Annotated in this window: 43 protein-coding genes; 19 read left to right on the top strand and 24 right to left on the bottom strand. The window is 70.5% G+C overall.

The features are described 5' to 3' along the window. Positions 1-144: 144 nt before the first annotated feature. Positions 145-549, bottom strand: a complete 405-nt coding sequence (locus QMG73_RS36850) for a hypothetical protein (RefSeq protein ID WP_281903587.1) — start codon at positions 547-549, stop codon at positions 145-147. A 148-nt stretch (positions 550-697) separates the two neighbouring features. Here QMG73_RS36850 and QMG73_RS36855 point away from each other — a divergent pair, with 148 nt between their 5' ends. Both QMG73_RS36855 and QMG73_RS36860 read left to right on the top strand, forming a co-directional pair. After that, on the top strand, positions 698-1,624 hold the full coding sequence (locus QMG73_RS36855; protein ID WP_281903588.1) for a hypothetical protein: 927 nt from the start codon (positions 698-700) through the stop codon (positions 1,622-1,624). Positions 1,625-1,634: 10 nt separating this feature from the next. Further along, complete coding sequence (locus tag QMG73_RS36860; RefSeq protein ID WP_281903589.1) at positions 1,635-2,363, top strand: hypothetical protein; 729 nt, start codon at positions 1,635-1,637, stop codon at positions 2,361-2,363. 56 nt (positions 2,364-2,419) lie between these two features. Here the strand turns inward: QMG73_RS36860 and QMG73_RS36865 are convergent, their stop codons facing one another. Next, positions 2,420-2,809, bottom strand: a complete 390-nt coding sequence (locus QMG73_RS36865; RefSeq protein ID WP_281903590.1) for a MerR family transcriptional regulator — start codon at positions 2,807-2,809, stop codon at positions 2,420-2,422. A 72-nt stretch (positions 2,810-2,881) separates the two neighbouring features. Here QMG73_RS36865 and QMG73_RS36870 point away from each other — a divergent pair, with 72 nt between their 5' ends. Next, positions 2,882-3,508, top strand: coding sequence for a CG0192-related protein (locus QMG73_RS36870; RefSeq protein ID WP_281903591.1), 627 nt, complete (start codon positions 2,882-2,884; stop codon positions 3,506-3,508). On the opposite strand, the gene QMG73_RS36875 is transcribed toward QMG73_RS36870, so the two are convergent. Next, positions 3,482-4,267 carry an MFS transporter gene (locus QMG73_RS36875; RefSeq protein WP_281903592.1) on the bottom strand — a complete coding sequence of 262 codons (786 nt, stop codon included), beginning with the start codon at positions 4,265-4,267 and terminating at the stop codon, positions 3,482-3,484. The two genes, QMG73_RS36870 and QMG73_RS36875, sit on opposite strands and share 27 nt — an antisense overlap. Before the next feature lie 121 nt (positions 4,268-4,388). On the opposite strand from QMG73_RS36875, the gene QMG73_RS36880 reads away from it, so the two are divergent. Continuing rightward, positions 4,389-6,038 (top strand): hypothetical protein, encoded by a 1,650-nt coding sequence (locus tag QMG73_RS36880; protein WP_281903593.1) that lies wholly within the window; start codon positions 4,389-4,391, stop codon positions 6,036-6,038. An 8-nt stretch (positions 6,039-6,046) separates the two neighbouring features. On the opposite strand, the gene QMG73_RS36885 is transcribed toward QMG73_RS36880, so the two are convergent. The 4 genes from QMG73_RS36885 to QMG73_RS36900 all read right to left on the bottom strand — a co-directional run bounded on the left by QMG73_RS36885 (position 6,047) and on the right by QMG73_RS36900 (position 9,558). Continuing rightward, entirely contained in the window at positions 6,047-6,484 is a 438-nt protein-coding gene (locus QMG73_RS36885; protein WP_281903594.1) for a hypothetical protein, read from the bottom strand. A 90-nt stretch (positions 6,485-6,574) separates the two neighbouring features. Beyond that, entirely contained in the window at positions 6,575-7,744 is a 1,170-nt protein-coding gene (locus QMG73_RS36890; protein WP_281903595.1) for an MFS transporter, read from the bottom strand. Between the two features lie 12 nt (positions 7,745-7,756). Further along, positions 7,757-9,049 (bottom strand): WD40 repeat domain-containing protein, encoded by a 1,293-nt coding sequence (locus tag QMG73_RS36895; protein WP_281903597.1) that lies wholly within the window; start codon positions 9,047-9,049, stop codon positions 7,757-7,759. Beyond that, positions 9,046-9,558: a SigE family RNA polymerase sigma factor gene (locus QMG73_RS36900; protein WP_281903598.1), complete on the bottom strand. Its 513-nt coding sequence runs from the start codon at positions 9,556-9,558 to the stop codon at positions 9,046-9,048. Before QMG73_RS36900 ends, QMG73_RS36895 begins: the two co-directional genes overlap by 4 nt. A 181-nt stretch (positions 9,559-9,739) precedes the next feature. Between QMG73_RS36900 and QMG73_RS36905 the strand changes: the two genes are divergently transcribed. Both QMG73_RS36905 and QMG73_RS36910 read left to right on the top strand, forming a co-directional pair. Beyond that, complete coding sequence (locus QMG73_RS36905; RefSeq protein WP_281903637.1) at positions 9,740-10,618, top strand: sulfotransferase domain-containing protein; 879 nt, start codon at positions 9,740-9,742, stop codon at positions 10,616-10,618. Between the two features lie 99 nt (positions 10,619-10,717). Then, on the top strand, positions 10,718-13,123 hold the full coding sequence (locus QMG73_RS36910) for an ATP-binding protein (RefSeq protein WP_281903599.1): 2,406 nt from the start codon (positions 10,718-10,720) through the stop codon (positions 13,121-13,123). Between the two features lie 58 nt (positions 13,124-13,181). Here QMG73_RS36910 and QMG73_RS36915 read toward each other — a convergent pair whose 3' ends face one another. Further along, positions 13,182-14,687 carry a cellulose binding domain-containing protein gene (locus tag QMG73_RS36915; protein ID WP_281903600.1) on the bottom strand — a complete coding sequence of 502 codons (1,506 nt, stop codon included), beginning with the start codon at positions 14,685-14,687 and terminating at the stop codon, positions 13,182-13,184. A 145-nt stretch (positions 14,688-14,832) separates the two neighbouring features. On the opposite strand from QMG73_RS36915, the gene QMG73_RS36920 reads away from it, so the two are divergent. Then, positions 14,833-15,390, top strand: a complete 558-nt coding sequence (locus QMG73_RS36920) for a hypothetical protein (RefSeq protein WP_281903601.1) — start codon at positions 14,833-14,835, stop codon at positions 15,388-15,390. 26 nt (positions 15,391-15,416) lie between these two features. Here QMG73_RS36920 and QMG73_RS36925 read toward each other — a convergent pair whose 3' ends face one another. Both QMG73_RS36925 and QMG73_RS36930 read right to left on the bottom strand, forming a co-directional pair. After that, positions 15,417-15,575: a hypothetical protein gene (locus tag QMG73_RS36925; RefSeq protein WP_281903603.1), complete on the bottom strand. Its 159-nt coding sequence runs from the start codon at positions 15,573-15,575 to the stop codon at positions 15,417-15,419. A gap of 3 nt (positions 15,576-15,578) precedes the next feature. Further along, positions 15,579-15,995, bottom strand: coding sequence for a PH domain-containing protein (locus QMG73_RS36930; protein ID WP_281903604.1), 417 nt, complete (start codon positions 15,993-15,995; stop codon positions 15,579-15,581). A gap of 64 nt (positions 15,996-16,059) precedes the next feature. On the opposite strand from QMG73_RS36930, the gene QMG73_RS36935 reads away from it, so the two are divergent. Continuing rightward, entirely contained in the window at positions 16,060-16,392 is a 333-nt protein-coding gene (locus QMG73_RS36935) for a TfoX/Sxy family protein (protein ID WP_281903605.1), read from the top strand. 452 nt (positions 16,393-16,844) lie between these two features. Here the strand turns inward: QMG73_RS36935 and QMG73_RS36940 are convergent, their stop codons facing one another. The 5 genes from QMG73_RS36940 to QMG73_RS36960 all read right to left on the bottom strand — a co-directional run bounded on the left by QMG73_RS36940 (position 16,845) and on the right by QMG73_RS36960 (position 22,836). Then, positions 16,845-17,726, bottom strand: a complete 882-nt coding sequence (locus QMG73_RS36940) for a carbohydrate ABC transporter permease (protein ID WP_281903606.1) — start codon at positions 17,724-17,726, stop codon at positions 16,845-16,847. Position 17,727: 1 nt separating this feature from the next. Next, the gene (locus QMG73_RS36945) at positions 17,728-18,693 is read right to left on the bottom strand and encodes a carbohydrate ABC transporter permease (RefSeq protein WP_281903607.1); all 966 of its coding nucleotides are present in this window, start codon (positions 18,691-18,693) and stop codon (positions 17,728-17,730) included. A gap of 87 nt (positions 18,694-18,780) precedes the next feature. After that, positions 18,781-20,064, bottom strand: coding sequence for an ABC transporter substrate-binding protein (locus tag QMG73_RS36950; protein WP_281903608.1), 1,284 nt, complete (start codon positions 20,062-20,064; stop codon positions 18,781-18,783). Between the two features lie 150 nt (positions 20,065-20,214). After that, a complete protein-coding gene (locus QMG73_RS36955; RefSeq protein ID WP_281903609.1) occupies positions 20,215-21,936 on the bottom strand; it encodes a hypothetical protein in 1,722 nt (573 codons plus the stop codon). A 348-nt stretch (positions 21,937-22,284) separates the two neighbouring features. Further along, entirely contained in the window at positions 22,285-22,836 is a 552-nt protein-coding gene (locus QMG73_RS36960) for a hypothetical protein (RefSeq protein WP_281903611.1), read from the bottom strand. Positions 22,837-22,854: 18 nt separating this feature from the next. On the opposite strand from QMG73_RS36960, the gene QMG73_RS36965 reads away from it, so the two are divergent. Continuing rightward, entirely contained in the window at positions 22,855-23,319 is a 465-nt protein-coding gene (locus QMG73_RS36965) for an ASCH domain-containing protein (protein WP_281903612.1), read from the top strand. Here the strand turns inward: QMG73_RS36965 and QMG73_RS36970 are convergent. After that, positions 23,312-23,779: a formylglycine-generating enzyme family protein gene (locus QMG73_RS36970; RefSeq protein WP_281903614.1), complete on the bottom strand. Its 468-nt coding sequence runs from the start codon at positions 23,777-23,779 to the stop codon at positions 23,312-23,314. The genes QMG73_RS36965 and QMG73_RS36970 overlap by 8 nt on opposite strands. Then, entirely contained in the window at positions 23,683-24,039 is a 357-nt protein-coding gene (locus QMG73_RS36975; RefSeq protein WP_281903615.1) for a hypothetical protein, read from the bottom strand. Before QMG73_RS36975 ends, QMG73_RS36970 begins: the two co-directional genes overlap by 97 nt. A 57-nt stretch (positions 24,040-24,096) precedes the next feature. Here QMG73_RS36975 and QMG73_RS36980 point away from each other — a divergent pair, with 57 nt between their 5' ends. After that, on the top strand, positions 24,097-26,844 hold the full coding sequence (locus QMG73_RS36980; RefSeq protein ID WP_281903616.1) for an AAA domain-containing protein: 2,748 nt from the start codon (positions 24,097-24,099) through the stop codon (positions 26,842-26,844). Positions 26,845-27,185: 341 nt separating this feature from the next. On the opposite strand, the gene QMG73_RS36985 is transcribed toward QMG73_RS36980, so the two are convergent. Then, positions 27,186-28,244: a hypothetical protein gene (locus QMG73_RS36985; protein WP_281903617.1), complete on the bottom strand. Its 1,059-nt coding sequence runs from the start codon at positions 28,242-28,244 to the stop codon at positions 27,186-27,188. Between the two features lie 875 nt (positions 28,245-29,119). On the opposite strand from QMG73_RS36985, the gene QMG73_RS36990 reads away from it, so the two are divergent. The 6 genes from QMG73_RS36990 to QMG73_RS37015 all read left to right on the top strand — a co-directional run bounded on the left by QMG73_RS36990 (position 29,120) and on the right by QMG73_RS37015 (position 36,312). Then, the gene (locus tag QMG73_RS36990) at positions 29,120-30,340 is read left to right on the top strand and encodes an ROK family transcriptional regulator (protein ID WP_281903618.1); all 1,221 of its coding nucleotides are present in this window, start codon (positions 29,120-29,122) and stop codon (positions 30,338-30,340) included. A gap of 245 nt (positions 30,341-30,585) precedes the next feature. Beyond that, on the top strand, positions 30,586-31,407 hold the full coding sequence (locus QMG73_RS36995) for a LacI family DNA-binding transcriptional regulator (protein ID WP_281903620.1): 822 nt from the start codon (positions 30,586-30,588) through the stop codon (positions 31,405-31,407). Positions 31,408-31,483: 76 nt separating this feature from the next. Next, positions 31,484-33,007 (top strand): cellulase family glycosylhydrolase, encoded by a 1,524-nt coding sequence (locus QMG73_RS37000; protein WP_281903621.1) that lies wholly within the window; start codon positions 31,484-31,486, stop codon positions 33,005-33,007. Further along, entirely contained in the window at positions 33,004-34,092 is a 1,089-nt protein-coding gene (locus QMG73_RS37005; RefSeq protein ID WP_281903622.1) for a cellulose binding domain-containing protein, read from the top strand. Before QMG73_RS37000 ends, QMG73_RS37005 begins: the two co-directional genes overlap by 4 nt. 37 nt (positions 34,093-34,129) lie before the next feature. Then, positions 34,130-34,714, top strand: coding sequence for a TetR/AcrR family transcriptional regulator (locus tag QMG73_RS37010; protein ID WP_281903623.1), 585 nt, complete (start codon positions 34,130-34,132; stop codon positions 34,712-34,714). Then, complete coding sequence (locus QMG73_RS37015; protein ID WP_281903624.1) at positions 34,711-36,312, top strand: CocE/NonD family hydrolase; 1,602 nt, start codon at positions 34,711-34,713, stop codon at positions 36,310-36,312. Before QMG73_RS37010 ends, QMG73_RS37015 begins: the two co-directional genes overlap by 4 nt. A 717-nt stretch (positions 36,313-37,029) precedes the next feature. Here the strand turns inward: QMG73_RS37015 and QMG73_RS37020 are convergent. Together QMG73_RS37020 and QMG73_RS37025 are read right to left on the bottom strand one after the other, a co-directional pair. Continuing rightward, positions 37,030-37,758 carry a class I SAM-dependent methyltransferase gene (locus QMG73_RS37020; RefSeq protein ID WP_281903625.1) on the bottom strand — a complete coding sequence of 243 codons (729 nt, stop codon included), beginning with the start codon at positions 37,756-37,758 and terminating at the stop codon, positions 37,030-37,032. 49 nt (positions 37,759-37,807) lie between these two features. After that, complete coding sequence (locus tag QMG73_RS37025; RefSeq protein WP_281903627.1) at positions 37,808-38,587, bottom strand: YaaA family protein; 780 nt, start codon at positions 38,585-38,587, stop codon at positions 37,808-37,810. A gap of 58 nt (positions 38,588-38,645) precedes the next feature. Here QMG73_RS37025 and QMG73_RS37030 point away from each other — a divergent pair, with 58 nt between their 5' ends. Continuing rightward, positions 38,646-39,182 carry a hypothetical protein gene (locus QMG73_RS37030; RefSeq protein WP_281903628.1) on the top strand — a complete coding sequence of 179 codons (537 nt, stop codon included), beginning with the start codon at positions 38,646-38,648 and terminating at the stop codon, positions 39,180-39,182. Between the two features lie 50 nt (positions 39,183-39,232). On the opposite strand, the gene QMG73_RS37035 is transcribed toward QMG73_RS37030, so the two are convergent. After that, entirely contained in the window at positions 39,233-42,073 is a 2,841-nt protein-coding gene (locus QMG73_RS37035; protein ID WP_281903630.1) for a hypothetical protein, read from the bottom strand. A gap of 79 nt (positions 42,074-42,152) precedes the next feature. On the opposite strand from QMG73_RS37035, the gene QMG73_RS37040 reads away from it, so the two are divergent. Continuing rightward, positions 42,153-42,743 carry a copper resistance CopC family protein gene (locus QMG73_RS37040; RefSeq protein WP_281903631.1) on the top strand — a complete coding sequence of 197 codons (591 nt, stop codon included), beginning with the start codon at positions 42,153-42,155 and terminating at the stop codon, positions 42,741-42,743. Here QMG73_RS37040 and QMG73_RS37045 read toward each other — a convergent pair. The 3 genes from QMG73_RS37045 to QMG73_RS37055 form a co-directional block, all read right to left on the bottom strand. Continuing rightward, positions 42,724-43,671, bottom strand: coding sequence for a hypothetical protein (locus QMG73_RS37045; protein WP_281903633.1), 948 nt, complete (start codon positions 43,669-43,671; stop codon positions 42,724-42,726). The genes QMG73_RS37040 and QMG73_RS37045 overlap by 20 nt on opposite strands. A gap of 36 nt (positions 43,672-43,707) precedes the next feature. Then, on the bottom strand, positions 43,708-44,070 hold the full coding sequence (locus QMG73_RS37050) for a hypothetical protein (protein ID WP_281903634.1): 363 nt from the start codon (positions 44,068-44,070) through the stop codon (positions 43,708-43,710). 546 nt (positions 44,071-44,616) lie between these two features. Further along, positions 44,617-46,083, bottom strand: coding sequence for a glycoside hydrolase (locus QMG73_RS37055; protein WP_281903635.1), 1,467 nt, complete (start codon positions 46,081-46,083; stop codon positions 44,617-44,619). Between the two features lie 390 nt (positions 46,084-46,473). Between QMG73_RS37055 and QMG73_RS37060 the strand changes: the two genes are divergently transcribed. Then, a complete protein-coding gene (locus QMG73_RS37060; protein WP_281903636.1) occupies positions 46,474-47,484 on the top strand; it encodes a coiled-coil domain-containing protein in 1,011 nt (336 codons plus the stop codon). Positions 47,485-47,810 lie beyond the last annotated feature (326 nt).

Below are 47,810 nucleotides of genomic sequence, written 5' to 3' on the forward strand. Positions count from 1 at the left end.
ACCTGACGGCGGACAGCGCCGCGCTGGTGCAGGGCCTGGGCCCGGAGGCTTCCAAATCGCTGTACCTGTATACCGAACTCCGCGACAACACCCACTTCTCCGAGTACGGGGCGGACCAGATGGGCCGGCTCGTGCTGGACCGTCTCAGCTGTTGTCTGCGAGGCTGAGCAGGAAGGAGCCGCAGCAGCACAGCACGATGACGGCCGCGAGTACGCCATACAGGACGTAGGCGGCGGTCAGACCCGGGTGCTTCTGCGGCTCGAATCCGATCGCGCCGTTGCCAAACGCCCAAACCGGTGCGGCGTAGTGGATTGTCGGCGCGTATTGGGTGTTGTCGACGGCGATCGTGGCCGAACCGAACTTCCACAGGTATGGCACGAAGATCTCGATGTGGTGGGTGCCGAACGGCATGGGGATTACGTTCTCTCCCCATTTGAGGGGCACCGTGTGTCCGTTGATGACGGCCTTGGGCGCGAACAACGCCAGCATGAACGCCATCCAGTGGTACTTCGTGAAAATGCGCAGGTATCCGCCTTGGGGATTGGTCACGATCACGGATCATAGCGGTGGAGCGTTTTGTCGCGGCACGGCCTACTGAGGAGCTGGCGTACCACTGAGGTGCTCGCGTCCCACTGAGGAGCTTGCGCCGCTGTGCGACCTTGAGTGCGGATCAATGTGGATCACGTCGGGAAGGACCATGATGGACACTCATGCGGATTCGCGCGCTCTCAGCCGGCGCCGGGTGATCGGCGGGCTGGGCGTCGTCGGCGCCGGCACGCTCGTGTCGGGCACGGCGGTGCTCGCGACCGGCTCGGCGGCGACCGCGGCACCGCCGATACCGACCGACGTCGCCGCGCCGGGGCCGAGGACCGAGGTGGTCGGCTATCTCGACTTCTGGCCGCTCGAATCGGCCGCCGGATACGTCGAGGTGCGGCCGACCACCGGCCGGTTCGGTCGGGGCCCTGCCGCCGGATTTGGCGGCGTGCTCGTCGCGCCGGTGCGGTTGCCGGCGGGCAGCACCATCACCACGGTGCGGGTACGGGTGCGGTCCGGGGCCGGTCCGGCGACGGTTCGGCTCGAGTCGACCGATGTGAGCACCGGTGAGGTGACCGTGCTGAGCCAGGGCACGGTCGCGACCAACGGCATCGAGGAGTTTGTGGTGTTCCCGGTCACCATCCCGTATGGGAATCCACCGCTCCGCATCGCCGCCGATCTGCCGCCCAGCGGCGCCGTCTACGGCGCTGAGGTCGTCTACACCCCGGTCGCCAGCCGGCATTTCGTGCCGATCGCGGCGCAGCGCCGGCTCGACACGCGGCAGACCGGCGGCATCGTCACGCCAGGGCAGATCCGGACCGTCGCCTTCGACGACCTGCCGGACAACGTCACCGCGGTGGCGCTCAACCTGACGCTGACCGGCACGACCGGCGGCGGATGGCTGGCCGGTTACCCGGCTGGCGGCAGCACCGGTGGCACCTCGACGGTCAACTGGACCGCGTCCGGGCAGACCATCGCCAACAGCACGACGGTCGGCCTGGGCAGCAACCGCCAGGTGGCGCTGACCACCGGCGGCACCGGCAACACGCACGTCATCGTCGACCTGCTCGGCTACCACCTGTCGGCCTGAGGGAGGCACCGTGTACGCATCCATCTCCGCCTCCGATTTCCGGCCGATGACCGATATCCCATGGGCCTGGGTCGACGTGCCGGTCGGTGACGGCACCGTCCGGGGCATCACGGTCGTCAACTACCCCGAGTGGTTCTACGTCCGGCTCGACGTGCCGGACGAGGCCACCAACGCCACGGCCACGTTCTTCGTCCGGCCGGTGGACGGTCGCGCGGTCACGCTACAGACGCGCAGCGTGACGGCGAGGGGTGTCACCGTCAACGGGACTCCGGCGGTCGTCACCGGAACCCATTCCCTGCCCGTCGACACCAGCCGCGGCGAGGCCACCTACCTGACCTGCCTACTCGACGCGGGCGACGTCCTGACGGGCGTCCGGATGACCTACGATCCCGCGCCGGGCGAGTTCGTGCCGATCACACCGCGGCGCGTCCTCGACAGCACGATCGAGACCGGGGTGCAGCAATCGCTTACCCTGCCGGTTCCGCTCGGCCAGGGCGTGCACGCCGTGCACATCAACGTCACGGTGACCGACACGCAAGGCGCCGGATACCTGACCGTGTCGCATGGGGGGCACCAAAGGCCCGCCACCTCCAACGTCGCGTGGGGCGGCGCCGGCCAGACCTCGGCGGTCGGCACGACGGTGGGCGTCGTGAACAGCGGGACGATCGGTATCTACCAGGGCGGCCAGAGCGGCACCAGCCGCCTCATCGTCGACCTCACGGGCTACTACCGCGTCTGAACCATCGTGATCAGGGCGTCCCTCAAGCCGTCAGGGCGACTTGAGGGACGCCCTGATCACGGGGCGTGGGTGGCGTCTTCGGCGAGAGCGGCCGTGCGGGCGGCTCGCAGGTAGGCGTCGATGGCGTCGCGGTTGCGGGTCAGGCAGGCGATCCGCCGGTCGAGCTGCTCGCGCTGCTCCGCAACCTGGTGGAGCATGTGCTCGCACGGGACCTGCGGCATCAGGTCCGCCGGGCCGTCCAGGTAGGGCAGGATGTCGCGGATGATCCGGGTCGGCAGGCCGGCGTCGATCAGGCCGCGGATCTGCCGGACCACCTCCACCGCCCCGCGGTCGAAGTCACGGTAGCCGTTGCCGCGGCGGCCGGGCCGGATCAGCCCTTCCTCCTCGTAGTAGCGCAGCGCGCGGACGCTCGCACCGGTCAGCCGCGCGAGCTCGCCGATTTTCATGCATCGAATCTAGCGCCGGGTGGTGTGTGCCCGCGGGTCTCGCCGGGCCGGCGAGGCTCGTACGATGGCCGCATGGCGTTGATCCACAAGGCGACACTGCGACCCACCAAGCTCGAGCTCCTGGCGGAATGGCTGCCGGCCCGGCGCTGGTACGAGGGCAAGGCGGGTGCGGAGCTCACGCGCGTCGCGGGATACCGGTTCGACGACCCGGAGGGCGAGGTCGGCATCGAAACCATGCTCGTCGGCGACGGCAGCGGCATCGTGTACCAGGTGCCGCTCACCTATCGCGGTGCGCCCCTGGATGGCGCGGAGTCGTTCCTGGTCGGCACCACGGAGCACTCGGTGCTGGGCATCCGGTGGGTGTACGACGCGACGGGCGACCCGGTCTACGCCCCGTTGCTGGCCAGGATCGTCTTCACCGGTGTGGGCTTCGCCGAGGAGTATGTGGAGGTCGACGGCGAGATGGTGCGCCGCGAGCCGTCGATGGCGGTGGCGGCGGCTTCCGTCTCGCCGGACGTCCCGGCCGTGGGCGCGATCCGGCGGGTCGTCGACGAGGACCCGACGCTGATCGAGACCGAAGGCGTGCAGCTGGCCCTGATCCGACGTCTCGCACCGGGGCCGGTGCCGGCGGGGCCCGCGCTGACCGGCACCTGGCCCGACCAGCCGACCCCGCTACCGCTGGCCCACGCCCTCCCGTGATCGGGGCGTGATCATGGGGGTCGCGGCCATCGCGGCGGCGGCTAGGAGGGCGGCGGCGACCAAAAACGCGACGCGGGCGCCGGCCGCCGACCCGCTGGCGTGGAGGTAGACGCTGCTGAGCAGCTGAACGCCGAGCGTGGCGCCGAGCTGCTGCACGGTGTTGAGCAGGCCGGCCGCCGACCCGACCTCTCGCGGCTGGACCACGTGCAGCGCGGCGGTGAAGAACGCCGTCGTGAACAGGCCCACGCCGACCCCGACGACGGCCAGCGCCGCGAGTAGCGGTGCCAGCGCCGCCGTGCGGTAGGCGGCGGCCGCTGACAGTACGCCGCACAGCACCACGGCCAGGCCGGCGAACATCAGCCGGTCCCCGTACCGGGCGGCGAGGCGAGCGCCGGCCACCAGGGACGCGACGCCCATCCCGACCATCCATGGCAGCAGGACGAGTGCCGAGGCCAGCACGCTCGCACCGGTACCCAGTTGGGCGTGCAGGATGACGACCAGGCTCAGCCCCGTGGTGACCCCGAAGAACAGCGTCGACGTGGCCAGCGCGGCGGGAAAGACCCGATGCCTGAACAGGCTGAACTCGATCAGGTGGCGGTTCGTGCGCGGCGCCCGGTCTTCGGCCAGCGCCGGCGCGATGGCCAGTACCGCCAGCGACAGCGGGACGTTGACCAGGAACGCCGCGCGCCACGACGAGCCGAACAGGTCGGCGTGGGTCAGTACGCCACCGAGGACCGGGCCGCTGATCGTGGCGTCCATAGGATGCTCCCTTCGGTGACGGTAAGCGTCCCCGTGGGCGTTCATCGAAAGTGCATCGATTGGTTCATCGAGCCGTTCGGCGGAGGCATGGAGATCGACAATTCGCTATATCGTGAGCGGCATGCGCTGGTCAGTGTGTGCTCTCACGCTCGTCCTGGCGGTGCCGGCACAGCCGGCCGTGGCCGCCGCCGGCAGTGGCCGGGTCCGCCCCGCCGACTTCACCGTGTACGCCTTCAGCCAGTCCGATGTGGAGCAGGAGGACCCGCAGGTCTACCAGCTCGACCCCGACATCAACATCCGGGCCATCGGCAAGTGGTCGACCAGCGGCGACGAGGCGGCCGACTACAACTTCGCTCAGATCGGGCGATACCGCGCGCAGGGCATCGCGTTCATGGGCAGCGGCACGGCCAGCGTCATCTTCCCGCACGACTTCGCCAGCATCGAGATCTTCGACGACATGTCGACCCGCGACGCCGACGGCAACCCGGTGCCGCACGACGAGTTCGGATTCCCCACGCCGGCGCGCCGCGGCAACATCTTCAATCCCGCGTACCGGCGGTACCTGCTCGGTTGGGCGAAGATCCAGATCGACGGGGGCGTCGACGGGCTCAACCTCGACGAGATCAACGCTGGCTTCAGCGGCGGCCAGAAGTACGGCTTCAACGGCAACGAAGGCTTCGACGACTACGCCATCGCCGACTTCAACCGGTACCTCCTGGCCAAATACCCGACCTACACGGCCGCCGACTGGAAGTCGCGCTTCGGGATGACGGACGACAATCTGGTACTGGCCGACGTGCCGCCCGGCGACCTCGACGACAACTTCAACTACCGCGACTACCTGCGCGCCGGCGGCTGGAACCTGAACCCGCTCGCGGCCGCCAACCCCCTCGCCGCCGAGTGGGGACGCGTGACCGCCAACCGCATGTACGCCGACGACAGCTCGTTCACGGCGACATACCTCCGGCGGTACTGGAAAGCGATGGTCGACGAGTTGCGGGCGTACGCGCGGCGGACCGCCCACCGCGAGATCCTCATCAGCTCAAACGGGCTCTGGCCCTATGTGGACTTCAACAGCATCGGCATGTACCCGTGGAATCCGGACGAGCAGACGCCGGATTTCCGGGGCGCCGACTACGTACCGGTCATCGACGGTCACCTGAACGGCGCCAAGTCGCTGCAGGCGAACTACCGATACCTGAAGGAGAAGAACGCGCGGATCGCGGGCGACGTGCCGGCCGTCGTGTTCATCGACTGGCCGAACGACATGATGACCAACTATCTCAACCTGCCGCTCGCCGAGAAGAAGGACTACTGGCGGATCTTCGGTGCCGAGGCGTACGCCAACGGGCTCTTCCCGGCGTTCCATCTCAAGGACACGGTCGGCAGCCCGACGGCCGAACAGTCAGGGATGCTGGAGTTCTTCCAGTCGTACACCGCGTTCTACAAGGGACACCGTTCGCTGTTCCGCGAGAACCGGGTCGGGACCGAGGCGGTGCGGGTCGGCGCGGCCAACGTGGCGGGGAGCCTGCTCGTGCGGCGCGGCACCGGCACGCGCACACTGCACCTGGTCAACCACAACTACGACCGCGGCATCATCGCGCAGGCCGGCTTCCTCGTCGAAGCCGACCTGCGATCCTGCCCGCGGCGGGTCACCATGGTCTCGCCCGACTTCCCAGGGTCGAAGTCGCCGGCGTTCTCCTGCCGGCAGGGCAAGCTGAGGGTGACCGTCGACCGTCTCGACTACTACGACGTCCTCGTCCTGCGCTAGGCCCCTTGCTACGCCTCGATGCTCGGACTGTAGACGTGCCACTTGTACACGCCGCTGTTCGACGCCCAGACGTGGAGCCGGACCTTGACGCCCTCGTTGATGGAGTAGTTGCAGGACATGCCGCCGTTGGCGGTGTTGCCGGTGCTGGTGTCGTCGAAGCAGGCGCTGCTGTGGTTGACCCAGTGGAGGACGCCGCTGGAGTCAGGCAGCAGCTTCTGGATCTGGGCGCGGGTGCCCCAGCCGTCGGCCCGGTTGTCGCGGGCGAGGACGATCTCGCCGTTCTGGTAGAACGTGCCGCATCCGCCGTTGATGATCTCGCCCGGCTCGATCCAGCACGCCCAGACGTACCCGTTGCCGGAAGCGGAAGCGGAGTTCGGCGTCACGGCGACTACGAGGGGGATCGCGACCAACAGGGTGAGAGCAGCCTTGAGGAGTCTTCTGAACATTCGTGGCCTCCCTATATTGGGTGACATGAATGTAAGTGTGGCCGTGAGGTTGTAGGTCCGGGCCCGGTGAAGTCTTGAGGGAAAATTGAACTACCGGCGCTTGCGCAAGGCGAGTCCAGTCAGGACGGTCGCGACAAGGCCCCCTGTTCCGGCCACCACGAAGGTCACGCGCGCGTCGGTGCGGTCGAGCAGCACGCCGCCGAACACGTACGAGAATCCGGCGGCCAGACCCACCGCGCCGTACAGGTTGCCGAACACCCGGCTCAGCAAGCCGGGTGGCACCGTGCGCTGCAACTCGGTGTTGACGCCAACGTCGAGCGCGCTGATGCCGAGCCCGCGGATGACCTGTAGCGCCAGTGCCGCCCACACCGCCCAGGCGAGCCCGGTCACCAGGTTTCCGGCGCTGTTGACGGCGAAACCGGCCAGTATCAACGCGATCGCGGGTGCGCGGCCGGCGTACCGGGTCAGCAGCGGGTAACCGGCCGCGAGGCCGATGCCGACGCCCGCGTACACCAGCGCGGCCGCCGAGTCCGAGCCGCCCAGCGTGTCCTTGGCCAGGAACACCACAGCGACGTCGTCGACGCCGTTGAACGCGACGACCGCCACGAAACCCACCGCCACGGCCCGTACCACGGGCGTGTGGGCCATGTACCGCACGCCTTCCCACGACGCGGCGAGGAAACCCCGCGCGACCTCGTGGGTCTCGGTGGCGCGCAGCCGGGGCAGGAGCGTGAGCAGCAACGCGGAGACCGCGAACGTGACCGCGTCGACGGCGAGTACGCCGCGCACGCCGACGAGCGGGATGAGCGCGGCCGCCACGAGCGGTCCGAGCGCTTCGAGACCGTAGGTGCCCGCACCCAGGGCGGCGTTGGCCCGCGCCAGGTGCGCGTCGTCCACAAGCGACGGTACCGCGCTGCGAGAGGCGGCCTGGAAGACCTGCGCCGCGAGCCCGCGCAGCGCGACGAGCAGCAGCAGGACCGGCAGCCCTGGCGTCGTCAACGCGATGGACAGCACGATCGCACCCTGCGCCAGCTCGCACGCCACCATCACCCGCCTCAGGTCGAAGCGGTCGCCGACCACGCCGGTGAACGGGCCGAACAGCCCCGGCACGCAGTCGCCCGCGAGCAGCAGCAGCGCCACCGCGAGGGCCTCACCCTCCGAGCCCTGCGTGTAGAGCAGCAGCGCCACGAGGCCCATGGAGTCGCCGAGATACGACACGGCTCGCGCGGACCACAGCGCGCGGAAACTGCGGCTCCACACCCGGAGAGGATCTCAAGCCCGGCGGCGCCGCCGATACCAGATTATCGCCGCCACGACGATGATGACGCCGCACAGTTGCAGAAGCCGCGGGACGAGCCCGGCAAGCCAGTCCAGGACCCGGTCACCCAGTGACGGTGGCGGCGCTCCGAAGCGGCCATCGGACAGCAGGTTGGCCGCGATGTCGACGTGGTGTGCCTGGGACGGCATGTCGATCAGCAGGCGCTGGCCGCCGCCCGGTCGCAGCGCGACGACCTGCGGGCCCAGGTTCTTGCGGAACGTCTCGACGATCGTGCTGCCATCCGGTTGCCAGCCGAGCAGGCGGGGCGCGCGGCTGGTCACCTCGTCGACGGCGGGCCCGTTCTGGGCGTCGCCCGAAGACAGGTCGACGAAGGCCAGCCGGAATGTCGCCTCGACCAGATTCCGGTCGCAGCTCTCGGCGCAGCTGCCGCCCGGGTCCCAGATCGCGATCCGGCCGTCCGGGGTCCACGCGCCCGGTCCGGCGAGTTGGAGGAAGGGCCCGAGGTTCACGGAGGCGGCTTGGGTGCCGGTGGCGAGGTCGATCACGTCCAGTTTGGCGGCGTGCTGGATCGCGAGCCGGGTGCCGTCAGGGGAGACCGCCACCTGTGCGTCGGCGGGTGTCTGGGCCGAGAGCTTGCGGAGGAGGCGGTTCGCTCCGGAGCGGATGTCCACAAGGGTCAGGGCGTGGTCGCCGTGGAGCAGCAGGTGTTGGCCGTCTGGCGACCACGCTGTGGGCGAGCCACCGTCGAACACCCGGACCTGGCCGGTTGTCAGGTCCACCAGCGACGTCGCGTCGAACGACGTGTCCTCCACGCCGTCGACCGCGCCGGCGACGGCCAGGTACCGGCCGTCGGGGGAGAGGTGCGCGTCCTGGCCCGCCTCGACCTCGCCGACGCCGTCGACGAGCCGGTAGCGGCCGTCGCGGCTCACCACGACGGTGCGCCCTTCGTACCCGCCGAACGCGTCGCTGCCGCGGAACGCCCCCTCGCCGGTGACTATCAGAGCCGCCGGGCCGGCCGGATCCTGTCGCACGGTGCGCTGAAACGGCAGCGGGGCGTACACAGTGGACGGCACCCGGGGCGGCGAGTCGGCAGGGGCGACCCGGTGAGGCTGTCCGCGTACCAAGGAAAATGAGACGACGGCGAGCGCGGCCGCGACGGCGGCCGTGGTGGCAAGACGCCGCCGGTGCCTGCGGCGTCCGCGCCGCCAGAGGTCGGCGGGCAGTGACGGCACCGCGACCTCGTCGGCGATGGTACGCATGGCCTGCGCGACCTTGGTTTCGGTCATCGTGCCCTCCCCGCGCCGATCCGGTCGGACAGTTCCGGTGCCAACTGCCGCAGCCGAGCCAGGCCATCGCGCGCCTGGCTCTTGACGGTGCCGACCCGCATGCCGAGGACCTCGGCCGTGCGCGCCTCGCTGAGATCCTCGAAGTAGCGCAGCACCAGCACGGCGCGCTGGCGCGCCCCGAGCCGCGCCAGCGCACGCCGCACCGCGACCGCTACGACGATGTCGTCGCTGCGGTCGGTGCCGGGGACGTCGCCGACCTCGGGCACCTCCGCGACCCGGCGCAGGCGCCGCCGCCACCAGGAGATGTGCTCGTGGTAGAGGACGCGGCGCACGTAGACGTCCGGGTCGCCGGCCGCCGCCACCCGAGGCCAGCGACCGACCACCCGGAGCAGTGCCTGCTGCACGAGGTCCTCTGCCAGGTGATGGTCACCGGTGAGCAAAAACGCGACGCGGAACAGTCCGGGACCTCGGGCCCGCACATACGCGTTGAACGACTCCTCGGCGTCCATCACCACCTCCACTTATCTACACGCCCGCGGCGGGCGGGTTGGAGGGGAGCGGTCTCCGCACGCCTGGTGAGAGCCCGGCTACGGATCGTCGGGGAGGTTGACCGGCGCGATCCCGTGCACCATTATCGCAACCCTGAGGTGACTGCTCCCCTGCATCGGATCACGGATAGGGGCTAAGACGCTGATCAATCGTGGGTTGACCTTCGCCAAGCACCACACGCCCAGCTCCGTGCGCGTGGCCGCAAGATGGGCGATGCTCGAAGGCCGAAACGTCAGGAGCCGCCTGACGGTGCCCGTGGCCACCCGATGCGAATACGACGCCGTCTATCACTGCACGCTGCGCAAGACGGCCAGCCAATGGGTGAAGGCCCTGCTCCACGACCCGGTCGTGTATCGCTACTCCGGATTGCTGCCCTTCGACCAGCGCGTGCACCGGCGGCGCTATCCCGATGCGATCCCGCCCGGCCGCGTGGCCTCGTCGCTGTTCATCTCCTACAAGCGCTTCAGCGCCATCCGCAAGCCCGAAAATCACCGCGCGTTCTTCATCATGCGGGATCCGCGCGACATCGTCGTCTCAAGTTACTTTTCGCTTCGCGGTTCACACACCCCGATGGGCGACATCCTGGAGCACCGGAAGGTTCTCCAGGAACTGCCGTTCAAGGAGGGGATGATTCACGTCATCGGCCACCTCAAAGAGACGTGGCTTTTCACCCAGCTTCGCGGGTGGGTGACGGCGCCGAGCGACGAAACCTTCCGCCTGTTCCGATACGAGGATCTGATTGGCGAGCATCAGACGGACGAGATGGCCGAACTGATGCGGCACTGCGGGATCTCCATCCCACCACCGGAGTTGGAGGCCCTGCTCGACCGGCACAGCTTCTCCCGGAAGCGCGGCGGGGACGCCGGGACCCTTTCGCACTACCGCAAGGGGCAGGCCGGAGACTGGCGTAACCATTTCGACGACGACATCTACGAAGCGTTCATCGCGGCGACCGGCGACCTCGTCGAGCTGTGCGGATACCCCTCGCGGGAGCAGTTGCGCAGCGTCGAAGACGTGTAGCGATGCTCACACTCTGTACACAGTGGTCTGTTCCTCGTCACCCACATGGGAGCATCGACGCACGTTACGTAAGTGCGGGCGTTGGGTGGTTGGGGGAGCATGCCCATAGGTCAGGTGCAGCGTGACCAGTTCGGAGGTCTACTCAGGACTCTCCGCTTGGAGCAAGGGCTGACCCAGGAGGAGCTTGCCGAGGCGGCCGGTTCAAGCGTCCGCGGCATCAGGGAGATGGAACGCGGCCGGGTGCGCAGCCCACAACGACGGACGGTGGCGCTGCTCGCCGACGCCCTGCGGCTGGCCGGGGCGGACCGCGACCGCTTCGTCGCCCTGGCCCGGGCCGAGCGGCAGTTGCACGACCGCGTGACGGTGCCGCACGACCGCCCGGCGCTGGTCGTACCCGGTGAACTGCCCGCCGCCGTTCCGGACCTGGCCGGCCGGGCGGAGATCCTGGAACGGCTCTCGACGCTGGCCGCCGACGTCACCGCCGGGCGGTCGGACACCGCCTCGGTGGTGGTGCTGCACGGGCCGCCGGGGATCGGCAAGACCAGCCTCGCCGTCGCGGCCGGACATCGACTCAGCCCGGCCTTCACCGGCGGACAGCTCTTCGTCGACCTGCAGGGCGCCTCGCCGGACGGACCCGTCGACCCGGCCGAGGCGCTGGCCGGGCTGCTGCGGTCGCTCGGGGTGCCGGACAGCCGGGTGCCGGTGTCGCCGGCTGAGCGGGGCGGTCTGTTCCGCACTCTCACCCGGGACCGGCCACTGCTGGTGGTCCTGGACAACGCCGCGAACGAAGCACAGGTACGCCCACTGCTGCCGGCCGGGCGGGGATGCCTCGCGCTGGTCACCTGCCGGCGTCCGCTGACCGGTCTTGCCGGTGCGGTCCGCCAGCCGCTCGACCTGCTCACCCCGGCGGCTGGTCGACTGCTGCTCGCGGCGATCGTCGGTGCCGACCGGATCGCGGCCGAGCCGGCCGCCGCCGACCAACTCGTCAAGCTCTGCGGCCGGCTGCCGCTGGCCGTCCGGATCGCCGGCAACCGCCTCGCCAGCCGACCACAATGGTCGGTCGGTTGGCTGGTGGACCAGCTCCGCGACCAGCGTCGGCGGCTGACCGTGCTGACCGCTGGAGACCTGGGCGTCCGGTCCGCGTTCGAGGTCTCGTACCGGCAACTGGACCCGATGACCGCGCGAGTGTTCCGGCGGGCCTCGCTGATTCCCGGCACCGACTTCGAACCCGCGTTGGTCGCCGCCGTGGCCGGCACCGACGAGGAGACGGCGGCCGCGGCCCTGGAGGAGCTGGTCGAGGCCGGTGTCCTACTGACCATGGGAGACCGGTACCAGTTCCACGACCTGGTCCGGCTCTACGCCCAGGAGCGCCTCGACGCCGAGGAACAACAGACCTGCCGGACGGGCGCGCACGATCAGATGGTCGGCTGGCTGCTGCGGCGTACCCGGCAGGCCGGTGCGATGTTCGAACCGGTCGCCTGTCGGGCCGACTCCCCGTTCGACGACGATCGGGCGGCGGCGTCCTGGCTGGATCGGGAGTCCGGCAACTGGCTGGCGGCGCTGCGCGACGCGGCCCGGCGCGGTTGGCACGCCGACGTGGTCGCGGTCGCCAGGGCACTGCACTGGTACTCCGACGCCAACAGTCACCGGCACTCCTGGGACGAGATCTTCTCGCTGGGAGTGGCCGCGGCCCAGGCCGCGGGCAGTCCTCGCGATGAGGCTGTGCTGCTGAACTTCCTGGGTTGGGCCCGGTACTTCTGCCGGGACCGCAACACCGACGGGCTGGCCGCCCTGGGTCGGGCGCTGGAACTGGCCCGGCGGATCGGGGACCGCCGGGAGGAGGCGTGGGCGCTGACCTATACGGCCGCGATCCTCATTCGGATTGGCAGCGGCGGGTCGGCCATCGACCACGGTCGCCGGGCCGTCGGCCTGTTCCGCGAGATCGGGTACGCCCTCGGCGAGCACAGCGCGATGAGCGCGCAGGGCGGAGCGCTGGCCGCGCTTGGCCGGTTCGCCGAGGCGGCCGAGTTGCACCGGGACGTGCTGGCGTTCTACGGCCGGGGCAACGGTCTCAGCAGTACCGGCACGGCGGTTGCCCAAGCCGGCGCGATGATGAGTCTCGGGGCGGATCTGGCCGGGATGGGCCGTTGGCGGGACGCCGCTGACGAGTACGCCCGCGCCCGGCGGGTGTTCAACCGGTGCGGCGCGACGTTCAGCGAGGCCAGCGCCATCCACCGGTACGGGCTCGCGCTTCAGGCGTTGGGCGAGGTCGACGCGGCGGCCGAGGCGCTGCGGGCGGCCCTGGCCCTGTATGCCGCGCTGTCCTGCCCGTGGTGGGAGGCGCAGACCCTGTACGCGCTCGCGGCGCTGGCCGGTGCGGCTCCGGACCGGGCCGCTGACGCCCGTCCGCTGCTCCAGCGGGCGCTCGACCGGTGCGGCGAACTGGACGCCCCGGAGGTGCGTACCCTGCGCGCCACCCTGCGACGCGAACTGGCCGAGTCCTGATTGGACACACACCTGGCCCCGCCGGCGATGCGGCGGGGCCAGGTGCCGGTGGACGGTGTCAGTTGCAGGTGGTGCCGTTGAGGGTGAACGGTGCCGGGGTGGCGGGGGAGCCGCTCGCGGTGAAGCCGAAGTTGACGGCGCCGCCGGTCGGAATGGTGGCGTTGTAGTTCTCGTTGGTGACGGTCACCGCCGGGCCGGCCTGCTGGAAGACGCCGTTCCAGTGGCCCTGGACGAGTTGCCCGCCGGGGAAGGACCAGCCCAGCGACCAGCCGTTGATGGCCGGCCCGTCGTTGTAGACGGTGACGCTGGCGGTGTAGCCGGTGCCCCACGAGTCGGTGACGACGAAGGAGACCCGGCAGGTGCTGGCGATCGCCGTCGCTGGCACGAGGTTGCCGTAGTCGTCGCGGGCGGTGGCGAAGTCCTGGAACCCGAAGCCCGGGCCGGCCGACCGGGTGGTGGTACCGGCGGCGAGCACGGTGCCGTCGGCGTTGACGGCGTAGACGGGGCCGCCACTGTCGCCGCCCCGGGCGGACTCGTCGCCGTCGAGTTGGGTGGCCTCGACGAGGTCCTCGATGTCGTCGTAGTGGTAATCGACCCGCAGGTTGCAGACGGGACCGCCGATCTCACCCGCTGAGGTGTACCCGGACTGGCACAGCAGCTGGCCGGGGAAGACCTCGGTCCAGCCGACCACCTGGGCGCGGACCTCGTCATGCTGACCGCCGACGTAGATGTGGTCGCCGGGTGCCGACGTCGAAATGATCATCGTGTCGTGGTCGTCATTGCTGTCGACCGCGTAGCCGACCAGCGTGCCGGTGCCGGTGGTCGTGTTCCAGCCGACGTGCCAGGGCGAGCCGATAGCTCCGCAGTGTTCGGCGGTGAGGATGTAACCGGCGTCGGTGTCGGCGTTGCGTACGCCGAAGCCGGCGGTACACCCGGGTGTGGTGAACCCGATGCCTGCCCCGCCGTCGAACGGCGCGGAGTCGTTGGCGCGCGACCGTTCGACCATCCGGTCACGTTCGACGAAGCTGGTACGGACACCGGTCACCGGCAGCTTCGGCAGCTTGGTGCCCGCGGTGTCGTCGACGGCGATTTCGATGCCGGCGCCGTCTGTGCGCAGCCTGACCGAGTGGCTGGCGTCGGCCGGGTCGGCTTCCACCACCGGGGCGAGCCTGGCGGCCGCCTTGCGCAGTTCGGTACGGGAGTAGGTGGCGTTGGCCACCTCGACCGGCGCGGTGCGGCGGGCGGCCGCGACCGCTGCGGCGATGTCGGTCGGTGGTGCGCCCTTCCACCACAGGGTGACGTGGTCGTCGACCAGCCCGATGCCGGCGTAGCCGCGTGCCGGCGCGCGTTCCACCGCGGTGCGGATGACATTGGCCGCGTCGACCAGCGGGGCCTGGGCGACCATTCGGTCCAGGGTCTGTGCCGGGATGATGTCGAGGATGGACTCGGCCGCCCCCGGCTGGCCGGGCTCCACGTGCGCGGAGGCGGGACCGGCGAGCGCCGTCGCACCGACCAGTGCCCCGACGACCACCGTCCGGCTGATCGCTTTCCGAATTGGTGTCATGGCGCTGAGTCAAGCAACGCGCGATGCCGGGAGACAGGCACGATGCCCGGCAGGAGTCATCGTGCCGGCGGTTCTGCCGGCGGTCGTCGTTCGTTCGATCGGATGGGGCGGCGCGGGTGGCCCAGCGCCCGGCATGATGTCGGCCATGACGAAGGCTTCGCCCAGCCGCGGCTGGTATGCCATGGCGGGTGTGGTGACAGTGCTCGGCCTGGCGGGCGCGATGGCGGTGCTGGTGACCGGGATGCGATCGTGGAACGACGCGCTGCCCGACCTCGGCCAGACCTTCCGCGACGGCGAGACCGTGCCGGTCGAGCTGCGCGCGGGGGAGAAGGTGATCCTGTACGTCAGCCCGGAGTCCGCCCCGGCCAGCTTCATCTGCAGCGGCAAAGTGGCTGACTCGCCGATCAGTACGACCGAGGCGAAGACGTTCACGTTCTTCCGGGGCTTCGAGACCTGGGCGGCGCGGTACGAGCTGGTGGCCGACGCGACGGGAACCGCGCAGCTGAGGTGTACCGCCCCCACCGGCCTCGGCGCGAAGATGCTCGCGGTGGGCGAGGTGCCCGACAACGGGCGGCTTTTGCGCATCATGGGCACGACGTTCGCGATAACGGCGGGCGCGACGGTACTCAGCATCGTCGCCGGTGGCCTGACCGTCCTCTTTGTCTGGAGGCGACGCCGCGCGTCCCGCACACCGGTCAGATGACGGCGATGCGGGGCATGACGCGTTCATCACGGTCTTCTCGACGGTGTCGTAGTCGCGGCCTTCACGGTCGCGTAGCACGTCCAGCCGGCCTCCTCGGCGATGCGCGCGGTCTCCGCGAGCGTCGGCGCGATCGACGCCGGGTCGTCCGGCGTCGAGAAGTTCCAGTAGTGCCGGCCGAGGCGCATTGCTCAGGCCCCCTTGCGGCGCGGCGACTTGCGCGCCGCGGCGCGGATGGCCGCCGCGACCCGGTCCGCGCGGACCTCGCGCTTCATCCACGTGGCGGCGTTCGACTTCTGTACCGCCCAGGCGACGACGCGCTGCCGGTCGCGGGTCACGATGGCGAGGCCGCCGTATCCCGTGCTCACCTCCGAGACCTCGCGCAGCGGCACCTCGCGGGTGCCCAGCGGGTTGCGGACCACGACGCGGTCGCCGGCCAGCTCGACGGCCGGCCACATCGCCCACCGCCACCACGCGCCGAGCCCGAGCAGGCCCACGATGGCGGCGCCGGCCGGCCCGCCGCCCAGCCAGCCACCGAGACCGCCGACAACGGGAACGACCAGCGCGCCGATGCGACCCGCGAGCGAGACTCTCCAGATCTGTGACACGGCCGGCACAGTACCGCGTGCGGTGTAGCCACGTGTGACCCGTTCGGGGTGGGACGATCAGTCTGTGGCGTACGACGAGGAACTGGCGGAGCAGGTGCGCGACGTGCTCGGGGGCCGTCGGGGCGTGACCGAGGTTCGCATGTTCGGCGGGCTCGCCTGGCTGGCGAACGGCAACATGGCGGTCGCGGTCCGGGGCAAGGGCGGGCTGCTGGTGCGCACCGACCCCGCCGACACCGAGGCGATGCTCGACGAGCCCGGCACCGACACGATGGTCATGCGCGGCCGGGAGATGCGGGGCTGGATCACGGTCGCGCCCCAGGCGTGCGCGGCGCACGAGGACGTCGCGAGGTGGACGGAGCGCGGCCTGAGCTACGCGCTGACGTTGCCGCCCAAGTGACGGTAGGTGCCGGCCCGGGCGGCCGCGACGGCGGCTTCGCGGCGGTGCCTCGCTGCGTCGGCCGCCGGCCTGCGGCGTGGGTCGCGCGGCTGCGGCGTGGGCCGCACCGGGCCTGGCTGCGCGGGCGTGGGCTGCGCGGGGCGTGGGCTGCGCGGGGCGTGGGCCGCGCTGGCATGGGCTTGCGCGGGGCGTGGGCTGCGCGGGCATGGGCTTGGGCGGGGCGTGGGCCGCGCTGGCATGGGCTTGCGCGGGGCGTGGGCTGCGCGTCGATCAAGGCCATTCGCATGGATCAAGGCCGAATGCACGCGGAAAAGAGATCCAATCACGTGCATTCGCCCTTGATCGGCGCAGAGGGCGGCCGGCGGGAAGAGCGGCCGGGGCGGCCGGCGCGGCGGCCGGCGCGGCCGGCGGCAGGGGAGCCCGGCGGCAGGGGAGCCCGCCGCCTCGAACCATCAGTCCTTTAGGCCCGCGTTGATGTCGGCGTTCATGACGTACTTCTGGAAGACCAGGTAGATCAGTACGAGTGGGATCATCGACAGCACCGACGCGCCGAGCAGCACCGACCAGTTCACGTTCTCCGCGCCCACGATCGTCGCGACACCGATCTGGATCGTGTACTTGCTCGGGTCGTTGAGCACCACCAACGGCCAGATGTAGTCGTTCCACCGCCACTGGAACGAGAAGATCGCCAGCGTCAGCATGATCGGCCGGGACAGCGGCAGCATGATGCGCACGAACGTCGACAGCTCGCTCGACCCGTCGATGCGAGCCGCTTCCAGCAGGTCGTCGGGGACTGTCAGGAAGAACTGCCGGAACATGAACGTACCGGTCGCCGTGATGACCGCCGGTACGACGACGGCCGACAGGCTGTTGTACATGTTGAGGTCGCGCACGACGAGGAACAGCGGTGCGAGCAGTACCTCACCGGGCAGCATCGTCGTCGCCAGGATGCAGACGGTGAACGCCTTGATCCACCAGTTGTTGTACTTCGCCAGCGCGTAGCCGCACGCAGCGCTCGCGATGATCGTCAGGAGCGTCGCCGAGACCGCCACGATCAGCGTGTTGATGAAGTACTGCGCGACGTCGAAGCTCGTCCACGCCTGCGTGAAGCCCTTGAACGTCGGGTTCTTCGGGAACAGCGTCAGCGGGTACGAGAACAGCTCACCGGCTGGCTTGATCGAGCTGAGCAGGAACCACAGGACCGGAAAGCCGTACACGACAACGATCAGCCACATGATCGCGGTGGCGCCGACCTTCTTGGGCAGCTCGCCCGTCGTGCCCTTCTTGCGGCGGCGCGGTGCCGGCGGTCGCGGCGGCGCGGTGGTGACGGCCATGTCAGGAGTCCTTCCGCCGGTTCATGCTGAGCTGCACGATCGCGACGATCATGAGGATCAGCATGAGTACGAACGATGCCGCGCTCGCGTAGCCGATCTGGGCCCGCTCGAAGCCCTTGGTGTAGATGTACTGGACCAGCAGGTTGTTCTCGGTCCCGGGGCCGCCGTCGTTGACCGCGGCGAACAGCGCGTACTCCTTCATCGAGTGCAGGATGCTCAGCAGCACCACGATGAAGGTCGTCGGCGCGATCGCGGGAAGCGTGATGTTGCGGAACTTGGCCCAGGAGCCGGCGCCGTCCAGCGACGCGGCCTCGTAGTACGACGTCGGCACGTTCTTGATCGCGGCGACGAACAGCAGCATGTTGAACGCGGTGCCGGCCCACGCCGCGGCGAAGATGACGACCATCAGCGACAGGTTCGCGTTCGACTGCCACGGCACCTCGCTGCCGCCGAGCTTGGTGATGACGTAGTTGATGAGGCCGAAGTTCTCGCCGAACATCCAGCGCCAGATGACACCCACGATGATCGGGGAGATCAGCCACGGCAGGAAGAAGATGATCCGGGCGACGACCTTGCCCTTGGCGTAGTCGGTGACGAGCAGCACCGCCGTGCCCAGCGAGAGCACGATCGTCAGCGGCACCACGCCCGCGGTGTAGATCAGCGTGCGGATCAGCGCCGAGTAGAACGCGTCGTCCTGCAGCAGCTTCTGGTAGTTGTCCCACCCCACGTAGGGCGCGTCGCCGACGCCGGTGTAGCTGGTGAACGAGTAGAGCAGGCCGGTGGCGGCCGGCCAGACGAAGAACGTGATGAACAGCAGCAGGTTGATCGAGATGAGCGCCAGCGGTGCCCCGGTATACCTGTTCAGCCGCCGCCGTCGCCATCCCTGCTGGCGCCGTCTGACCGGCTCCGGCCCTCGCCGCACCTCCGTGCTCGGCGCTGGGGCCGTCGGGTGGATGCTGTCCACCATCGTGCTCTCCTCTGGGACGTGCGATGACCTTCCCGACGTGCGGTGGCCGCCGGCATCCTTCGATGCCGGCGGACCGCGTTAAAGGCGTCAGCCGAGTTGCGAGTTGAGGCCGTTCACGATGTTGTCGACCGTCTTCTGCACGTCCTGCTGACCGTTGATGTACTTCGCCATCTCGGCCTTGGTCGGGTCGTCCTGGATGGCCTTGCCCTCGAGGATGAGCTTGGTGCCGTTGGCCTGGCCGGAGGCCGAGATCGGGTCGGCGAGCTCGATCTCCTTGTTGTAGAGCGCGAAGGCGTCCAGCGCGGCCTGCGACTTGAACGGGTAGGTCAGCGAAAGACCGGACTCGACGGCCAGGTAACCGTTGGCCTGCGCCAGCTTGGTGTAGTTGTCCCGCTGGAAGAGGAAGTCGACCCACTTCTTGGCCGCCGAGGCGGTGCCGTCGTTGTTGAACGCCACGACCTTGCCACCGAGGTTGATGTCGGTCGCGTGTACCGGACCCGGGGTCGGCGCGCTGGCCCACTCGAAGCCGGTGATGCCCTCGGCGAAGTCCGGCACCTGCCAGACGCCGGAGAAGTAGGCGACGACCTGGCCGCTCTTGAACAGGGCGTTCGGGTCGGCGCCGGAGGTCCAGACCGACTTCGGCATGACCTTGTCGTCGTTCATCGCCTTGAACTTCTCCAGCGCGGCGATGGTCGCGGCGTCCGGCTTCTGGTACTTGCCGTCGGAGCCGAGCTGGAAGCCCTTGCCACCGTTGTTGTAGATGAAGGCCCGGATGCGGGCGGGGGAGTTGTCGTAGACCAGGTCGTACTTGGCGCCGGTCGCGGTGCGGACCTTGGTCGCCGCCGCGAGGAACTCGTCCCACGTCCAGGTCTGCGCCGGGTCGGCCGGCACGGTGACTCCGGCCTTGGTGAAGAGGCTCTTGTTGATGAACAGGCCGGCCGCGGTGAGGTCGGACGGGATCGCGAGGACCTTGCCGTCCTGCTCGGTGATCAGGTCCTTATTGATCTTGTTGGCGTCGTTGTTGGCGGTCGCGCTGAGGTCCTGGAGCTGGTTGAGCCAGAGGTTGTCCAGCGACGGCACGCTGGCGGCGTCGGGCAGGGAGTTGGCCTGCGCGGACTGGCGCAGCTTGTCCTGGTACCCGTCGTAGGGCTGGTTGACGACCTCGACCTCGATGCCCTCTTTCGCCTTGAACTCGTTGGCGAGGTCGGTGTACCCCTGAATCTGCGCTGCGGTCGACAGCCAGAAGGTGATCTTCTTGGCGTCACCCGAGGATGAAGAGTCGTCGTCAGAACCGGAGCCGCATGCGGTCAGCACCGCCGCGGTCGCGACGACCACTGGCAACCAGCGCCAGCGTCGAAGAGAAGTCGTCATCGGTGTTATCTCCTTGTGATCCACGCAGCCCTTGTAGGCGACGGACGTTAACGGGCAAGCGCTTACCGCGTCAATAGTCAGGACATACTCACGTAAAAAATTGTCCTGACATACGGACGTCATGTACCCGGAATGCCTAGCAAAGGCACGTCATGGAGCGCTCCCGGTGAGGAGGAGTCGCAGATGCGCCGGGACGCGTCCGGTTACGTACAGTAACTGTCCCGTTGCGGCGTCCGTACCGCCGAGGTACCGATATTCCTCTCCGGGCTCGTATGACGGCTCCGCGGCCAGCGCCGGCGTGTCCGGGCCGTCGACCAGCGTCACCGTGATCGCGTGGCCGTCGACTTCGTACCGCGCGGCGCCCGCGTCGAGCTGCCACCGGTCCCCGCCGAGCGGGCGGGCCCCGGTCACCGTGCCGCCCGGCCGGAACGCCAGCTCCAGCACCCAGTCCACGCTCGCTCCGCCGAGGTCGACGTCCAGCTCCACACCCTCGGCGGTGAGCCGCGCCCGCACCATCGTGTCCAGCGTGACTTCGTCAGCGGTACGCCGGCCAAAATCCATCGCGGCGCTGAAGCGGCCTTCGTCCACCAGGTGGTAGTCGCCGGCCGCGTCGTGGTCTTGCCGCGCGAGCGGCTGGTAGTAGGCGGCGCTCACGGTCTCCGCGAGCGTCGCGGTCGTCGCGCCGCCGGCGTCGCGCTGGACGGCGAGGCCGCCGGCGCGGAACGGGCCGAGGCCGAAGAAGGTTCGCGAGAGCCGCACGCTGTCGAGGACCGCCGCCCCCGCGAAGAACCGCAGGAACGTCGGCGAGTTCGCCAGCCCGGACCGGATCCGCCGGTGGCGTGCGTAGTCCGAGCCGCCGAAGACGACCGTCGTGGTCGCGGGCCGGTGGTCGACGAGCAGCCCGGCCGCCCCGAAGAGCCGCTGCCGGGTCCGCGCGGGCTCGGCCGCCGCGGGCAGCGCGAGCGCGGCGTCGGGATGCAGCACCAGGTGCGCGGCGACCTCCGCCGGCATGAGAATCCCCTGCGCAAGGGCGAGGTCCGCGGCCCAGGCCAGGTCCGCGCGCCCGCGCACCCTCGCGACGTGGCGCAGCGGCATGAGGTACGCGGACAGCGTCACCGGGAACCGTTGGTCCTGCCGCCGGGACAGTACGGTCTCCACCGTCCCGTCCGGCAGCAGCAGGTCGAGCGTGGCGTCCAGGTTCCGCTCGACGGCGTCGACGAGTTCCGGCCGGTCGAAGATTTCGGCGATGGCGAGCAGCGACGGGTTCGAGACGAAGGCGGCATAGTTGGCGCTGCGCTCGGAGTACAGGCCGTCGCCGTCGATGTCGACGCCCTCGGCCAGCCACTGCTCGACCCGGCTCGCCAGCTCCGGCCGCGCCGCCTCGGGCGCGACCCGAAACAGCCTGGCCAGAGCCGCCGACAGCTCCCAGCGATGATTGGGCGTGTGCACGCCGCCACTGACCAGCCCGGGCGTGGCGGCCGCGAGCAAGTGCTCGAGCTCCTTGGCGAGCGGATGCGCCGACCCTTCCGCGCGCCGCAGCATGAGCAGCGAGTCAGCGAGATCGTTGACACTGAACGCCGAGTCGGGCGGCGAGTCCACGTTGTCGCCGCCGGTGAAGAGCCCGCTCGGCCCCTGAAGCTCCCGCAGGTGCCCGGCGAGGCGGACGCCGTGATCGAGCAGATCCGCGCCGCCCGCGTACCCGGCCGCACCGCACGCCGCCGCGACCAGTACCTTTATCCGCTCGGCGAGGTGGCGATGCTGCAGGCCGCGCCACGCGTCCCCCGCGCCCTCCTCGACGACCGCGTCCACCCGCGCGGCAAGCGCCTGACGCACCTGGCCGACGAAGTGGGCGTCGATATCGGCTTTCGCCATGTTTAGGCCTTTCGGGTGGTTCGCGGGGAAAAGCACTTCCGCGACACTCTAGCCACCGATCCTGTGCCCTTCACCAGGACCCAACCAACACGCGACCCCCCTCACCCCCGCCGTCCCCGGTCCGCCGGGCCGGTCCGCGCTCCGCCCCCCGCCGCCGGCCGCCCGCCGCGCGCGCCGCCCGCCCGTTCCGCCGCGGGCGCCGCCCGCCCCTTCCCCGCCGATCAAGGACGAATGCACGTGGTTTGATCGCTTTTTCGCGTGCATTTGCCCTTGATCCATGCGATTGGCCTTGATCGGCGGCCCGCCGGCGCCGCGCTCTCACCGCACCTGGCGGCGCGCTTGGCCTGCTCAGCCGTCGTGGCGTCGCGAGCGGTCGGCAGCCCACTCGTCGCGACGGGCCCAGCCGTACCTGCGCAGCTCCGCACGATCGAAGCGCAGCCTCATGAGAACGCCGGGGGAGTACGGCGCCGGTTCGTAGCCACCCTGCGCCGCCAGCCGTTCGGCCCGGACGACCAGGTCTTCCACGTCGCCGGGCATGAACCGCAGCTCGCGTGCCGCCGCCAAGATCACCGCGTAGTAGGCGGCCGTGAGGGCTCGCGGATCGATGGACTCGCCCGGCCCTTCCACCTCCAGCTCGATGACCTGGACGATCTGTTCGGCGGTGACCTTCTCCAGGACCAGGGGCAGGCCGGCCGCTTGTTCGGCGAAGGCGCGGATCTCGGCGGGCCCGAAACGGCCCTGGCACAGGCGGCCGAGTACCGCCGAGAAGAGTCCATACAGGACCGCCGCCAGCGCCTTGGGTTCGGCGCACGCGGGGGCACGCAGCTGTCGTAGCAGCTTCCGGTCGCCGAGCAGCATCGCCCGCAAGAAGTATCCAGGCGCCGTCGTCACCCCGGCCACGCCCCGCACTATAGGAGGGTGACGGAAGCGGAGCGGTTGTGGAACGAGTACCGGCGGGCGACCGGCGTCGACGCCGCGCTGGTCGGTTCGTTCGCTTTCGGGGACTCGCCGGCCCTCGCCGACGAGCTGGCGGCGCTGGTTCGGCACGGTCCCAAGCGCGCCACCGCCGGCCTGGTTCTCGAGTTCGAGCGTGACGGCGAGCCGATACCGCGTCCGGGTGACCACTGGGTGGTGCTCGGCGGGGACGGTGAGCCGGTATGCGTCATTCGTACCACCGGCGTCGAGATCAAGCCGCTCGATCAGGTGGACGCGGCGTTCGCGTGGGACGAGGGTGAGGGTGACCGGAGCCTCGCCTACTGGGAGGACGCGCACCGCCGGTACTTCACGCGCGTCTGCGAGAACGTTGGCGTTCCGTTCGCGGCGAATCTGCCCACCGTGTTCGAGCGCTTCGAGCTGGTATGGCCGCTCGATCAGGTCAGATGACCGGGCGAATAGACGTGAACATGTCCTGCCGGCCGCGCGACGCGGACAGCGCCAGCAGCCACTCGCCGCAGTCCTGCCACGGGCTGAGGTCGACGGCGCCGCCGCGTACGACGAGTGGTGCGTCCGCTGGAGCCGGCTCGGCGTATCCGATTCCGTACCGGTCGGCGCAGAGTTCGGTCAGCGAACCCATCGCCGCCAGCCCAAACGCGTTTTCGCTGGCGGCCACCTCGGCCTCGGCACCGAACCGGCCGAGCAGGTCCTCCTCGGTCGGCGCCTCGTCACCGCGCCAGGTCAACGTCGTCGTGCCGGCCCGCGCCGCGTACTCCCACTCGGCCTCGGTGGGGAGCCGGAAAGGCAGCGCCTTCAGCAGCGCGCCGAGCCACTCGTCCTCCAGGCGGCGGCCGTGTGCTCGTCGTCGTCCTCGCCGTCGGCGTAGTCGTCTTCGTAGTCGGGCAACCAATGCCGTACCTGCGCGATCGTCAGCGGGTGGCGTGCCATCAGGAACGGCTCGACCGTGACAGTCCGGGTTGGACGCATGCGGTGTGCGTCGCCCAAAAGCAATGCCGCGTCATCGTAGGCGGAGAGCGTCGCCATCTCCGCGTCCGATAGGCCCATCCGGTACCTGCCGACAGGCACCCGCCGGAACAGCACCCCGGACCCGTCGTGCCGCCACGCCGGCCGCCCGGCCACCATCGTCTCGGTCAGCCCATCGAAGTTCACCGCAGGAGGCTACCGGAACCCGGTGCTGTGGCGCCCATCAGGCAGAATCTGCTGGCGATGGAGGTTGCGAAGATCCTCGCCGCGCTCGCCGACCTGGCACCGGCCGGCGGTGAGCGGGTGCTGGACGTGTCCGGGGGCGGGCGGCCGCTGGTGTGGCTGGCCGAGCCGGACCGGGCGCCACGCAACACCCGCGTCGACCGGCTGGCGGCGCTCGACGCGCTGCGCCGCGACGAGCGGGTCCTGCGTCTGGGGTGGACATTCGTGGTCGGCGGCGCCGAGGTTGGTGGGGCGCGCCGCAAGGTGAGGCTGCCGCTTCTCGCCCAACCGGTGCGGCTGGAGTGGGGCCTGCGCGGGTACCGGGTGGTGCCGGCCGGCGACCTCGAACTGACCCCGCTCATCGAAGACCGAGCCGTCGCGGCGGGACTGGAGGCGGCGCCGGGGCTGGCGAGTACCGGGTGGTTGGGCGCGACCGGAACTGTGGCCTGGGTGAAGGCCGCGGCGGCCGCTGCCGGGCTGGCGGTCGGTGAGGTGCTGGCGCAGGCACCCAAGCGCGCCGACGACACCGTTCTCGTCGGGGTGACCGCCCCGGCTCTGTTCGTGACCCGCGACGTGGTGGCGACCGGGCTGCGGGACACCCTACTGGCGTGGGCGGCCCACCCGGACCTGAACAGTACCGCGCTCAGCCACGTGTACGGCGACCGTCCACACGAGACGTCCCTAGTGGACGGTGACAAACCGCTGTCGCCGTTGCCGCTCAACGCCGCGCAGCGCGAGGTGGTCCGCCGCACGCGGGTGGAGCCGGTGGTAGTGGCGGGCGGCCCACCTGGTGGCGGCAAGAGTCACGCGGCGGTCGCGGCGGCGCTGGACGTGGTCGACCGGGGCGGTTCGGTGCTGGTGGCCACACAGTCGGTACACGCGGCGGACGTGCTCGCGGACCTGGTGCGCCGATACGATGGTCCGGCGCCGGTACTGTTCGGCGACAGTGAGCGCCGCGCGGACCTCGCCGCCGACCTGAGCCGGGGTGCGGAGGCGGGAGCCGACGCCGAACGCGTGCGTGCCATCGCCGCGGCCGTGGAGGCGGCCGTCGCACCGGTCACGTCGATCCGGGCCGGCATCGCCGCCGCGCTCGACACCGAACGGCGAGCCGCCGAACTGCCCCGCTGGCAGCCGGCGATCCCGGCGCTCCAAGGCGACGCGCCCGGGGCGTTCACAGTGGACGCCGACCACGCGTCGGCCGGCCATCTCCTGGAAGCCGCCACCGCTACGGATGGCGGATGGTGGCGGCGCTGGCGCCGGAGGCGCACGGAGAAACGGCTGCGGCGGATTTTCGGCGCGGCGCCGACGGTACCCCATGAAAGGCTGCGGGCGGCTCTCGACGCCGCGGTTGCCGCGCGGGCCGCAGCGCGACTGGCCGTTGGTGGTGGCACCGATCTGGCGCCCGCGTGGCGGGCCCTCGCCGACGGCGACGCCGCGCTGGCCGCCGCGGTCGGCGCGGCGATGCGGCGCCGGGCCACGAGTTCCGCGCGATGGAACGCGGCCGCGCGGCGCAGCGCCACCGCTTTGGGCGCCGCGCTACGGGCCGGGCGCAACCGCCGCCGCGAGATGCTCACCGCCCTCGACGGACCGGCATTGGTGCGCGCACTTCCACTGTGGATCGGCACGGTGACCGATGTGGACGATCTGCTCCCGCCGGCGCCCGGCATGTTCGACCTCGTGGTGCTCGACGAGGCGGCCCACATCGACCAGCTACGCGCGGCACCGGTGCTGGCGCGGGCGAAACGGGCTCTGGTGATCGGTGACCCGCGGCAACTGCGGTTCGTGTCCTTTGTGGCCGATGTGGAGGTTGCCGGAACGCTGCGCCAGCACGGTTTGGAGCACCTGGCAGACCGGCTCGATGTGCGGCGGGCGAGCGCGTTCGACGTGGCGGCCGGCGCGGCGGCGGTAACGTGGCTGGGTGAGCACTACCGGTGTGCGCCGCACCTGATCGGCTTTTCGGCGCGGCGTTTCTACTCCGACCGCCTCGAATTGGTCACGCGGCACCCCCGCAATGAGCTCACCGACCTCATCGAGCTGGTGCGCGTGCCCGGCTCGCGCGTCGACGACGGCGTAAACCGCGCCGAGGTCGACGCGGTGCTCGACGAGGTACGGCGGCTGGCCGAAGCGCCGCCGGAGGGCGGGATCGGTGTCATCACACCGTTTCGGGCGCAGGCCGACGCGATCGAGTCAGCTCTGTTGAGCGCTTTTTCCGTTGAGGAGATTCAGAAGCTGGGCCTGCGCTCGGGCACCGTCCACGGCTTCCAGGGCAGCGAAGCCGACGTGGTCATCGCGTCACTCGGCCTGGTGGATGGCGATTCTGCGTCACGGCACCGGTTCGCCGCGGACCCGAACCTGTTCAACGTCATGGTCACGCGCGCACGCCACCACATGACGGTCGTAACATCGCTAACATCGCCGCAGGGCCTGCTCGGCGACTACTTCCAGCACGCCGAGCAGCCGGGACGCTCCGCGCCCGGTCAAGGCCAGGCGCCGAGCGAGTGGGCGACGGCGCTCGCCCGCGAGCTGCGACGCGCCGGGGTCCAGGTCCGGTTCGGGTACCCGGTGGGGCGCTGGCGGATCGACCTGTGCGCGGGCGAGGGTGAGGGCGCGGTCGGGCTGATCTGCGCGGTGCACCCCGATGGGGTCGACGCGCACATCGAGCGGCAGCGCACCCTGACCCGCGCCGGTTGGCGCCTGTACGACGCGTTCGCCAGCCGCTGGGCCGGCGACCCAGTCCGCGCCGCCCTCGACCTAACCTCTTCCCCATAACCCCCCGCACCCACGCGCTGGGCGCCCCGCGCCCCACGCGCGCCGCGCGCGCCCTGCGCCGCGCTCCCGCGCCCGTGCGCCGCGCGCCCCGCGCCCGTGCCACTGCGCCGCGCGCCCCGCGCGCCCCCTTCCGTCGATCAAGGGCGAATGCACGCGGTTCGATCTCTTTTCCGCGTATATTCGCCCTTGATCCATGCGAATGCCCTTGATCGACGCCGTTGAGTGAGGGCCAAGGCCGGCCTCTCCTACCGGCGATAGGCCCGCTGCCCGGGATCGGGCGATCTGGTCGCCGGAAGGGCGACCAGATCGCCGCCACCCAGACTGTGAGCGGCCCAGCTGGTCTAGAACTCGGAGTTGTAGCTCGTGAACGAGCCGGTGTCGACGCGGGCACCGGCCGCCGTGAAGCAGGTGACGTTGCGCACGAGCACGGTCGTGCCGTTGTATCCCCAGAATGTCAGCAGGTTGCAGAACTCACCGGTGTGCCCCATCGCGGTGACCTGCACCGTGTCGGGGCGCTGCGCCAAGCCACGGAAGGCGACGAGCGTCATCCCCGGACCTGCGGACGCGACGGCGTTGACGCCTGTGCCGAAGATCGAGTTGAAGTTCGTCGGAGGCGGTCCGAGGTTGGGCACCGGTGGCGGCGGCGCGTTCCAGACGTACCCGAAGTACTTCGGCGGGTACGCCGAGCCGAACAGCGACCGCTCCAGCTGGTAGGTCAGGTTGAAACCGGTCTTCAGCTTCGCGCCGGCACCGTCGAAGCAGAACACCAGCACGTCCACCGACGCCGGGTTCGACGCCCACTTGGCTACCTCGCAGTGTGCCCCGACGCTCGAGTTGACTGCTGTGAGCTGGAGGCTGCCGTCGAACGGTCCGGGTGAGCCCAGCGCGGGGAAGCGCACCAGGTATTCGCCCGGTCCGCCGGTTGCCGAGACGACATTGCCGCTGCCGAGCGCGGAGTTGTACTCGCTCACGATGCCACCCGAGGGGTCCGCGTGGACGTACCCGTAGTGTCCGGGTATGCCGTCCGGCGGCGAGCTGCTCGTGAAGACCGCCGTGAATGGCGTATCGATGCCGACGCCACCCGGCCGGTAGCAGCCGATGTAGGCGATCTCGTCGACGCCGGAGAAGCCCCACTTCAACGCCTGGCACCATATTGGACGCTCGTTGATGGCGGTGACGTGGACAACGCCGCCCTTCGCGGCCTGGCCCGGGAAGACGACCTTGTAGAAGCCGCCGCCTCCGGCAGATACAGCGGTGGCGGGCGGCCACGTGCCGGACGGTACTACAGCGGCGCCGTTCCACAGGACGAAGCCGTGCGCGTCGGGCACCGCCGCCTGTGCCGGCGCCGCGACGCCGACCGCGCCGGCCACCGCGAGGGCGAGCCCAGCGGCGGCGGCCATTATTCTGCGCTGAATTCCCATATCGCTCCTTTGTGGTCTGGGATGGGATCTCAGATCAGGATCCAATGACGTTCGCGGATGTGACCAGTGCGGTAGCGGAGGCTGGCATGACCGGTTGACGACGTATCTGTTGGCGTTGCTGGTCCCTCAGGGAGCGCTGCGATCCGTGTCTGACATGGGTCGCGCGCGATCCACGCAGCAATGTGGACATGCTGCGTCCATGGCTGGCGGCAGACCATGCCGTCAACGTCGTCGCCGACATAGCGGCGCTACGGGTTGAGCTCGCCGGCCCGGACGATCCCGGCGACGATCCGCGGCCACAGTCACGGCGCCGATCAAGGGCGCAACGTCGTTGAGCCAAGGGGCTTTGACGCCGCGTCAAGCCCGACCACCGCGGCCCGGCGCCGCTAGTTGCCGCCGCCCGACCGGATCGTCCCGATCCGCGCAGCGGGCCTCTCGAGCTGTGAACGTTTGTTGCTGCTCCCGCAGCAACAAACGTTCACAGCTCGTCGCGGGCGGCGACCACGACGTCCGACCCGAGCGCTCACCCCAACAGCGTCGATCAAGGGCAATCGCATCGATCAAGGGCAAACGCACGCGGAAAAGAGATCAAACCGCGTGCATATGCCCTTGATCGGCGATGCAGGCGGGCCCAGCACGTGCATATGCCCTTGATCGGCGGCAGCGGAGGGCCGCCGCGCGAGCGAGCCGCGGGATGCCGGCGGTGGCGGAGGGGCGCGGTGCGCGAGCGGGCCGCGGAGGCCGCAGCGTGGAGGGCGTGGGAGGGCGTGAGGGCGGGAGATGGGGGCGCCGGGTGGGTGGGGTTGCTTGTATGCTGGCACGGCCGAACTGGGGACCGGGCCGACAGAGGAGCAGTGAGCAAGCCGCACGCGAGCAGCAAGGCCGCCGTCCTCGACGCCATCCGCGCGGCGGGCACCATCAGCCGGGTCGGGCTGATCAACGCTACTGGCTTCACCGCTCCCACGATCTCCACGCTCGTGCGCAAGCTGATCAACGAAGGCCTCGTCGTCGAGACTGGGCATGCGGAGTCGACGGGCGGCAAGCGTCGGGTGCTGCTTCAGCTTGATCATGCGTCGCGGTATGCGGTGGGTGTGCATCTCGACGATGGCACCATGACGTACGCGCTGACCAATCTCGGCGGTGTCGCCGTCGCCCGGATCGCCCGGCCGGGTCCCGGTGCGGAGGAGCCCGCGGCCGTCGTCGCACGGATGGCGGGGGAGATCGGTGCGCTGATCGACGGTGTCGGCGTCGAGCGCGACCGGGTACTCGGCGCCGGCCTCGTGTTTCCGGGACCGCGCACCACCCCGTCGCCGCGGCGGTGGGAGGGCTTCCCGCTCGGGCCGGCTCTGGAGCGGGCGACCGGGCTGCCGGTGGTGCTCGACAACGACGCGACCGCGGCTGCGCTGGGGGAGCAGTGGGCCGGCGGGTTCGGCACCGCGACGGCCGCGGCCGCGCTCTACATGGGCACCGGGATCGGCGCCGGCCTGGTCATCAACGGCATAACCTACCGGGGGCCCAGCGGCAACGCCGGCGAACTGGGCCACGTGTGCGTGCATGCGGACGGCCCCGACTGCTGGTGCGGCGCGCGCGGCTGCCTGGAGGTCGTGGCCGGTCCGGATGCGGTGGTGGCGGCCGCGCGCGCCGATCGGGCGGTCGCGGAGGCGGTCGGCCTGCGCGACGGCGCGAAACGGGCGTCGGTCGCTGGCGACTTCGCCGCGATCAGCCGCGCCGCGCGCCGCGGCGAGCCGCGGGCACTGTCCATGTTGGAGAGTTCCGCGCGCTATGTTGCCACGGCAGCACGCACCCTTGCCAACCTCATGGATTTAGAGGTACTGGTGCTGACGGGCCCGAGTTTCGCGGTCGCCGGTTCGGTGTATCTGCCGGTGGTGCGGGAGGAGCTGCGCGCCTTCTTCTCGCGCTCCGCGCACGCCGTCGATGTGCGGTTGTCGCGGTCTGCCGCGTCGGCGTCCGCGATCGGAGCCGCCGCGCTGGTGCTGGAGTCCGAACTGGTGCCGCTCAGCCACGGCCTGCGCCTGCCCGAAAACCTCGACTCGGAGCCCGAGCCCGCCGCCTAGAAAACAAAGACCATTTCGAGCTGCCGCGACGTCCGCCGTGCGCCATACCGTCGCTCCCGCGGCCTCACCCACCGAGTTCCCACGACCAACCCCCGGGGTGTTTCCTCCAGGGAAGCAGAGCGGTGGGTCTTGGCCGTGGCGCGGGACTGGGTGGGTCGTGAACCGCGGAGGGTGAGGCCGCGGGAGCGACGGTCTCGCCCGCGGCGGACGTCGCGGTAGCTCAAATGGCGTGGGAAGGTGTGCGGATGACAGGGACCAGCGCGGTCGGCCTCGTGCTGGCGCGGCCGCCGCGGCTGCTCGGCGCCGAGCCGTTCTTCATGGAGTTTATCGCCGGCATCGAGGAGCGGCTGGCCGAGCGGGGGCGGTCGGTGCTGCTGCATGTGGTCGCCGACCACGCCGCCGAGATCGCCGCCTACCGGCGGTGGGCCGGGCACCGGCTCGTCGACGCGGTCATCCTCGTCAACCGGACCGTCGACGACGCCCGCCCGGCGGTGTTGCGCGAGTTGGGCCTGCCCGTGGTGGTGGCGGGGGAGCCGGTCGAGGGCGCGCCGGCGGTGCGGCGGGACGACGTCGGTTCGGTGCGCGCCGCGCTGACCCACCTGGCCGGCCTCGGGCATCGCCGGATCGCGCGCGTCAGCGGGCCGAGCACGCTCGTGCACACCCGGGTCCGCACGGCCGCGTTGCTGGAGGCGGCAGGCGCGGCCGGTGTCGAGGCGGTCGTGGTGGAGGGCGACTACTCGGAGGAGTCGGGCGCGAAGCTGACCGCGCAGCTGCTGGGGCGGGCCGAGGCGCCGAGCGCGATCGTGTACGACAACGATCTCATGGCCGTGGCGGGCCTGCACGCGGCCAAGGAGCTGGGCCGGCGGGTGCCGCGCGACCTGAGCCTGATCGCCTGGGACGATTCCAGCCTGTGCCGGCTGGCGTCGCCGGCGCTGACGACGATGAGCCTCGACGTGCACCTGTTCGGCGAGTTGGTGGCTGAGTCGGTGGTCAGGCTGGTCGAGGGCGAGCCGGTCGCGGAGCGGTGGTGTCCAACGGAGACGGTGGTGCCACGCGAGACCACTTGACTTAAAGAGGTTAATAAAGAAAGCTCCTGTGCGCGCTCCCATCGATGGTCACCTCTCACTACCGAGGAGATCTGAGATGAAACGTCCGCATGCCCTGCTGGCGTCCGGCATAGCCGGCACGCTCGCGGCGGCTGGGCTGGTGGCGGTCACGCTGCCCGCGTCGGCCGCGGCCGAGGGCTGCACCGTGACGTACGCGGTGCAGAGCCAATGGCCGGGTGGGTTCCAGGGCAACGTGTCCATCACCAACCTGGGCTCCCCGACAACGAGCTGGACCCTGGCGTTCGACTTCCCGGCCGCGGGCCAGCGGGTCACACAGGGCTGGAGCGCGACCTGGACCCAGTCGGGCGCACGCGTCACCGCCGCCAGCATGAACTGGAACGGGTCGCTCGGCACCGGCGCGTCCACGTCGATCGGGTTCGTCGGCGCGTTCAGCGGCACCAATCCGGTGCCGACGGCGTTTTCGGTGAACGGCGTCGCGTGCAACGGGCCGGTGACCACCACGCCTCCGACGACCCCGCCCACCACTCCGCCCACGACGCCACCGACCACCCCGCCGACGTCGCCGCCGCCTGGTGGCGCCGCGCCCGCGCTGCGGGTGAGCGGCAACAAGATCCTGACGGCGGCGAACGCGCAGTACCGGCTGCTCGGCGTCAACCGGTCCAGCGGCGAGTACGCGTGCGTGCAGAGCAAGGGACAGTGGGACTCCGGTCCGGTCGACCAGGCCTCGGTCGACGCGATGAAGACCTGGAAGATCCGTGCCCTGCGCATCCCGCTGAACGAGGACTGCTGGCTGGGCCTGTCCGGCACGCCGAGTGGCGCGGCGTACCAGCAGGGCGTCAAGGACTACGTCAACCTGTTGGTGGCCAACGGGATCAACCCGATCCTCGACCTGCACTGGACCCGCGGCCAGTACACCGGCAACATCTCGGCCTGCGCCGACCTCGCCGCGACGTGCCAGAAGCCGATGCCGAGCATGCAGTACACGCCGCAGTTCTGGACCAGCGTGGCGAACGCCTTCAAGGGCAACAACGCGGTCGTGTTCGACTTGTTCAACGAGCCGTACCCGGACGCCTCCAACAACTGGTCCGACATGCCGGCGGCGTGGCGCTGCCTGCGTGACGGCGGCACCTGCACCGGCATCACGTACGAGGTGGCCGGGATGCAGGACCTGGTCGACGCGGTACGCGCGACGGGCGCCACCAACGTGCTCCTGGTCGCCGGTCTCACGTGGACGAACGACCTCTCGCAGTGGTTGGCGTACAAGCCGAACGACCCGCTGAACAACATCGTGGCGTCGTGGCACTCGTACAACTTCAACGCCTGCATCACGGCGTCCTGTTGGGACAGTCAGATCGGGACGGTCGCCGCTCAGGTGCCGGTACACGCCGGTGAGATCGGCCAGGACACCTGCGCGCACAACTACATCGACCAGGTCATGTCCTGGTTGGACACCAAGGGCCTCGGCTACACGGCGTGGACCTGGAACCCGTGGGGCATCTGCGGAAGCAGCGGCAACGTCCTCATCGAGGACTACGCGGGCACGCCGACGCAGACGTACGGCGCGGGCTTCAAAGCACACCTCCTGGCGGTGAACCCATGAGAAGGCCCATCCTGTACGCGATTCTCGCCGCTCTGGTAGCGGTGCTCGGGCTGGTGGCCGTGCGGCCCGCGGCGGCGGCCGCCCCGGTGCGCATCATGCCGCTCGGTGACTCCATCACGGCTGGCCCCGGCTGCTGGCGCGCCCTGCTCTGGGATCGCTTGCAGCGCGCCGGTTACACGAACATCGACTTTGTGGGCACTCAGCCCGGCGGTGGCTGCTCGGTCGCGCACGACGGCGACCACGAGGGCCACGGCGGCTTCTCCGCCACCGGCATCGCCGACCAGAACCAGCTGCCGCCGTGGCTGTCGGCCACCAACCCCGACATCGTGCTGATGCACCTGGGCACGAACGACATGTGGGGCGGCCACATCCCGCTGGAAAACAAGATCACCGCGATCACCAAGCTGGTCGGGCAGATGCGCGCCAACAACCCCAACATGAAGATCATCGTGGCGCAGATCATCCCGATGGGCGCCAACGCGTGCGCCACCTGCCCGGCTGACGTCATCGCTTTCAACAACCGCATCCCGGGCTGGGCGGCGAGCCTCACCACCGCCCAGTCGCCGATCGTCGTCGTCGACCAGTGGACCGGGTTCAACACGGCCACCGACACCGGCGACGGCGTACACCCCAATGACGCCGGCTTCCAGAAGATGTCCGACCGCTTCTACCCGGTACTGGCGCAGGTCCTGAACGGGGTCATCCCGCCGGGGCCGACCACCTCGCCCACGCCGTCGCCGACCGGCTCCCCGACGCCGGGGCCCACGACGCCGCCACCGTCCGGTGCCTGCACCGCGACCTACAAGGTGGTGTCGCAGTGGACCGGCGGCTTCCAGGGTGAGGTCACCGTCCGCAATGGACGGACCACGTCGTCGTCGGCGTGGACGGCCACGTTCAGCTACGCGAACGGTCAGCAGATCACCCAGTACTGGAACGCCACCGTCACCCAGAGCGGCGCTGCGGTGACCGCCCGAAACCTCAACTGGAACGGCAACCTGGCCGCCGGTGGCACCGCCACCTTCGGCTTCCTCGCCAACTGGAACGGCACCAACGCGGCACCCGCCGTGACCTGCTCCGTTTCTTGACACTTGCAATTTTCTTTACACCTGTCATATTTGGGGTGTGACCAGGGACAGACGCGTACGCCGGTCGCGGTCCGCGCTCATGCGGGCCGCGATCGCCCTGGTGGGCGAGCGGGGCACCTCGAACATCCCGGTCTCCGACATCGCCGACGCCGCCGACGTGAGCCGGCCGCTGCTGTACCAGCACTTCGGCGACCGCGACACCCTGCTGCTCGAAGCCGCGCTCGACCTGGCGCAGACCGATCTTGTCGAGCGCGCGCACAGTGCGGACGAGACGCTGACGGAGCGTGACCGCGTGCTGGCCGCGGCGAGCCACTTCGCGCGGCACCGCGACTTCTACCGGGCCATGCTGACCGGACCGTGCGGGTACGCGCTCACCAAGGCGCTGACCGACCTGCTGAGCCCGTTCAACCGGGCGTGGGCGCGGTGGATGACCCCCGGCGACCCCGCGCCCGAGCTGCTCGACGACCTCGCGCTCTTCCTGACCGGCGGATCAGCCGCCGTCATCAACACCTGGGTGATCGAGGGGCCCGACCCGCTCGACCCGGAGGCGTTCACCGACCGGCTGCTACGGATGCTGCCCGTCGTCACGCGCCGACCGTCCGATAGGGAGTCCCGGCCGTGAACCTCAGCAGTCACCTCTTCCAGCGGTACCTGAAACTCGACCCGCCGCTCACCCGCGATCTGGCCGTCCAGCGCGGGCTGCGGGTGCCGATGCCCGACGGTGTCGAGCTGCTCGCCGACCGCTGGGCGCCGCGAAAGGGCGGCGACGGGCTGCCGACCGCGCTGATCCGCTGCCCGTACGGGCGCGGGCCGATCGCCCTCGCCATGGCCCGGCCGCTGGCCGAACGCGGATACCAGGTGCTGCTGCAGAGCACCCGCGGCGGCTTCGGCTCCGGCGGCGCGTTCGACCCGATGCGGCAGGAGCGCGAAGACGGCCTGGCGACGCTTGACTGGCTGATCAATCAGCCGTGGTGCGGCGAGGCGATCGTGCTGGTCGGCGTCAGCTACATGGGGTACGTCCAGTGGGCGGTCGCCGACGCGCTGCCGCCCCAGGTGAAAGCGATGATCCCGCAGGTGACCGAGTCGGCGCTGTCGCTGGGCTTCCTGCGCCGCGACTCGTTCGAGCTGGAGACGCCATTCGGCTGGGGCGTGCTGACCGCCACCCAGGAGCGCCCACTGGCGCTGTTTCGCCAGCCCCTGCAGACCCGCCGGACCAGGCGCGCGCTGGGTACGCTGCCGCTGTCGGGCAGTGACGTCGCGGCGGTCGGAAACCGCATCGCCTACGTACAGGACATCCTCGCGCACGATGCCGCCGCGCCCCGCTGGGAGGGCATCGACCACCGGCACCGGGTCGCCGCGACGAGCGTGCCGGTCAGCTCCATCGGCGGCTGGTTCGACATCTTCCTGCCCGGCCAGCTGCGCGACTTCCAGATCCTGCAGTCAGCCGGCCGTCCCGCGCGGCTGACCGTCGGCCCGTGGACACACGCGGAGTTCACCAACGTCGGCGTCCAGGAGGCGGTCGAGTTCGGGCTGCCGCTCGCCCGTGGCGAGGAGCCGCCGCCGCGCGACCCGGTGCGGCTGTACGTGATGGGTGAGGAGGCGTGGCGCGGCTTCGACACGTGGCCGCCGGCGGGGTACGCGCCGACCCGCTACCATCTCCAGGCCGAGGGTGGACTGTCCACATCGACTCCCGCCGACGCGGCGCCGGACACGTACCGGTACGACCCGGCCGACCCGACACCCGCCGTGGGCGGCGTACGGATGAGCGACGGTGGCAGAGTCGACAACGGCGCTCTCGAAGCCCGGCCGGATGTGCTGACGTACACGACATCCGTGCTGGAAGAGGACGTCGAGGTGGTGGGTGAGGTGAGTGCGGAGATTTGGTTCAGTTCCAGCCTCCCGCACGCCGACGTCTTCGTGCGACTGTGCGATGTGGACGAACGCGGCCGCTCGACGAACGTGTGTGATGGGCTGGTGAGCGTGGCCGGTGCCGACGAAACCCGGTGCGCGCAGGTGCGCCTGTGGCCGACGGCGTACCGTTTCGGGCGCGGCCACCGCATCCGCGTACAGGTGTCGAGCGGCGCCTTTCCGCGCTACGCCAGGAACCCCGGCACCGGCGAACCCCACGCCACGGCGACGCGGCTGGTCGCCGCGACACAGACCGTCCACCACGACCCGGCCCACCCGTCCGCGATCCTCCTCCCCACCCGCCACCCATAGCGTCCGTCGTGCCGCGCGTCCGCCGTGCCGCGCGTCCGCCGTGCCGCGCGTCCGCCGTGCCGCGCGGCGTCCGCGGCGCGGGCGCTCTCCCGGCGCTGCCGCCAGTCCGGTACGGCGTGTCGCCACGCCCTACACGCCGATCAGGGGCGAATGCACGTGGTTGGATCTCTTTCCGCGTGCATTTGCCCTTGATCCATGCAGATGTCCTTGATCAACGCCGTTGAGTTAGGCGTTGCGGCGCTGTGGCAAGGCTCCGACGCGCACGACCCAGACCCTCGCGGCCCGCGCCACGACCGGCCTATACCCGCCGAACCACCGCTTGACGGCGGTCCGGCTCGCTTCACTCAACGGCGTTGTGCCCTTGATCGGCGCGCCGCCGTGCAGGCGCCCTCGACGCCGCTTCGCGCTCCAGGCCCGCGCGGCAGGTCCGGGCCGGACCTATGCACGCGGACCCAGCACTTTCCGGGTTTTCGTGCGGTCCGAGGCAGGTTGAGGCAGCATCTTCCCCGATATTGCGGCATCCCTCGATCTTGCGGCGCGGCGGCAGGGCGCGGAACGGCCGGCCCTCGCGCCGGGCGCTGGCCGGCGGGCATCGGGGTGCCCGCCGGCGGGCATCGGGGTGCCTGCCGCCCGCCAGCGGGCGCAATGCTGTGCGGGCGGACCGCAGCATCCTCGCGTTGAGCGGGCAGCCGAATCGGGGGAACGGGGCCCTGACGGTTACGGCTTCTCCCAGACTGACACGTGGGAGGTGCTGTCGGCGGCGAAGGGGGAGCGGGACCAGTCGGCCCAGCGTTCGGTTAGGCGCATGCCGGCCAGCTCGCCCATCAAGTCCAATTCGGACGGCCAGATGAATCGTTGCGGCGTGCGGAAGATGTGGCCCTTGCCGCCCGAGACTGTGTAGTGGTGCGACACGAGTAGTTGGGGCACGAGGTCGAACGTGTCAAAGCTGACGCCGTCGTCCGCAACCCGGAACAGTTGGCCCAGCGCGCCGATCGGCAGCCGCCGCAGGTCTGGCACGTACAGCTCGACGACGAACCGGCCACCGGGGCGCAGGTGCCGCGCGGCGTTGCGGAAGCACGCGACCTGCTCGCCTTGCGACAGTAGGTTGCTGATGGAGTTGAATACGACGTAGACGAGGTCGAACACCCCGGGAACGGTTTCGCTGGCCATGTCACCGATGACCACTTCGACGCGGTCGCCACCGGGTTTGCCGCGCAGCACATCGACCATCGCCGGCGAATAGTCTATGCCAGACACTGTCACACCGCGCTCGCCGAGCGGCAGCGCGACGCGTCCGGTGCCGACCGCGAATTCAAGAGCGCGTCCGCCGGGCGCGAGCGCCGCGAGGAAGTCGACCGCCGGCCCCAGCACCTCCGGCGCGTACATGCCAGCCGCCGCCCCGTCGTAGGCCGCCGCGGCTGCCTCGTCCCAGATCTCTGCCGTCACGGGCCGGATCGTGCCACCACGACATGGTTGCCCGCGACCGAATTTGACCTCAGGTGAGCCGGACGGACAGGCCCTTTCCGCCGAACTCCTGGCAGACGAAGGCCGGCTCGCGCGGCGTACTGAGCTTTTCGTCGTACCGGTACCCGATGTCGTCGAACTCGCGGACGGCCGCCTCCTTCACGCGAGCGGTGACAAGCCACCGGGCGAAGGCGCCTCTGGCGATTTTCGCGTGTACGACCACGAACTTCGGCTGCTTCGACTTCGGGTCGACGGTGAGGAATTTCGGCGTCACGACGCGGTCAGGGTCGACGTGCGGCAGGACGGTTTTGCTGTATTCGCCGGCGGCGAGGTTGATTATCCGGCCCGACGCGGGCAGCTGGTCGGCGATCGCGCTGCCCCAGAAGCGGTAGAGATTCGGGTACGCGCCGACCGGCAGCCGGTAACCCATCTCCAACCGGTACGGGCTGATGCCGTCGAACGGTCGCAGGATGCCGTACAGGCCGGACAGGATCCGCAGGTGCTTGTCGGCGTACCGGCGGTCGGCCGCGCTGAACGAGTCGACCTGCAGGCCACTGTAGATGTCGCCGACGAAGGTGGCCGCCGCCGGTGCCTGCTCGGCCGGATCGGTGGTCCACTCGGCGTACTGCTGGCGCGTCCTCGCCGCGAGGTCGGCGGAGACGGTCATGATCCGGCACACCTCGTCGTCGGACAGCTTCCGCAGGTGGGCGATGAGTTCCTCGGCCCGGTCGAGCAGGGCCGGCGTGCCGGTGGGCGCCACACCGGAGGCCGGCGTGCGCATCGTCTTCGAGCTGTGCATCAGGATGATCATCAGGGTTCCATTATGCCGGGTGCGGCGCCCCGAAGCCGGTAGCGGGTACCGTCAGGGGGTGCGCCGGTTTCGGATCTGGGGGCTTGTCACCGCGCTTTTCGTGATCGCCAGCGGTGTGGCGTTGATGGTGCCGATCGTGCGGGGCGCCGCCTCGGCCGGCGATCCGGAGGTCACGGTCACCAAGGAGGTGCGGGGATACACCTGCGCCCAGATCGACTACGACGACTACTGCCAACGGCTCGCCGCCGACCTGGCGCGGCGCGCGCCGGTGCCGGCGGCCGAGATCCAGGCCGCGAAGCCGCTGGCGGACGAGCTTGAGGCGGTTCTCGCCGGTCCCACGTGCCCAGAGACAGAGAAAATGTGCATCGTGGAGACGGTGGCACCGACGGCGGAGACCGTGCGCCGGGCGATCGTCGGCGCGGGATTCCTGGGCCCGATCGTCCGGGATGCCCGCGGCGCCGATCCGGCGCCGCGGGGCGCGATCATGTTCGCGGTACCGGCGGGCGGCGCCTGCCTGGTCGGACACGTGTCGGGCCACTCCTCGTTCGTGCTGGTGGTGGGCCCGCTGCGCGACAGCGGTTGTGCCTACCCGTGACGGCGAGCGGTCAGTCGTCGAGGCAGGCGAGGAGGCTTTGGGACACCCCGCTAACCTGCCAGACCGTGCTGGTCCTGTTGCGCCGCGGGTCGCGGGCTCGCGGCGGCCAGGACCCGGGTGGCGACGTGGCGGCCCAGCGCGTGGTACGCGTCGAACTGCGCGCTGTCGAACCACTGGTCGCTCGTGCTGTCATTGGGAAACACGGGATGGTCGCTGGCGTACGCGAGCACCGGCCAGGGCGTATCCGGAGTGAGGATCGCCCGTCCGAAGTAGAGGGTGCCGGTGGGCCGGTTGCCGTCGCCCTTGAGGTCGGGGTACGTGATCCTGGCAACCAGTACCGCCGACGTGGCGAGCCGGCCGGTGAGCCCGGCCGGGACCGGATCAGCCTTGGCGCTGCCCGGTGTGAGAGCGTCCGGATCGGACAGCACCCTCGGCCAGGCGTCGAAGGTGATGTCGATGCCGAGCTCCTGGCGCGCGAGCGTGATCGCCGGCCCCAACGCGCTCGCCGTCAGGGTCCGGCCACCGCTGGCGTCGAAGCAGTACACCACGGCCGGCGCCTGGCGCAGCAGCTCGACCAGGCCCAGGTTTTCGTAGTGGCCACCGTCGGTGACGAGCAGCATCTTGCTGTCCGGTGGGTAGATGCCGAATATCTCGCGGAAGAAGTACGGCAGCCGCCGCCACTGTGGAATGCCGGGCACCGGGCCGCCGGGATCGTCGGCCCGGTGCCGGCACAGGAAACGCGGGTTGGGCAGCCAGGTGCCGAGCCGGGCGTTGGTCAGCGTGAACAGCAACGAGAACGGCATCGCGCTGGCGCCCATCGCCGAGGCGAACGCGGCACCGGAAATCGCCATCGCCGCCTGGGTGGTCAGGTCCATCTCGACCGGGTACCCTCCCAGCCGCCGCGCTTGGCGGGTGCGTATCCAGCCGAGCCGCGGGCAGCCGATCCAGTCTCCGGACAGCGTGTACGGCAGCGCGCGCCGGCCGGGCGGTGTCAGGTCCGATCCGGACACGTTGGCGGCGGTGAGGAAGGTGACGCGGGGGAAGCCCTCCACTGTGGAGGCGTACTTCTCCAGCGGTGTCGCTTCCTTGTCGAAGTCGTACGGCTCGGCCGCGGTGCCGTCGGCGCTGCGCCGCACGGCGAAAGCGGTCATCAAGCGCCTGCGGTAGAAGGGATGCAGGCTCCAGCGGGTCTGGTCGACGAGCCAGCCGAGGAAGAGCAGGGCACCGGCCAGCAGCGCGAAGTGCCAGTTCTGCCCGAAGCCGGGCCAGCCGTCCGGCCACCGGTACTCCGCGCGCACGCTGTCGGCCAGTACCCGGGTGAAGACGAACAGGTAGCCCAGTACCAGAGCGGCGGTGCCGGCGATGACAAGTACCCATTGCAAAAGAGCGACCGGGACGGCCCGCAGCATGTCGCGCTTGGCCCATGCCCACCCGACCGCTGGGCGGACAAGGCGCCCGACGGTGAGGAAGATGCCGGCGACCGCGGCCAGATAGCCGGCCGTCGCGACGGTCGCGGCGTTGGCCGCGGCCGACGGCGCTCCACTCTGGACGGCGTCCTGACCCTGGTACCAGCGCAGCGCCTCGGCGCTGAGCCGCACCAGCAGCGGGATGACCACCGCGATCGTGGCCATACCGGCGCCCAGCACCGCGAGCCCTTTGGCGCTGGCGCGGATCAGGGCGAAGACCCCGCCGGACGAGCTGCGCCGCCAGTTCTCCGCGACGACCGTGCAGAGCCAGGCGGCGATGGCGAGCATCAGCGTGACCGCGATGGCGCCGCTGACACCGTCCGGTGGCAGCAGCGGATGGCCGCCGAGGCCACCGTCGGGCGCCGGGTCGGTGAACTGCCGCGCCAGGGCCGGCGCCTGCCGGTACACCTCGCCGAGCGCGCGGGCCGTGAGTATCAGGCCGATCACGAGGGTGAGTTGCGCGACCACGAACCCCCGCAGGAGTACCGCCAGCGCCCGCAGCCATTCCCCGGTGGTCTCCGCGAGATACTTGGACTTGCGCCGGACGTGGTCGAACTCGGGCGACCCGGCCGCGAAGGCGTCGCCGGCGCGTTCGGGTGCCGGCGCGCCGCCCGGACCCGCCATGGCCAGCCGCATCGCGCCCGCCGCGTAACCGCCCCCCGAGACGGCCACCAGCTCCCTCGCCTGCTTCAGAACGCCGCGCTCCTGTAGCACCTGGAGCGCGCCTAGGCCGAACGCCGCCGAACGGATGCCGCCGCCCGACATGCAGACGCCGATGCCGCTGGGTGGCCAGGTGCCGCGGCCGGGCGGCAGCCGCCAGTTCTCCGTCCACGAGTTCGCCGTCGTGGTGGCCGCGCACTCGCCGGGATGCACGTCGTCGGGCCGGACGGCGCGGCGGTCGCGCGGGTCGCGCACCACGCGGCTGGCCAGGGTCGCGAGCACCACGACCGCGACCACGACCGACCAGGCGAAGCAAGCCACCATCACGAACGTCAACCCCTGGGCGACGCCCGGGTACACGCCGGCGTCCGCGCGGTCCGCGGCGTAGAGCAGCACCACCTTCGCCGCGACGGCGGAGACCCACGCCAGCGCGGCGGCCGCCGCGCCGGTGCGAGCCGCTCGCCGTCCCGGGGCGCTGAGCAGGCGCTGCGCGCCGATCACGCCCGCCACGGCGCCGGTGGCCGCGAACCCGGTCGCGAGGCCGAACTCGACGAGGAGAATGAACAGATCGTCGCCGCCGCGGGCCAGGTCACCGACCGCGGCGACCGGGTCGGACAGCTCCGGCGGTATCCAGGGCCGGCGCCGCTCGCGTTCGAACATGAGCGCCGACGCGATGGCCGGGACCGCGGTGATGACAAGGATTCCGAGTAAGCCCAGGCGGCGGCGCAGGTCGCTCCACCGGGGGGACGGGGATTGACCAGACATGGCGTGCCTCCGTGACCGGACCTCAGTCTAGGGCGCGGCTGGCGCCAGGCGCGGCGAAATCACCGGGTACCGTGGCGCGGTGACACGTAACCGCCCGCTAGCCGCGGTCGCCGCCGTCCTCGCTGGAGCCCTCGCGGTCCTCCTGCCCGCCGCGCCGGCCCAGGCGCACACCGAGCTGAGCCGCACGAGCCCGGCCGCGAAGAGCACGGTGACCAAGCCGCTGACGCAGGTGACGCTGACCTTCAGCGGCCTCATCAAGAAGGCGGGCACCACGGTCGCGGTGACCGGGCCGGACAAGGTCTCCTACAGCGCGGGCGCCGCTGGCGTGCTCGACAAGACAATCACCCAGCCGGTGAACGCGTTGCCGGTCGGTGCCATCACGGTCGCCTGGCGCACCACCGCGTCCGACGGGCACGTGCTGCAGGGCAGCTTCACGTTCACGAACCAGGCGGCGCCGCCCGCCCCGACGCCTTCGCCCACGGAGGCGCCGACGCCGACCGTGGCGGCCACGACGGCGGCGGCGCAGACTCCGGTACCGGCGGCGAGCTCCGACGAGTCGTCGTCCTCGACGGGGCTGTGGGTGGTCGGCGGGATCGCTCTCGTCGTGCTGGCGCTGGTTGGTGGCCTCCTGTGGCGCCGGCGGCGACCGGCTACGGGCGCTGGCGGGTGACCATCAGCGGATCGCCGTCCAGGTCGAGCAGGACGCGCTCGCCGAGCGGGCGCGACAGGTAGACGGTCGTCTGGCGGTACGGGCCGAACGGGCTCAACGGCGCGCAGGAAACGTTCCGCGCCTCCTCCCGCACCCACTCGGGCGGCACCATCGGCTCCACGACGACCACCACCGCCGACACACCCTCGACCACATGCGCGGTGTACTCGCCCGAGCACGGCCCGACGCCCGGCGGCGCACCGGCGTAGTCGACGGTCAACGCGTCGTCCACCGTCGCCGGCAGCATGCCCTGGACGACCCAGGCGTGCTCGGCACCCGAGAAGCTCTCGCGGTACGGCCGGGGCTCGGCGTCGACGGCGATGCGGGCGATCCGGAAGGCGGCACCCTCCACAGTGAACACCCACGCCGGCACCGATGCCCAGCCGTTCGCGGTACGCGCCGGCACGGCACCCATCTCGGCGCCGGTGACCCGCATGGGTGGCCCGTCGCAGGGCTCCCGCTGGCACGGCTCCTGCTGAGCCGCCGTGAACGCCTCAGCGGCCGAGACCAGCGGCACTCCCGCGGCACCGTCCTGCCACACCACAGTGGACGGTGCTGGCGCGGTCTCCGATAGCGGGATCGTCGCGGTCAGCCGGCGCCCGCCGGCCTGTTCGAACTCGGCGTCGGGCGGGAGCACGAACGTCCACCCCCGACGGTTGTTCGGCACGTCGCTCCCCACCGGCACGTACCGCCGGACCGGCTGGCCGGGATGCGACCGGTCCCACTCCGCGAGGACCTGGCGGGCCTGCTCGTCCAGCACGGCGGTCTTGTGCGGCGGCGGGTACCCGTACCGTTTCGACTCCGGCCACCACGCGTACGCGCCGACCCCGGCGGCGACGGTCAAGGCGGTGATGGCGGCGGCGACAATGACGATCCGGCGGCGAGGCATCCCCTTTGGACGCTCACGCCCGCTGTTCGGTTGCCGCTACTGGTAGACCGGAGCGGTGGGCGGCGCCGGCTCCGGCCCGCCGGTCAGGACTGCGGCGATCAGGAGGCCGAGCCCGCCGCCGTTGAGCATGGTGAGCACCACGCCGACAAGCAGGCTGAGCGGCCCGAAGCTGTTGGTGTCGACCACGTCGTTGTCGATGAGGAAGACCAAGCCCGCGCTCCACGCCGCGCTGATCACGGTGGTGACGAGCATGAACGCGAGCCCACCAATCGCGAACGTCCCTGACCGGCGGGTCAGCCGCTGCCGACGGGCCGCGACCAGCGAGATGCCGACGACCAGGAGAATCACCGACGGTAAGTAGCTGACCGCCTGCATCGCGACGTAACCGATCATGTCCACCCCGGCCACCCTACGACCGCCTGTCACGCCCCTCCGGGGCGCCCGGCGGCCCCGCAGTCGCGACGTCCGGGGCCGGCGGTGCGCTGTCCTCCGGCTCGCGGCTCGCGGCTCGCGGTTCGTGGCGCGTGGCTCGCAGCGCGCGGCGCGTGACGCATGACGCGGCTTGCGGGGGCGCGGCGCGCGCGACGTGGGGCGGCGCGGGGCGCGGCTTGCGGCGATCAAGGGCGATCGCGTGGATCAAGGACGAATGCGCGCGGAAATGCCATCAAACCACGTGCATTCGCCCTTGATCGGCGGGCTGGGGCGCCCGCGCGGCGGGGCCCGGCGTTGTGGGACGGGCGCCACCCACCGCCCACCGCCCGCGGCCTGGCCCGCCGCTTGCGGCGATCAAGGGCAATTGCATGGATCAAGGGCGAATGCGCGCGGGAATGCGATCGAACCACGTGCATTCGCCCTTGATCGACGGGGCGGGCCCGCCCCGCGCGGGGAGCGCGGGGCGTGCGGCGCCCGCGCGCGGGGCGGGGGCGCGGGCGTCGTCGTGGGGGATTAGATGACTACGCCGTCTACCTGGATGGTTTGGACGGAGGCGGCCGGGAACGGGACCGCCACCAGCTTGGCGTTGACGCGCATGTCCTGGCGGGCGGTGTACCGGTCGCCGCCCGCCGGCACCGTCGTCCAGCGCGGCACCACGCCGCCCGTGCCGCCAGTGGCCTGGCCGAAGCGGGTCAGGTCGAACGTCAGCGTCTGTGCGGCGCCGGTGTTTACAGCGACGATGACCAGCCGTCGGGCGGCCGGGTCGTAGCCCGCCGCCGCGTAGCCGACGCCGGTGTCGATGATGCGCATGCCGGGCCGGATGTGCCGCGTGAACTGGGCGAGCACGTAGTACTTGGGCTGCACCGCCCCGGCGCGCAGCGTGTTGAAGTCGTACTGGATGGCGGCCCAGCCGGCGCTCGGGTCCATCACCTGCCAGTAGCACCACGCGGTGGGGTGCAGCCAGCGCCAGTCCAGGCACAGGTGGCTGGCCATGGTGAGGCCGGTGCTGTCGTTCTGGCCGCTCTCGGAGTTCCACAGGATTTTGCCGGCGGCGCGTACGTCGTTGTACAGCAGGTCGCGCCGGCCGCTCGCCCCCTGGTACCCGTGCACATTGACCTGCCGGACCAGGCCCTTGGTGGTGGCGTCGAAGCTGTTCCACGTCGTGCGGGCCAGGTCGTAGCTGGTCTCGTCGGACGCGGAGATCATGACGCCGGTCAGGCCCTGCCGGTTCAGTTCGGTGCGCAGGTTCGACAGGACGCTGCGCTGGGTGGTGGCGTCGATGTAGCAGCCCTCCTGGCCGCCGTCGGCGCGCCACCAGTTCGAGGAGGGCTCGTTGAACGGGTCCACCGTGCGGAAGGTGACGCCCCACACGTCCCTGGCCCGGCGGGCGGTCGCGGCCAGGTGTAGCGCGTGCTGGCGGTGGTTCCAGGACTGGAGGTTGAGACCGCCGTTGGCGGCGCCGGACGGGTTGTGGTTGAGGCACATCCACCACATCGGCGAGTTCGCGAACAGTTCGGTGATCGCGCCGCGCTGCGCCGCCTTGACCAGCATGGCGCGCTGCTTGGCGTCGACGTTCCAGTTCCACGCGGACGATGCCGGGTCCTCGTTGCGCCAGTCCAGCCAGAAGCCCTCGATCTGCTTGAACCGGGGGATGTTGGGCGAGGCGACCATGCTCGCCCCCTCGACGGTGTTCCAACTGCACGCGCCCAGGTTGTACCGGGCGATGTTCATGCCCAGGCCGGGCAGGTTGGTGCCGTTGTACGCGACGGTCCGGGTGGTGAAGAAGATGTCCGCGAAGTCGTCCCGGTCACCGAAGACGTTCGCCCACCAGGCCAGCGACGTACCCCAGCCTTCCCACACCCCGTAGTCCGACGCCGGGTTGATGGCGATGGTGGCGTCGGCGTGGGCCGTGCCGCTCGCGAGCGCGCCGCCCGCGGCACCGGCGCCCGCCGCGGCGAGCAGGGTTCTGCGCGTGACCATGTGTCCTCCATGTATAGGCGAACATCACTGAAACCCCGTGCAGGAAGTGTCATCGCCGCAGGTCAATCTGTCAACAGGGGTTTTAGGAAGGGTTGGCGAAAACCTGCCGGCGCAACAGTTGGGTGTGCAGGGCCACCACGATGGTCGAGGTCGACATCCGACCGGGATAGCCAGCGCGAGGCTCAGCCAGAACTCGCGCCGGAACATCTCGGGGTCATGGCCCGCATGCTTGTCGTGACCGGTGTTCCGCAAGTCCTGTCTACGGAAAGTCGTTGCCTGGTAACCGGATTGCCCCCGCGATGCCGGCTTGTACCAAGGGGTATGCTTTTGCGGGCCATCGCGGAGGGCACCGTCAGCTAACCCCGGCCGGCGGTCGACGAAAGGATGGGTATGACGGTTGCCGTACGGCGCTGGTTCAGGTTCGTTGCGAGCGCGATCGCCGGTGCGGTCCTGGTCACGGCGTTTCCAGCGGTCGCACAGGCGCAACCAGGCGACCCGTCGGGCGTCCAGGAGGAAGCCCCACCGCTGCTGAGTGAGGTGCTCGCCACCACCGGCAAGCGATACGCGCAGGCAAAGACCAAACTGGACACTTCCCGTCGCAAGCAGCTTCAGCTCAGCGTCGAGGTGACCCGCGCCGAGCACGAGATCGCGGAGTTGGCGCCACAGGTCGCCGAGGTCGCCGCCGCGTCGTACCGGATGGGCAAGATCGGGCCCATCTCCGCGTTGCTGGAAAGCTCCGACCCCAACGGTTTCCTGGAGCGCGCGACCGCCCTCAGTGAGCTGAACATGGTCAACGACCAGAAGCTGCACAAGCTGACCGCGGCCCGCCAGCGCGCCGTCGACGCCAAGCAGGCCCTCGACGGCGAGGTCGCCGAGGAGCAGCGGCAGCTCACCATCATCGCCAAGCAGAAGAAGGAAGCGGAGAACTCGCTCTCGCTCGTCGGCGGCAAGAGCCTGACCAACGGCATGGTCAGCGCCACATCCGCCGTGGCAGCGCCCGCGCCACGAGCCTCTGACGGGTCCTGGCCGGACGAGGGGTGCAGCGTCGACGACCCCACCACCGGCGGGTGCATCACGCCCCGCACGTACCACGCGTACAAAGAGGTGAAAAAGGCCGGCTTCAACCGGTTCGTGGGCTGCTACCGGCCCGGCGGGCCGTTTGAGCATCCCAAGGGCCGCGCGTGTGACTGGTCACTGCAGAGCAGCGGCTTCTCCAACGCGCATACGCGCGATCAGCGGCTGTACGGCAACAACCTCACCGCGTTCCTGGTACGCAACGCCGAGCGGCTCGGCATCATGTACGTGATCTGGTACGCGCAGATCTGGATGCCGACGACCGGATGGAGTTCCTACAGCGGGGCCAGCGCCCACAAGGACCACGTCCACATGTCTTTGCTGTAGCCGATCCATTCCACAGCCGGCGGCTGTGGATCGTGGAAGCCCACTGCCCCTGTGGGGGCGGCTATCCGCCAGAGACGATCCCCGCGCCACGCCGCGCTGCGCCGACCCGCGCCACGCCGCGCTGCGCCGACCCGCGCCACGCCGCGCTGCGCCGACCCGCGCGGCCCGCGCTGCGCCGGCCCGCGCGGCCCGCGCTCCGCCGACCCGCGCCGATCAAGGGCGAATGCACGCGGAAAAGAGAGGCGGTCTCCACCGGTCAGTGCAACAGAGGGCTGATCTTGGGAGGCTGCTGGTATGGCACGTGCGGGAGTGATCACCGCTGATCT

The organism is Phytohabitans aurantiacus (assembly GCF_027923225.1).
GTDB lineage: Bacteria > Actinomycetota > Actinomycetes > Mycobacteriales > Micromonosporaceae > Phytohabitans > Phytohabitans aurantiacus.

Bases quoted from the DNA above. Each gene is read 5' to 3' on its own strand.
- QMG73_RS36855 (WP_281903588.1), top strand. From the start codon at position 698: ATGATGGACACTCATGCGGATTCGCGCGCTCTCAGCCGGCGCCGGGTG.
- QMG73_RS36865 (WP_281903590.1), bottom strand. From the start codon at position 2,809: ATGAAAATCGGCGAGCTCGCGCGGCTGACCGGTGCGAGCGTCCGCGCG.
- QMG73_RS36870 (WP_281903591.1), top strand. From the start codon at position 2,882: ATGGCGTTGATCCACAAGGCGACACTGCGACCCACCAAGCTCGAGCTC.
- QMG73_RS36875 (WP_281903592.1), bottom strand. From the start codon at position 4,267: ATGGACGCCACGATCAGCGGCCCGGTCCTCGGTGGCGTACTGACCCAC.
- QMG73_RS36880 (WP_281903593.1), top strand. From the start codon at position 4,389: ATGCGCTGGTCAGTGTGTGCTCTCACGCTCGTCCTGGCGGTGCCGGCA.
- QMG73_RS36885 (WP_281903594.1), bottom strand. From the start codon at position 6,484: ATGTTCAGAAGACTCCTCAAGGCTGCTCTCACCCTGTTGGTCGCGATC.
- QMG73_RS36895 (WP_281903597.1), bottom strand. From the start codon at position 9,049: ATGACCGAAACCAAGGTCGCGCAGGCCATGCGTACCATCGCCGACGAG.
- QMG73_RS36900 (WP_281903598.1), bottom strand. From the start codon at position 9,558: ATGGACGCCGAGGAGTCGTTCAACGCGTATGTGCGGGCCCGAGGTCCC.
- QMG73_RS36910 (WP_281903599.1), top strand. From the start codon at position 10,718: ATGCCCATAGGTCAGGTGCAGCGTGACCAGTTCGGAGGTCTACTCAGG.
- QMG73_RS36915 (WP_281903600.1), bottom strand. From the start codon at position 14,687: ATGACACCAATTCGGAAAGCGATCAGCCGGACGGTGGTCGTCGGGGCA.
- QMG73_RS36920 (WP_281903601.1), top strand. From the start codon at position 14,833: ATGACGAAGGCTTCGCCCAGCCGCGGCTGGTATGCCATGGCGGGTGTG.
- QMG73_RS36925 (WP_281903603.1), bottom strand. From the start codon at position 15,575: ATGCGCCTCGGCCGGCACTACTGGAACTTCTCGACGCCGGACGACCCG.
- QMG73_RS36940 (WP_281903606.1), bottom strand. From the start codon at position 17,726: ATGGCCGTCACCACCGCGCCGCCGCGACCGCCGGCACCGCGCCGCCGC.
- QMG73_RS36945 (WP_281903607.1), bottom strand. From the start codon at position 18,693: ATGGTGGACAGCATCCACCCGACGGCCCCAGCGCCGAGCACGGAGGTG.
- QMG73_RS36950 (WP_281903608.1), bottom strand. From the start codon at position 20,064: ATGACGACTTCTCTTCGACGCTGGCGCTGGTTGCCAGTGGTCGTCGCG.
- QMG73_RS36955 (WP_281903609.1), bottom strand. From the start codon at position 21,936: ATGGCGAAAGCCGATATCGACGCCCACTTCGTCGGCCAGGTGCGTCAG.
- QMG73_RS36980 (WP_281903616.1), top strand. From the start codon at position 24,097: ATGGAGGTTGCGAAGATCCTCGCCGCGCTCGCCGACCTGGCACCGGCC.
- QMG73_RS36985 (WP_281903617.1), bottom strand. From the start codon at position 28,244: ATGGCCGCCGCCGCTGGGCTCGCCCTCGCGGTGGCCGGCGCGGTCGGC.
- QMG73_RS36995 (WP_281903620.1), top strand. From the start codon at position 30,586: ATGACAGGGACCAGCGCGGTCGGCCTCGTGCTGGCGCGGCCGCCGCGG.
- QMG73_RS37000 (WP_281903621.1), top strand. From the start codon at position 31,484: ATGAAACGTCCGCATGCCCTGCTGGCGTCCGGCATAGCCGGCACGCTC.
- QMG73_RS37005 (WP_281903622.1), top strand. From the start codon at position 33,004: ATGAGAAGGCCCATCCTGTACGCGATTCTCGCCGCTCTGGTAGCGGTG.
- QMG73_RS37025 (WP_281903627.1), bottom strand. From the start codon at position 38,587: ATGATCATCCTGATGCACAGCTCGAAGACGATGCGCACGCCGGCCTCC.
- QMG73_RS37035 (WP_281903630.1), bottom strand. From the start codon at position 42,073: ATGTCTGGTCAATCCCCGTCCCCCCGGTGGAGCGACCTGCGCCGCCGC.
- QMG73_RS37045 (WP_281903633.1), bottom strand. From the start codon at position 43,671: ATGCCTCGCCGCCGGATCGTCATTGTCGCCGCCGCCATCACCGCCTTG.
- QMG73_RS37055 (WP_281903635.1), bottom strand. From the start codon at position 46,083: ATGGTCACGCGCAGAACCCTGCTCGCCGCGGCGGGCGCCGGTGCCGCG.
- QMG73_RS37060 (WP_281903636.1), top strand. From the start codon at position 46,474: ATGACGGTTGCCGTACGGCGCTGGTTCAGGTTCGTTGCGAGCGCGATC.